Origin of the sequence: Pseudomonas marvdashtae, from assembly GCF_014268655.2 — a bacterium.
GTDB classification, from domain to species: Bacteria; Pseudomonadota; Gammaproteobacteria; order Pseudomonadales; family Pseudomonadaceae; genus Aquipseudomonas; species Aquipseudomonas marvdashtae.
Map to the genome: position 1 here is coordinate 2,535,151 of NZ_JABWQX020000001.1, position 56,980 is coordinate 2,592,130.

Here is a 56,980-nt window from a genome sequence, read left to right on the forward strand (position 1 = left end):
GGAGATGGGGCAGCCTCAGGCGGCGCTGGCCCAGTCGCTGAACTTGAGTAGCGCCACGATTGCGCAGTTGGTGAACCACAACCTTTGGCCTCGCCGTCTTGACGGTGAGGTTTTGCGGGGGCGTATTCGGGGGTTCTTGACGGAGTCCGGTGCCAATGACGCCGCTATTGCTAACGCTTTTGATGTAGTGGACCCGCCGTGCGCCAACACGGCAGGTCCGGCCCTTGTGAAAGAGCCGTCCGGGGAGGACGAACCGATGTTACTGCCAAAACAAACGCTACAACCAGCTACTCGTAAGGCGTTTGGTTTATTCCGTGATCCGTTTGATGAGTTGCAGTGTGCGCAGGATATGTGGGTGAGCCCAGAGATTCGCTATGTTCGCGAGGCGATGTATCAGACAGCCCGGCACGGTGGGTTTCTGGCCGTTGAGGGGGAATCGGGGGCCGGTAAAAGTACGCTTCGCCGGGATCTGGTGAACCGCATTGCCGAGAATAGTGATCCGGTGATGATCATTGAGCCATATGTGCTGGCTTCCGAGGATAACGACGCCAAGGGCAAGTCGTTGAAGAGTACGCATATTGCTGAGTCGATGATGGCGGCTATTGCACCGTTATCGAAACCCAAAAGCAGCCCTGAGGCGCGCTTCGCTCAGTTGCATAAGGCGTTGAAGGAGTCGCATGCGGCCGGGTATCGCCATTGCCTGGTGATTGAGGAGGCGCACAGCTTGCCGGTTCCGACGTTGAAGCATCTTAAGCGCATTCTGGAGTTGGAGGTCGGGTTCACTAAGTTGGTGAGCATCATCATGATCGGTCAGCCTGAGCTGGGGGTGAAACTGAGTGAGCGCAATGCAGATGTGCGTGAGGTGGTGCAGCGTTGTGAGCGGGTCAAGTTGATGCCTGTTGAGCATTCTCGGTTGGGGGAGTTTTTGACATTTCGCTTTGATCGGGTGGGCAAGGTGCTTGGGGACGTCATCGATGAGGGGGCCATTGAGGCGACTGCGGTGCGGTTGTCTCAGCCGACTCGCCATGGGGGGCGTGATGGGACTGTTTCGCTGCTCTATCCGTTGGCGATTGGCAATTTGGTGATTGCGGCAATGAACCTGGCCGCTCAGCTGGGTGTGCCGAAGGTGACCGCCGATGTCGTTAAGGGGGTTTGAGATGGATTCTCTGGATTTGGTGAGGCGTTCGGCGCCGGTTAAGCCGTTGAGTATCCTTGCGGAGGCGTTTGCGGTGCAGTTGTCCGCGTTCAATGAGCTGACTCGTGAGATTCGTGAGGCTGGGGTTTCAATCAAACTTTTGGTGTTTTTGGACAATAGGATTTTTATCGAGCTGAGCAGCTTGGAGCTGTTCATACGCCGATTCGGCTCTCAAATGCGGGGCATCCGCTATTCCCCGGCGGGACCTTTGACTTGTAACACCGTGACGGTCCAGGGCGTTGATGTGGCTTGGTTTACGTCGGTTAAGGAGCAGGATCTATGACTCTGGCCCTCGATGCTACGGGGCGACTGTATGAGTGATTTCCGAAGCAAGGGGCCGGAACTGCTGGTTGACCTGACTGAACACGTCGCGGCTGCGCTTGGCGAGTTGGTGTCGATGGATGATGAGGCTGCCCGCCACGTGGCTAATGAGGTTGCCGATCGGATGGCGGCGCATTGGGGTGGGCAAAATGTCTATTTTCCCATGGGACTGGCGGGCAAGTTGAGCCGGCGGGATCGGCAGATCTACGAGGAATTCAACGGCACTAATCAAAGCGACCTGGCACGCAAGTGGGGGGTGTCGCTTCAGTGGATCTATAAGATCGTTAAGGCAGTTCGAAAGGATGAAATCGCACGCCGCCAAGCCGATATGTTCGCCCCGCCAGTCGATGACTGAGCGGGGCGTTTTCATTGCACTGGTTGCAACGGTATTGCATAGGCTGTCCCAGTTTGTGCCAGCCGATGCCGGAATAGCCCGGATTTATCTCGCTTGTGCGGTAGGATTTATCTCAACCCCCAACAACCTGTAAGTTCTGACAGTAGCCCCCCCCTGACAAGGCGCGATCCAATACTCGTTCACTTTTCACGAGAAGGAACAGAAACATGGCCAGCACAATCAGAACCAGTTCCACTCGTCAACCGGGTGAGCTCGATCCAGGCTTCGGTGTGAACGGCGTCGTCGTTCCGATCCTTCGCACCGGCAGGGTAAGTGGGATTGCATGGGACGAAGGCGAACGACGGTTGACCTATGTGGCCTGGCAGGGAGATGAATTTCGGCTGTACCGAACGCTGATGGACGGTGCGACGGACACCACCTTTGGCGAGAACGGAGCCGGATACGTCGTGGGAAACTTCAGGGGACAGGAAAACTCCAGGCCAACAAAGTTACTCTTGCAACGCGACGGCAAAAGCGTGGTGGTGGGAGACCTACGAACCTCGTTCTTTGAGGGACTGCCGGCGGTTGCTCGTTTCGAAAGGAACGGCGATCCAGACTCGAGCTTCGGAGTCGGTGGAAAAGTCGTCCTGGACGTCATACCCAGCGATGGCCTTAGGCTCGGGTACCCCAGTGGAGCCTTGCAGCGGGATGGCAAAGTACTCGTAAGCTTGCACTACACCCGACCAGATCGAGAAAACGTCGATTTTCGCAATATTCCTACATTGCAGTCTTCCAAGGGGCTGTTGGTTCGTCTGAACCAAGACGGCACGCTGGATGGCAGCTTCGGGGAAAACGGCGTCATCACGATAGACCATCCCAGTTGGGAGAATAACCAGCTCAGATGCGTTGTAGTTCAGCGCGACGATAAAATTGTTGTTGGAGGCATTGTTCAACGAACTGAAGACGGAACCAGTTACGATCGGATGCTCCTGGTGCGCTTTACTCCTGAGGGGGCGCACGACCTAACATTCGGTGAGGCTGGCTATGTGCTGTTTGGCGACAAAGGCGCAAGTTATGCGCTTAACCAGGTGATCCAAGATGAGGACGGCAAGCTTGTCTGCTCGGGACGTATCTTCAGAGAAGGAGCGGCGGGCGGCCTTTTGATGCGGTTTGATATCAACGGCGGTCCCGATAGTGCCTTTCACGGTGGACTTCCGGTCATCGTCAGCCCACCGTCGCAACCATGGGGCGGTTTATGGGAGGCTGCGGGCTTGCAGCCGGATGGCAAGATTGTCGCGGCTGGCAGAAATGTTCCGCAAGGTGGCAGTACCAAGATTTTCTTTGGGCGACTCCATCCGGACGGCACTCTGGACAAAGATATCGGTGGCACAGGATTCATCCTGGGACCGGACGGACAATGCTGGGGTCTGGTCATACAAGACGCTGCTCGACGCATCGTTGTAGCAGGCGCCTGGGAAGGAAGCGCCGCTGTCTTCGGCTTCCAGGCGTAGCGACCCACTTCCCAACAAGCTCGGGGATGGGAAAGGGGTAAAAAGGGGGACGCATCTATTTACCAACGCAGCGTTTCGCCAAACGGGCATGAGTCTCGGATTGCAACTGATCAATGTGGTGAAGGAGAGAACTCCTTCACCACATTGAATTTACTGCACCTATTGCCTCACCGAACCTTGAACCGCCCCATAATCGCATTCACCCGACTATTGGCATCCAGCAGTTGCCGAGTGTTGTTCTCGCTGGCGAGGCCGCTTTCCACCAGTTCTTCGACCATGTGGCGGATCTGCACCATGCTGCGGTTGATTTCCTCGGTCACCGCGCTCTGTTGTTCGGCGGCGGTGGCGATCTGGGTGCTCAGGCTGTTGATCTGGCTGACGGAGCCGGCCATTTCGTCCAGCCCGGAGTTGACCCTTGAGGTGGCGTCGGCGGCCGATTGGCAACTGGCCTGGGTGTTTTCCATGGCCGCGACCGACGAACTGACGCCTTGGGTCAGACGGGTGAGCATCTCGTTGATTTCCGAGGTACTGGCCTGGGTCCGGGCGGCGAGGGCGCGAACTTCGTCGGCCACCACCGCGAAGCCACGGCCTTGTTCACCGGCCCGGGCGGCTTCGATGGCGGCGTTAAGAGCCAACAGGTTGGTTTGCCCGGCGATGGCCCCGATCACGCCGAGGATCTCGGTGATGCGTTGCGCGTCCTGTTGCATGCTTTCCACCTTGCGGGTGGCGCTGGCCACTTCGTCGATCAACGCCACGACGCTGTTCGACGCCTCACCGACCACAACCCGGGAGCGATCGGCATGCTCGTTGGCGCGCTGGGTGAACGCGGCCGTCTCGGCGGCGTTCTGCGCCACGCTTTCAGCCGTGGAGCTCATTTCAGTAATGGCGGTCACCGTCTGGTCGGTTTCCGAGGCATGGCGCATGAGGATTTCGCTGGTGTGGGCCGAAGTCCGCTGCAGGTTGTCCAGGCTCGAAGCCATGGCGCCGGTGGCCTGGGTGACTTCGCCGATCATGTCCTGCAGATAGGCAATGAACTTGTTGACCGAATGGCCGATGGCGCCGAGTTCGTCGTCGGCACGGATGGTGATGCGGCGGGTCAGGTCGGCGTCGCCGGTCGACAGCGCATCGATGTTGCCCTTGAGGATTTTCATGCGGTGGGTCAACTGGCGGATTGCATACAGCTGCATCAGTACCAGCAGGATCACCATCGGAATCTGAAGCAGGCTCAGGGTGTTTAATACGTCGTCACGTTGGGCAGTGATCAGGCGGGTCGGCAATGCGGTGGCGAGGAACCACGGCGAGCCTTCGATCGGCCGCATGAAGAACGTGCTGGCTTCGCCTTTGTTGTCGAACTCGACGCGCTGCAACGGTTGGTCGCGGTGGGCCAGGCCAGCCTTGACCTGGGCGGCGAAGGGTGAATCCGCCGCCAGTTCGCTGATGTTTTTCAGCACGATCGGGCCGCTGATCCGCGAGCTGTTGCTGATGATCTTGCCGTCGCCTTCGACGATCAGCATCTCGGCGCTCAGTTCGGCTTCCTTGCGTGCAATCAGGTCGTTGAAAAACCCCAAGGTCACGTCAATGGTGGAGACGCCATAAGGCGCTCCATTCTTTTGGATCGCCATGGCGCAGTTGGTGCGAGGCTCGGCGCTGGCGTCGTCCTTGTAGGCTGCCGCCCAGGCGCATTTGCCCGGCGGAGTGGCCATGCCACCCTTGTGCCACGGTTGTTCGTAATAGTTCGGCGCGGCGTCGCTGTTCCAGAACGTATTGACTGCCAGCTTGCCGGAGGCGTCACGGTGCCAGAAAGTGCTGAATTTGCTGCGGCCCTCTGCGCGCTGGTTGGGCAATGGCCATATCCCGCCGCCGAAGACTTTCAGCTCGCCGTACTGGTCCACCAGGCCCGGCAATACCTTGTCGATGGCATCGCTGTCGAGCAGCGGGATGGTCTGGGTGATGCTGCGTTGTTGCGCCTGTACCTTGTTCAGTTCGCCTTGGATCTGTTCGGCGACCTCGGCAATGCGGTTCAGTGCCACTTGCTCCTCGGTGTGGCGCAGCTTGGGTGCGACCAGATAGCTGATGCCCAGCACGGTGAGGATGGACAATACCAGCATGAAGACAATCAGAAATAGCGTGTAGCGGGCCTGAATGGTGCGCAATGAGGGCATGTGGGTGTTCCTTGCACGAAGGCGTCTTTCGGAAACAAGTGGAATGGGCATGCCTGCTTATCGGCCTGTTTCGCGGCAGCTTGAGCAGCGGACACGCCCGCCCATCAGGCCGCCGAGCTGGCCTGCGCGTTCCTCCAGGCCAGGGCATGAGCCTGCAGTTCATCATGAAGCCGTTGCATGGGCGTCGAATGCAGGGTGAGCTGGCGCGCCTGGGCGACCCGATGGAACAGGGCTTGCCAGCCTGGCGCGGACTCGGCGGGAATGATGCCGGCGAAGATGAGGCCGGCGCCCATCAACAGGCGGTAGTCGGTGCCGAAGTGCTCGCCGAGGCCGAGGCGTACCGAAAGCGGCCAGTGGATCGGCAAGCGCCGCAACTGCCCGACGAGGCAGGCATCCATACGCTCGGCCACGACGTCGACGCGTCCCGGCAGATGCCTGAGTTGCAAAGGGTGTATCCCCGCTGGGGGCTTGTCGTGGGTGGTTCCGAATTGCACCGCCAGGGGCTCTAGCAACCATCGATGTTGCGAGGGCCATTGAATAGACGGCAAGGGGCGATGAGCGGAGCTTATCGTTTGGCAGCCGACCACAATGGTTTCGGCTTGCCCCGTGGCGAACGGAGAAGGGACATAGTCCGGCAGCAAACCGGTGTCATGAAAACCGAGGCGTTGTGCCAGTTGCTGGCTGTAAGGATGGCTGGTGACTTGTTTGATCGACAGCCGGGTGAGGCCCAGGTCAGGGCATCGGTCCACTAACTGTTGGCCGAGCCGCGTAGCGATCTGCCCGCCCTGCAGGCCAGGCTCCACCGCTACCAGCGCCAGCTCCGCCTCCTCGGCCGAACCTGCCGGGCGGCACAGCGCGGCATGCCCGACCACGCGGTCGCCGATCACGGCGACCAACGATTGCCAGCGCTTCTGTTGGTTGTGCTGGCAAATCATGTGGGGCATGTAAACGTCTGGCGAAACGTAATGATCGCCGTACACCTGGCGGAACAACTCGCAGGCACTGGCGCTGTCGGTGGGCCTGAAGGGCCTTATGAGCGTCTGGTTCATGCGAGGTCCCCCGCGGTCAGCGGGCCGTAGGCCCGACGATCGATGATCGTCAGGTGCTTGCCGGAGCGGGGATGGCGTTCCATTTCCCGCGCGTTGCACGCCTGGATGTCAAGGCTGAGTTGAACGAGGCCCGGATACTGCTCGATCAAGGCGGCTTTCAACGCGTCGGAGTTTGTCTGGGAGACCTTCGCTTCTACGTCGGCTACCCACCTGAGTAACAGGCGATCATGACCCCGGATATGCTCGATCACCAGTTGCCAATGAAGACTGCCTGCGGTGCGCTGAATGATTTCGCTGATTTCCTCGGGAAACAGCGACACTACGCCAACCCGCACCCGACGGCTCTCTGTGCTGCGGCCCTGAAGGGCGAACTTGCGCTGTGGACTGCCGGCAGGTTCGCACCAACTGGCCTGGTCACCCACCGGGTATCTGATAATCGGCATCAAGGTCCGGGTGAGGTTGGTCACCACCAGGTTTCCGGTGCGCCCACATGCCTGGATGACCTCGCCGCTCAGATCATCGATGATCTCTACCCGAGTCAGCTCGTCGAATACGCGGTGCTCGCCCAGGCCGCAATCAAGCGTGCTGGCACCCACCAGGCCGGCGTCGACACTGGCGTAGCCGATCGACGCGAAGCGTGCGCTCGGAAAGGCACGCTTCAATGTCGGCAGCTGGCTCTCGAACAGGTTCTCGCCGCCAAACAACACGGTGGTGATCTGCGGCAGCGTTCGCCCCCGTTCATTGATATGGCTGGCGAATGCCAGTAGGTGCGCCGGTACGCCGGCTAGCACATTGATCGTGTGTTGGGTCACGGCGTCGGCCAATGGGGCAAGGTCCACTGACCCGGTGAAAGGGAATTCGGTGATGGCGATCTCAACCCGACACAGAGCGCCATGGATAAACAGGAAGCTGGCGTACAGGTCCCCGGAAAAAAACAGGTTCGCGATTCGGTCCCCAGCGACCAATTGGGCGGAGAGGCTGTGACCGAAGCAGTCCAGCATCAGTTGCCACTCGGCGTGGGTGTAAACCGACAGTTTGCCTTGGCTGGTCGTGCCACCGGTCTTGAAGATCAATGCATCCTTCACTTTATCGGTCAGCACCCGCCAGTTATCCAAGTCGTGGCTGCCTCTCCAATATTCGTCAACGTTGACGATGGGCAACTGTTCCAAGTCGCATTCCCCAAGGGGGAGGTGGCTTGTTTGAGTGTTATAAAACGTTGAGTGTTTACGGATATGGGCGAGCCATTGCTCGTAGGGTAAAGAGGCGCTCATTGGGCTTTTCTCAATTCTTATAGTCTGCTTATTGATGACGGGCGAAACGGCTAGCCGGGTAGCCTGCGGTCGATCACCAATGGGATTTTGCCGCTGTGTTTTTTATGTTCGAAACGTTGCGCCGGACAACTTTCGACTTCCAGGATCAGCAGTGCGGCATCGACAGCCGTGCGCAGCGGTGCGAGGCCGAGTACGTTGCGGCGCACCGTTTCGGTGTCGCCATTGGTGCGAATCAGCAAGCGTTCACAACCGCCACTCTCGTGGTCGAGCACGATCTGAATGGCCGCTTGTGCCTGCTCGACCAGTTCCCGACTATTGATAAATTCGGTCGCAACGCGCAGCAGATGGCCGTGGCGCTCGCGCAATTGGAATCTCGGCGATTCCAGGCCACACGCGCAGCGACCGGGTAGCCAGCGCCCCAGGTCGCCAACTTCGTAGCGTTGCAGAGGACGCGCCTGACGTATGCGCGACGTGAACAGCAAGCGTCCGGTTTCGCCCGCGGCGACCGGACTGTCGATGTCCGGCTGGACGATCTCCAGGTATTGAATGTCGTCCATGAGATGGAATACGCCGTCATCGCTGGCCAGGCACGCATGACCGAGGGGCCCCGCGTCCACGGTGCCGTAGATGGCTGAGCAGATCCGGGTGGCGCCGCACTGCTGGAATAACGTGCGGCTGTCTGGCCCCACGTGCTCGCCGCCAAGCAATACTTTATGAACGCCGCCGTAGCGTTGGAGCACTCGCTGTTGGCTTGCGAACAGACGATGCAGGGTACTGGGCATGCCAACCACGGTGTTGATCCGATGATCGACAATCAACTGCGCGATCTCGGGGAAATCCTCATCGGCTGGCGCGCTCATGGGGTAATGCACGACCTTCATCTGTTCCAGGATTTTCGTGAAACTGAGGAATCCACCGTACAGGCTGCCGCCATAAAACAGATTCATGACGCGATCCTCCGACGGATCCAGGCCCGCCGCGCGCAGCCCGTCGGCGGCGGCACGCATGTGGCTATCAAAGTCGCGATAACTGTAGGGCGACAGCACGGGGGCGCCGCTGCTGCCGCCAGAGCGGAAGAACAGTTGGGCTTGAGGGGTGGGGGGCAGTGCAATGAATGCGGCCTTGTCCATGATTGGCGTCGAGGGATGGAGCCGCACCGCCGCGGCAACGGCATCCAGCGTGACACGATGACTGGCGACATCCGGTGCAAGTCCGACGGATACCCGACGGCTCAATCGCTGCAGCGCATAGACGCCGTCGTGTGGCTCGCCGTCATAGCCCTGTTGGATCGCGGCGGTCGACGCCACGCGGGTGACGCCGGCTATGAGCAGGTGGCGCGTCAACCCGGCCGCCTGCTCCGGTGCACAGATCAGGGCGCAGCTCTGCAGCACGTTCCGCCAGGGCAGTAACGTTTCACAGAGCAGCTCTTCAGGCACTGGCCGCAGCAACAGCGTGCGGAACAATGGCGAGGGCAGCAGTTCGCGGTGGTGCTCCCACAGAATGCGCCAGCCATCACCCGCCCAGACCTCGCCGATTGCTCCGGCGAAACTGTAATCGAGTCGGGCCAATGCGGTTCGGGTGGTGATTTCACACGCTTCAGCCGCGGTGGCTTCCAGGGCGGGCCAGTGTCCGCTCCGCCGTTCGAAAGCGGCAGCCAGGGCGTTGCCCAATGCTTGCAGCTGCGCCGGCTCGTTGCTGTCGACCAACAGCCATTGCGGGCTGGAGCACGCCTGTTGATCGAGGCGGCAGATTTCATCCACCAGGCTGTCCAGCGCTTGATCGCTGGCGGCGGCAGGGGTGATATAGGCGAAGCTGACCCGATGACCCCAGTCGATCCAGCGGCAACCGCTCGGAATCTGCTCGCGCAGCGCCGTCAGCGCGGTGTTGCCACCCCAGGCGCTGACGCCTTGCGCCAGTGCAAAAAGACGCCCGCTCTCCTTGGCTGGTACAGGCAGTACCGCCACGTAACCGTGCAGCCGTCCGCTCGGATCACCGCTCAAGAATGCCGCCAGCAGGCGGGCCGTGAGGTCGCCATCGCGAGCGCTGGGTCGCAGCCAGTTCACGTTCCCCGCCAACAGGCCTTCCAACGCCGCGCAGAATCCCAGCAAGGCTGAGTTACCCGGGGTGACGTGCACCACGAGGCCAAGGGGCTGCCAGCTTTCGAAGGGGCCGTCGCCGTAATCGATTCGCCGCAACGAGCGTGGACTCGCTCCCAGTTCCCGCTCAAGCTTGAGGCTCAAGTGCTTGCGGTCACAGAATGTAATCAGCGCCTGGCGCTGACCCTCATCGAGCATGAGCTGCTGGCCGGGCGTGCGTAGCCTCGCTACGAACGCCTCTGCGCAATCGAGTACCTCTTCGCTGCGGGGCGGGACGTCCAGCAGTGCGGGGAGTTGCGCTTGCAGGCATTCAAGCGCGGTTTCGAGCGTCAGGTCGGCGCTCAGTTGGCCGTTAATGAGGTACATGTCAGTTTTCCTTGATCAATTCGGCGGCGGCCATGGCGCAGCTTCGGCTGGCACTGGTGCCGGCCCGACCGTGCAGTTCGAACCAGTGGGTCTTCAGGCCGCACTCGCAGGTGGCGGGGTGCAAGGTCGCCAGATCGCTCATCACCACGGCATGGGCCGGACTGGATGAGATGTAAGGCGATACGAACGACAGCAGTCCTGCCTCGCCGAACGGCTGGACGCTGAAGCTCGCGGGGTGGCGCACGAAGACTTTCGAATAGACCGGTACGTGGAACCGGTGATGTTCACATTCGATGTAGGGCACCGCGTGCTCGACGGCGCCGTAACCGTCACGGCAGCGATGGGGCTCGATGCCCAATTGTCGGGTGATACGTTCGTAGACCTGCTGGCGGGGGATTTCCTCGGCAGCCTGTTTCTTCCAGCCCCCGCCCAGGAAAACCAGAGACGCGGGGTGTAGCTTGAGGTCCAGTTGGCCGGTGTCAGTCATGCGCTCAAGCACGTGCCACAGCAACGCCGGAAAGCCGAAAATGCGCACCGGCAGTCCTTCTTCGGCGAACGATTGCAAGGCGGCGATCACCCCGAAAACGTCGAACTCGTGGCTTTTTCCGGTACGCCTCAGGGCATAGGCGAAGCGATTGGCTGGTGCGAAGCGGCAGAGGAGTTGGTCGGTATACGCGGTGCCGAGCCGATTGGCTGCTTCGGGTTCATGGCTGAACAGCAGGTAGTTGCAGGGTGAATCCGGTGTGTTCCAGCGATAGTGGTCAAAGATGTTTGCCACCATCCCTTGGGCCGCCGCCATGCTGCGTTCGTCATAACGCATGCGGCTTTTCTGGCCGCTGGTGCCCGAAGACGTGAGCTCCAACGCATCTTCGGCGGTGGGGCTGAGCAGCAGTCGCTGTTTGAAGTAATTCGCATAAATAGGCGGCAGGCGCGACCAGTCGGTAAGGTGCTCCAAGTCGCCCACCGTAAGGCCATTGGCGTTGAGCCAGTTTTCGTAGCCGGGGGTGTGGTGGCAATGAAACAGGCTGATTTCAGCCATCGCCTTATCGAACAACCCGGCGGGCACCAAATCGCAGCCATACGGTTGCGGCAATGCGCAAAGCGCATCGGCGTAGGGAAAGTGAATCATCAGGTTTTCCTCAGAGAGGGGGAGAATTCAAACGTGAGCGGACGGTTGCGTCATGAACAGACGCAACGCGACAAGACAGCTGAGCCCGGCGATGCCGGCCATCAACGCAAAGGACTGCAGGCTCGCCCCGGCACCCAGCAAGGCCAACAGCGAGCCTGCCGCGCTCATCACCGCGATGGAAATCATCCCGACCATGGCCGAGACCAGCCCCTTGCTGTCGTCGCTGGCGAACAGCGCCAGTCGATACAACGCGGCATTGCCCATGCCGAGTCCGACGGCATACAGCGACAGGCTGCTGACCAATACGGTGAGGGGCAGATCGAATTGGCTGGCTACGACCAAGGCGACCAGTCCAGCGCAGAAAGGCCACAGGCTGTAGTAGACCACCCGGCGTACGCCGACCCGCTCCACCAAGACGTTGAGCAGGAAATTTCCGAGGATCACCGCCGAGAAAACCGGAATCTGCCAAACCCCATATTCCAGTGGCGACAAGCCCTGGCCCTGGATCAACAGCAAGGGCGACAAGCCGATCCAGGCAATCAGCGGCAGGCTCATCAAACCCAGCGCGACGCTGGCCGACATGAACTCCATGTGGCCCAGCAGCGCGCTATATCGCCTGACAAGCGAACGCAGGTCGAATGGCTCGACGATCGACTCTTTACCCATAAGGTGCGCCGCTCGGGTGTTTCGCGGCATGAACCACCACAAGGCCAGCCAGCTCACCATTCCGAGGCCGGCCAGCAGCATGAACAGCTCGCGCCAGGATAGCCATTGCAGCAGCAATCCTCCCGCCAACGGTCCGAGCAAGGGTGAGAGCAGGGCGAGATTGCCCAATAACGCCATGACTTTCACGGCGTCGGATTCGCAGAATACTTCTTGTATGGCGGGATAGCTGACCGCAATCACGAACCCCAGCCCCATGCCCTGGATCAGACGGAGCCCATTGAACCCATGCATGTCGGTGACCTGGGTGATTGCCACGCAGGCCACCACAAACCCGCCACAACCGGCGAGCATGAAAGGACGCCGGCCATGGCGGTCCGACAACGGACCGATCAGCCAAGGCAGCAGGATGCCGCCCAGCAGGTACAAGTTGAACGCATAAGGGATTTGATCAGCAGGCGCGTCCAGGTCCTGGGTCACCTTGAGCATGGCGGGCATGATCAGGTCGCTGGCCATATAGGTGAGGCATTCGAACAACGCGATTGCCAGGCAGAACCCCGTCAGGCGTAACGGCGAAAAAAATGTCGGCTGTTTTTGCATGGTTCCCAATGTCCTTATTGGTAAGAAGGGGCACTTCTTTTCCGAGAGTACGTTGGTGACATCCATGCTAGAAAGGCGTCTTTTGCCGCAGTGAGTAGCGGAAAGCGGACCGATATCTGTAGGAAGTGTCCTCGCAGGAATGCGCGCGGGCGGTTTACCATACGACCCTGCGCATCTCGCCATGCAGAGGGTATGACAGACGCCTGGGCAAGCAGGCGAGATGCAGAACGGAACACTTCAGGAAGCTGGCAAATGACTCATTCGCAACGATTGAAATACTCGATTCTGGTGGTGCTCGTCGTCCTGGCGATCATGCTGGGACTGTCCTGGATGCAAGGCAAAGGCATGATCAGCGAGCAGCTGTTCCAATACATCGCCATTGCCGTGGCGGTCATCGTGGTGGTGATCAACGGTGTGATGCGGCGTAAGGTCAAGCCTTGAGCGCCGGTCACTCCCCAGGGTTGAGCAAGGCCACGGCGCTGTGGTGCAAGCTGTAGCTTTTATCGGGATTGAGTGTCACCACGCCCTCGCTGCACAGGCGCTTCAAAACCTCACGCACGCTCAGGAAGGACAATGGAATGTCCAATCCCAGCAATTGGCTGTGAACACCCCGTACGCCCAAGCGGCGATTTTCCTCCGCGGCCTTGAGTAACGCATCGATGACTTTGAGACGGATCAGGCTGGTCCTGAGCCCGTAGCTCTTGAGCAGCCGCTTGATCTGTTCGTTACCGCCTCGTTCCGTTGGCCCCGGAAATTCGCGGTGGGTGTTTGTCATCGCGACGCGGGCCGATCCTGGCTTACCCTCCATGGGGACTTGCGTGTTATGCATGTAGAGACTCCTTATCAGCCTGACAGAAACAATCACGAATGCTCTCCTGTATAGGACGAACGAAAGTGACCAATCATGAGAGCCCTGATGTGAAAAATTTGCCTGGACCTGGCCGAAGCCCCGTAAAAGCGGGTTGCGAGACCGTTAATTTTTTTTCATCCGGTTCGTTCTCAAGGTAGGCACATCCGCGTTCAGCACGCGGCATGTGGATTTCCAGGCCGGACCGGATGTTGTCCGTGGACGTACCGGTGACCGTCCTGGTTCTTGAAAGCTATCGAGCGGGAGTGCATGTGGGAATGTCCGGGCAGTTATCGAGGTATTGCTTTGCCGGTGCGTTGCTGGGGATGACCCTGGGCCTGAGTACCGTGGTCAGCGCGCGAGGCGAGGCTGAGCAGGCCACTGCGGAGATTCGTCGCACCAGTTTTGGCGTGCCGCATATTCGGGCCCAGGACGAGCGGGGGCTGGGGTACGGCATCGGCTACGCTTACGCGCAGGATAATTTGTGTTTGCTGGCCAATGAAATCGTGACGGTCAATGGTCAACGCTCGCGTTATTTTGGCCCGCAACAGGTCACGGTCGAGCAACGAGAGAACCGAGCCAGCGACCTGTTTTTCACCTGGCTCAATACACCGCAGGCTGTCTCCGGTTTCTGGCAGGCCCAGGCGCCCGAGATCCAACAGTTGGTGGAAGGCTATGTGGGCGGTTACAACCGTGCGTTGGCTGAGCGCAGGGCGAAAGGCCTGCCCGAACAATGCGCGAGCGAATGGGTGCGACCGATCACCACGCAGGACTTGGTGAAGCTGACCCGGCGTCTGCTGGTAGAGGGCGGCGTTGGCCAGTTCGCCGAGGCCTTGGCCGGTGCGCAGCCACCCAAGGCAACCGCGCAAGCCGACCTATCGACGTCCGGCTTCGCTGTCGCGGCGGCCCGCCAGCAGCGTTTCGCCCTTGAACGCGGGAGCAATGCCTTGGCCATCGGCAGCGAACGCTCCTTCAACGGGCGCGGCATGCTGCTGGCGAACCCGCATTTCCCATGGTTGGGTGGCATGCGTTTTTACCAGATGCACTTGACCATACCTGGCAAACTTGACGTGATGGGTGCGGCCCTCCCAGGCTTGCCGATGATCAATATCGGCTTCAGCCAGCACCTGGCCTGGACCCACACCGTCGATACGTCAAAACACTTCACACTGTACCGCCTGCAATTGGACCCCAAAGACCCGACCCGCTACCTGTTCGATGGCAAGTCAGTGCCTATGAGTCAGCAAACGGTCACGGTGGATATCAAGCAAGCCGATGGGCAGGTCAAGCCCGTTTCGCGGGTGGTCTATAGCTCCAGGTTCGGGCCGATCGTGCAATGGCCGGGCAAGCTGGACTGGGATAACCGGTTCGCCTACAGCTTGCGCGATGCCAACCTGGAAAATGATCGGGTACTGGCGCAGTGGTACGCGATGAACCGCGCCGTCACGCTCAAGGATCTGCAGGACACTGTCCAGCGCATCCAAGGGATTCCGTGGGTCAATACGCTGGCGGTGGACGATCAAGGTCACAGCCTGTACATGAACGTCTCGGTGGTGCCCAACGTCGACGCCCACAAGCTTGCCCGCTGCAGCGATCCCAGGGCCGGCCAGAAGCTGATCGTGCTGGATGGTTCACGCAGTGAATGTGATTGGAACATCGACCCCAACGCCGTGCAAAAAGGTATTTACGCGGCCGACAAGCTCCCACAGTTGTCGCGCCGAGATTACGTGCAGAACTCCAATGATTCCGCCTGGATGGTCAACCCCTCGCAGCCCTTGTCCGGCTATTCGCCCGTTATCAGTCAGCAAGACCTGCCGCTGGGCCTGCGCGCCCGGTTTGCCCTGGATCGACTGGGCCAGTTGGCCAAGAGCGGGCCAGTGACGGCCAATGATCTGCAGCGCATGGTCATGGACGATCAGGTCTATCTGGCCGATCAGGTCATGCCCGACCTGTTGGCGTTTTGTGCCGGCGACCTGGGAGCCGATGCATCGGCGTTGGCCGAGGCGTGCACTCGCCTGAAGAACTGGGATCGCACCGCGAGCCTGGACAGCGGCGTGGGCTTCGTCCATTTCCAGCACATCATGCAGGCGCTGCAGGCCGTGCCTGGTATCTGGCGCGTCGCGTTTGACCCGAAGGATCCGCAACATACCCCTCGCGGCCTGGCGGTCGAGCGGCCTCCGGTGGACGAGGCATTGCGTCAAGCCATGCGTGCATCGGTGGACGCGTTCAAGGCGGCCGGCCTGCCTGCGGACAGTCAATGGCAGGACATACAGGTGGCCAGCAGCGGTGCCCGTCGCACGCCCATTCACGGCGGACCTGGAGAATTGGGAATCTACAACGCGATCCAGAGCGTGCCGGGCGCGAGCGGTAAACGCGAAGTGGTCGGCGGCACCAGCTATCTGCAAGTGGTGACGTTTGACGGCAACGGTCCCAATGCCCAGGGGTTGTTGGCCTTCTCCCTCTCCAGCGATCCCTCATCGCCTTATTCGGCGGATCAGACCCAGGCGTTCTCGAACCGGCAGTGGAGTGTGCTGCCCTTCACCGAACAGCAGATCAAGGCCGACCCGCATTATCAAGCGCTGATTATTCGAGAGACTGATCGCGCGGCAAAGGTGGCGACGCAATAGTCAAGCTGAGCTGAACAGAAAGCCGAGACCCGAATGGGTGGCGGCTTTTTCAGTTTCGTGGTGGGCGGCCGATGGCGTTGAGCACCAGGTTGCCGTCCTTGTTCTGCGTCAGGTAGACCGGCAAGACCTTAGGCAACGTAGGCACGAGGTTCTTCACCTCGTTGAGGTTGTAGATACCGCCGATACGCAGGGTACCCGTGCCGTTGTCGGCCAGCATGACGGGGTGGTCGAGATAGCGATTGATCAAAGGCAGTGCGTCCGAGAGGGCGAGGTTATCCAGCACCAGCTTGCCGTTACGCCACGCCAATGAACTGTCATCGACCCCGACCTCCCGTATTTGCGGTTGGAAATCGCCAGCCTTGTAGCTCGCCTGCATCCCGGGTGACAGCTGTGAACCGCCAGCATTGGACGCCTTGTTGCTGGTCACCCAAACGGAACCCTCCAGCAGCGTGACCCGGACCTGATCCTGATACATCCAGACGTTGAAACGCGTACCCGTCACGCGTACCTGGCCCTGGCCTGCCCGGACAACGAACGGATGCCGGGTATCATGGCTTACGTCGAAAAAAGCCTCGCCTTTTTTCAGCGTGACCCGACGCTCGTCCCTGTAGTTGGCGAACACCAACTCGCTGCCCAGGTTGAGTTCTACCTGGCTGCCGTCGTCCAGGATGATCTGACGCACGCTCGTGCCAGCCTCGAATCGCTGATAGGCGTTGGGCAGCCAGCCCAGGTTCCAACCGGTGAACGCGGCCAGGGGCAAGCCTAGCGCGAGCACCGTGGCCGCGATGGCCAGCCGGACCCAGCCCGACCGAGGACGTCCGATGCAAGCGCCTGGTGCTGCTTCGACACGCGGCAAATGTTCGGCGACACCCCAAATTTCCAACATGGCTTCGTATTCAAAAGCGTGCAGGGGATCGGCGTCGTGCCATTGCTTGAACGCCAGCCGTTCAGCCTCTGTGCAATCTTCAGCGTGCAGACGCATACACCAATGGGCTGCCGCATCGGTAATGGCGTCGTATTCGGCTTCCGAGAGTGTTCGTTCGGTCATTGGCTCTTCCTGGTTTGCTGCATTCTAACCTTGGGTAGCCGTTGCCGAGAACAGCGATGATGGCGTTTGCACAGCGAAGAATTTGTTTTACGCCCCAGAGGTTCGAGCATTCGTCAACGTATCGTACCGCCTTGCAGCTCACCGCACCGCGGTTGAACCGGGAGGGAGCCGGTCAAGCTGGCGTCCCATCTCACAAATCAGCAGCGTAACGGAGTCGGCGTTGCTGAGTATGACGTCGATGCGCTTGTCCGGCAAAATCGGGTCCAGAAATGCATCACGTGCCTCGTTCATGTTCTTGGTGCCGGTTAACGTGAGGATCCTGCGAGTGATGTCCTTGTAGCCAGGCAACAGTTCGATGTTCTTGTGGGTATTGTCCACGCTGTCCCATTGCGTAAACAGTTCTGATTTGGGGGTGGTCAGCGAAAGTCCGTGGCGTTGCAGTGCTTCTTGCTGGTCGTGGTGTGATTGACTCAAATGAGTGGCTGTCGAAATCAAGTCCAGGAATGGCCGCGCCGCGTCCAGATAGACAATATCGATCGTATCGAGAAGCTGGTGGGAAATTTCATGGATAAAAGTCGCGCCCTGGGCATGAGCATCGACATTGAACGCATCCGGTACGACGGATTTATACCAATCCAACCCAAGGTCGAAAAAAAACTGGGTTAAATAAATTCTTCCAACCGCTGCGGGTTCAAGCACAAAGGCCGTTGCTCTGTCTTCCAGGTATTTTAGCGCGCCGACTACGATGCGGTCCGCATTCTGCTGCTCCCAGGTGGGATCGGCCAATGCCTGGCATATGGGAGAAATTGCTGCTTCTATTTTGGCGATCAGACTGGCATCTACGCTGCTCACGCCGAAAACCAAACGCAGATAAGTATCCAGCCGGGAGCCCGGAAGTACTTGTCGTTTGAGTTGTTCAAGATTAGTCAGGGCATTGACTGAATAGAACCTCGCCATCTCCAGCGCCTGCATGATTGCATGGGCGCGAAAGGGGTATTTCCTGCGTATCTCAGCCATTCCCCGTGCCTCGATGTTCAACGACCCTTTGGCTCGTAAGTCGCTATAGGTGATGGCCATTTTCGAACCGGCCTTACCAAAGCGAATGGCCTGGCGTTGCGGATCGATCCGCCATGTCCGCTGGTCCGGCGAATATTTAAGTAATGGGCCCTCGCTGTCGTCATGAATGATTCGCCAGGCTTGGTTGGCTTTTGCAACTTGATAGACTTTGCCGGCGACAGGCACATATAGCTTGTTGTCGTCCGCCGCCTTGTAGGTTCCGTCGGTCAGATTCTGCCGAAGGTCCGCGAGGCTTACATCCAGGTTTTCAAAGAGCTGCAGGTCGGTACGGGCTGGTGCGGTGCTGGAAATATCTTTCCAGCTGGGCGCTGGCGGGTTGCTTTGCGGAGTCGGCTCGATGGGGGCGAGTAGACCGAATGTATCGTCGCGATTCAAAAAGCCGAGCGAGACCATTTCCGCAGCGCCGGCAATGAAGTTGTGCAGGCCAACCTTCCAGGCGTCCTGCTGAAAGGCTTCAGATGAGTCCTTGAAGTCCTGGTAACTTTCCCAAAGCGTTTGCAGGAACGTCAGTTTGGCCGGCAACTCTCTTCGTACCAACTTGAAGCCTTCGCTGAAAACATGCAGGACCGTTGTCCAGTCAAAATGACGGGGGTGACTGGTTTGCGTGGTCAACATATCCGTCAGCAACGTCGCGTTGTCGTCATACAGCGTGTGCAGGATATTGGTGTTGATGGGGCTGAAGCCCAGGGTAATTTCCGACGCTTGCCCAAGCGTGGACGCGAAAAGATTCTTGAACGTGGCCTGTTGATCTTTGGGAAGCCGTCGTATCAACAGATCCTGGAGCGCGCCGGGGGTATTGAACGCAGCGACGATGCTTGCTTCGTCCTTGAACTCCTTTAGTTGTTGTCCGTCGTGGTACGGCGAATACAGGACGTGGGGACTTGATGCGTCGGTCACTGAACTGAACACGTAAAGCCCCAATGCCTTGATCGCGGAGCCGCCGTCGGTCTTGATCAGCTCCAAGGGGCGGAAATATGCACTGGCGCCTTTCACCGCTTGCCGCGCGATGGCGTCCGGCATGTCCAATACTTGGTGGACCAGATCGAATGCTGTCGGCGAAAGATGTTGCTGCAGATACTGGGCGTGAGCGTAATGCAACAATTGCCAGGGCAACTGTTGGCGGAAACGCCGCTTTCTTGGCTGAACGTTTGCGATTGTTCCAGAGAGCGCTTGCTGCACTTGGTTTTTATAGGTGGTTGCGATATCCAGCGACGATAACAGTTGCCGCACAGCCGCCTCGTTCAAACCGTCTGGCAATGTTTGCGTGGAGGTCGAAGACACCTTGAAACCCTTTTCGGTGACGTCGATGTGCTGCAAGGCAAAGTCGGTCAATGACCTGGCCGGCCCGACAATCGCCAGGTTTGGCGTAATTTGCAGAGTTTCGGGGTTCAGGTGCTTGTCTGGGAAGCGGGCGTCCAGCAATGTTTTCAGCTTGTTGCGCACGTAGGTGCGCAGTGGCTCGAATCCGTCGAGATAGTCCTTGCCATCGTCCACGCTGTTTTTATATTGCTCAAGCAGTTCAATATGCCGACGTTGGTCCTCAAGGGGAGCAGTGCCTAACCAGGCGGGAAGTTTCTGCTTGAGGCTGTTCGCCTTGGCGATAGACGTGGCGCGTTTAAGATTGGTGGGAGCCCCTTTGCCAAATAGCGCTTTCAGACTTTTGGTCAGTGCCGCCCCGGTCAGTTGCCAACTTCCAACCCTCAATGTGCTCAAGTAACCCTGTTCAGCCTCAAAAAGGTTCGTGAACGAATTCATCCGGTTTACGAGCACATTGTCTTCGATCAGTTCATAAGCCTCGAGTTGATAGCGTCGGTGGGGCTTGCGTTGAAGCGGGGTCAGGTTGGCGAGCAAGCCAAAGCGCCGTTGGGCGTCGAGCAGTTGTCGATTCAACTGGCGGGTGGCGAGGTCGACAGATGTGAATGCCTGCAATCCATCGACCGGTGTCCAGAGAATTGCCATGCCCGAATGGGGGGTGTCCAGCCCGCCACGCTCGGTCAACAGAAAACAGTTGGCGAGGGGCGCGGAGACGGTTTCGCTTTCTGAGGTACAGGCGAGCTTTAACGAATAGACATCAGGCCGAAACCCCCTGACCGCAGCACGTTGTTCGCGATCGGGATATTCGGCGTCATAGGCAAAAACCGTTTCAATCAGCTTGTGCGCTATCAAGGGAAGCGTTGCGTTAAGCGCTCTGAGTTCGGCTTCCGCGCGGATCCCCAATGAGAAAACGTTCGTCAGTTCAGCAAGCAAGCGCTTGAGTCCGTTGCGCAGTGCAGTCCTGTCCAGTGAAGGCAACCGAGCGAACAGGGCGCTGAAAGCTTCGTCGACATCGATGTAGGTCTTGGCCTTGCGCTCCATTTGGTCGGCCACCAGGTTCGAAGAGCGCTGCTTCCCGTAAAACGTGGGTTGGGTTCCCCAGTGGCCGGCGGATTTCTGGTTCAGCAGGTTTTTATGGATGAACGTTCGTATGTCGAGTGCCTTGTCGACGAGCGCTTTAATATCCACCTCGCCCTGGCGGGACATTTCCAATGCGTAACGAAGGTTCAGCAACTGTTTGTCGACAGTGGCGTCGGCCAGGGAGTCGGACACCGGCATGCTGATGGGATTGCCTGAAACCTGCGGCGCGTCAAAGCGCAATAAACGGTTGCGTTCTTCAAGATCGAGAAGGTTGTAGATCGCCTCTTTTTGTTCGGGCGTATTGAATAGCGCTTCCTTGAATGCGAGGAAAGTGCTCACCTTCTGAAGGCCTTGGGTAGGGGTAAAAAGATAGTGTCCTTGGCCGCTGATCATCAAGGAACCGGCAAGCTCGACGAAGTTCGGTTCATATTCCCAGAGTCGGACCGTCTCGATGAACAGCAATGTTTCGTCTCGGCGAGACGGCCTGAACAATCGAAGAAGCTCACGGCTTTGCGCTTCCGTCAGGTGTCCTTTTTCCCGTTCCAGCAGGATGGTCGCCCACAGTGAATCGTGGATGAACTGGGACAGCAGCTGGCGACGGGAAGTGTAGAAGGGGCCGTTGGCGTCCCAAAAGGCCGTGATGCAGCCTGAGAGTTTTGGAATCAACGTCGTGGCAATGCCCTTGATGATTGTCTCCCACTGTTGTCCGGTGTAGGAGGATGCGGATGTACCGGGGTGAGTCAGATCGACGCCCTGTCCGGCGGGCCAGCCTTGGTGATGGAAATAAACCAGTACCGCGTCGCTCAGCGGGATGCTCGAGGTGACCTGGAACGGGCTAGGCGCCGGTGAATCCGAATCATGGGACAGGGCTATGCGCACCTGCCTCGGATCCAGCCCTGGCAGCGCTTCGCCCAGCAACTGGTCCAACATCGAGGTAAGCGAGGGCAGTTTGATCAGTTCCTCGACCATGACCAAGGCATTGACGTCCTGGGCATCTTCAATCGATTCGCGCTGTGTCTCGAATACATCGCCGTCGATGATTTGCCGGGTCCGGCTGATGTCGGTTGTGCTGTTCAGTGCGCTGCGCTGGGAAATCGACAGGAGACGAAACAGACGATTTCGCTCCTCGGTGTTTTTCAGCGTCTGCTCAATGTTCCTGTCGAGTGCTTGGGGATTGTCGAATTTCCTGATGCCACCCCACGGCGTGTAAAAAAAAGCCGGCTCGTTTCCAGAAGCGCCGGTCCCTTGCGTGGACTGGAGGGAAAAACATCCGGCGAGCGGGATGGGTGGTTTGTCCTCCGGGGCCAGTAAAATCTTTTCGGCGAACATCGGTGGCGTTTGCGCGACGCGTTGCGTGTGGCTGGGCAAGGAAACGTTCTGCAGCCAGTCGAGGTCCGCCTGAGTGAGGCCATGGACCGCGTCCAGCTCCTCCAAGTCCTTGACGTTCAATATCTGGGGAAATAATAAAAGCGGGATTTCTGCGTGCATCGTTGCGTCTCGGTCAGGGCGCCGGCAATGCAGCGCCTGAGTGTGTGGAGCGGCCAGACTAGGCAACGATGAGTGACCCGAGGTGGTACATAGTTACCGCCCGTACGCCGCGCAGGTCTGTCGGGTTCACGCAAGAAAGATCAACGCAATCGCTCTGCAGAAAAGTTGACAGTCCGCGCTCGCTGCGGTGTTTAATCAGCGCACGTTGCCTTCCGTGCTGTTGCTACCTCCAACAATCATTCAGGAGCTTCAGATGTCCGCGCTATCCGATCATGCCGGTGCTTGCACTCTGTCCTTTGACGCCTTGGCAAGTCTGCTGGAGCAGATTTTCCTGCGTCATGGCACCTCGTCCGAGGTCGCTCGCACATTGGCCGAAAACTGCGCCGCCGCTGAGCGCGATGGAGCCCACAGTCATGGGGTGTTCCGTATTCCCGGCTACGTCTCGACGCTGAAGAGCGGCTGGGTCGATGGCCAGGCGGTGCCGGTGGTCGAGGACGTTGCCTCCGGGTTTCTACGGGTGGATGCCTGCAACGGGTTTGCCCAGCCGGCGTTGGCTGCCGCTCGTCCGTTACTGATAGAGAAGGCCCGCAGCGCCGGGATTGCGGTGCTGGCGATACGCAACTCCCATCACTTTGCGGCCCTGTGGCCGGATGTCGAACCGTTTGCCTATGAGGGGCTGGTAGCCCTGAGCGTGGTGAACAGCATGACCTGCGTAGTGCCCCACGGCGCGGACCGGCCTCTGTTTGGCACCAACCCGATTGCCTTCGCTGCGCCCCGGGCCGATGGCGAGCCGATTGTCTTCGACCTGGCCACCAGCGCCATCGCCCATGGCGATGTCCAGATTGCCGCGGGCAAAGGCGAGCTGCTGCCGCCAGGCATGGGCGTGGACAGCCTCGGCCAGCCGACCCGTGATCCCAAAGCCATCCTCGAAGGTGGGGCGCTCCTGCCATTTGGCGGGCACAAGGGCTCGGCGTTGTCGATGATGGTCGAGTTGCTGGCCGCTGCCCTGACGGGCGGTAATTTTTCGTTCGAGTTCGACTGGAGCAATCATCCAGGTGCGAAGACGCCGTGGACCGGGCAGTTACTGATCGTGATCGATCCGAGCAAGGCCGCCGGGCAAAGTTTTGCCGAGCGCAGCCAGGAGCTGGTCAGGCAGATGCATGGCGTTGGATTGCGGCGACTGCCGGGGGATCGACGCCACCGTGAGCGGAGCAAGTCCAATGAGCGCGGGATTACGCTGGATGAGCAGACGATCGCGCAGCTGCGGGCGTTGGCGGGACAGTGAGTGCTTAAGGATTACAAGAGCGTTTATATGGCGAGGAAGTTCGCTTCCTCGCCATGGGCCCGTTTTCAGCGCCGTCCGAGCAGCAATCCCACCACCAGCCCGAAACCCGCGGAAATCGCCACGGTCTGCCACGGATGCCCGCCGATATAGACCTCAGTGGCATCGACCATCGGACGGGTGCGCTCCCGGGCGTTGGCGACCGCATCCAGTGCTTGTTGCAGCTTCTGCGCGATTTGGCCCCGAAGGTTTTCGGCATCTTCGCCAACCAGGGATGCACCGCTCTTGAGTAGTTTCTCCGACTCTTCGATCAGCGCTTTCAGTTCACTGAAGGCTTGATCCTTGATTTGTTCTCCGTTGGATTGTGCGGCGCTTTTACGGGCCATTGAGGTGCTCCTTGAGGATGATGGCAATGATCAGTGGAGTGCTTCGCTTGCTTGAAAGTTGCAGCATCTACGATGGGGCCGGGCAGGACATCTAAAATCATGGTTAAGACGTTTCAGCGCAAGGTGTAAGATGACGCCTATTTACGCGACAGGAAATTCCCCATGAGCTTCAATCTCGCTGATAAGCCCCTGGCCGAGCGCGCGGCGCTGGAAGATGAAAAATCCCGGCTCTTCGAGCTGTGGCAGAACAATCTGGGCAAGGCCAAGGGCGACGCTGCCCGGCTGTTCGGTGAACGTTCCAAGCGCAAGGGCAAGTGGTCAGAGTGGGTGCGCGCCGAGCTGGACGGCATGTCGCCACCGGAATACGCCAACATGGTGCGCAGCGAAGTCAATCGCCTGATGGCCGCCAATAAATAAACTTCAGGTGAAGGTTGCGACGATAGCTTCGCGTACCTTGCCCACTGCCGGGTCCATTTGCGCGTGGGTCCGCCAGCCCAGCTCGATAGGGTAGCGGGGCAGTGCCAGCGGGCAGGGCAGCAATGCCAGGCCGCTAAGCGCCGCGATGGCCTTGGCGGCATGCTCGGGAATAGTCGCCACGGCCTGGCTGCCCTTGAGCAGGAACGGCAGCGCGGCAAAGTGGGTGGTCGAGGCGCACACCCTGCGACGCAGGCCCAGCCCGGCCAGTCCTTCATCGGTGATGCCGATGAAGCCGCCGGACGACACCAGCAGATGTTCGCGCGCGACGAAGGCTTGCAAGGTCAGGCTATATGGGCCCTCTGTCAGGCTGGCCGGGTCGACGAGGCAGGCATAGTCGCCTTCGCCCAAGACCTGGCGGCTCAGCAGCCGCTCGGTAAATCCTCCCGCTGTTATCGCCAGGTCCAGGCTGCGTTCCATCAAGGCCCGACCAACGATCTGGCTGTGGGTCTGGCGAAAAATCAAGCGCAGCCCTGGTGCCCGCCGCGCCACTTCCTCGATCAAGCGCCGTCCATGGGCGATTTCAAAATCATCGGACAACCCGACGATGACTGAGCGGCCTTCGTAGTTATTCGCGCCGGGATCAACCATTGCCAGGCTCTGGCGACATTTGTCCAGGGCATCGCTGATCACCGGTTTCAGTTGATTGGCCCGCAACGTCGGCGCCAGGCCACGGCCGGTGCGCACGAACAATGGGTCGTCATACAAACCGCGAAGCCTGCGCAGGGCCGCACTGACAGCCGACTGGGTCACGCCCAGGCGCAGCGCGGCGCGGCTGGCGCTGGATTCATCGTGCAAGGCTTCGAAGGCTTTGAGCAGGTTCAGGTCGACATCGGCGATATTCATTTGATTCATATCTTTTAGCAGTGATCAGGGCTTTATTCATGATCGGCTTGCACTGGAGAATCGGCAACACCTGAAATCACGGAGTTGAAGACCATGCCAAAATCCATCGTCGCTGCCTTGCAGATTGGCTCGCTGCCCTCCGGCAAAGGCGAAACCCTGGCGCAGATCCTTTACTACGAAGACGCCATCCGCCAAGCGGGAGCTCGCTTAGTGGTGATGCCCGAGGCGCTGCTGGGGGGTTATCCCAAGGGCGAGACGTTCGGCACGCAGTTGGGGTATCGATTGCCGGAAGGACGCGAAGCGTTTGCTCGCTATTTTGCCAACGCCATCGATGTGCCCGGCGCGGAAACCGAGGCGCTGGCGGGTCTTTCGGCGCGGACCGGGGCGAGCCTGGTGCTGGGTGTCATCGAGCGCGCCGGCAACACCTTGTACTGCACCGCCCTGTATTTCGAGCCTGATGCGGGCCTCGTGGCCAAGCATCGTAAATTGATGCCTACCGGCACCGAGCGCCTGATCTGGGGCAAGGGCGACGGCTCGACGCTGCCGGTGATTGAAAGCCAGGTCGGTCGTGTGGGAGCGGCGGTGTGTTGGGAAAACATGATGCCGCTGCTGCGTACGGCGATGTATGCCAAAGGCGTTGACGTCTGGTGCGCGCCGACGGTGGATGAGCGGGACATGTGGCAGGTGAGCATGCGCCATATCGCTCATGAAGGGCGATGCTTTGTGGTCAGCGCCTGCCAGGTCCAGGCGTCGCCGGCGGAGTTGGGCATCGAAGTCGCGAACTGGCCGGCGGAGCGCCCGTTGATTGCCGGTGGCAGCGTGATCGTCGGGCCCATGGGCGATGTGCTCGCCGGACCGTTGAAAGGCTCCGCCGGGCTGTTGACCGCTGAAATCGATACCGACGAGTTGGTGCGGGCGCGCTACGATTATGACGTGGTGGGACACTACGCCCGGCCGGATGTTTTCGAACTGGTGGTGGACGAGCGGGCGAAACCGGGCGTGCGCTTCATGGCGTGATTCACCAAGTGGCCGAGGACCCCGGTAGATCGAGGGTACCGCGGTCGACGAAACGCATCGTGCCGAACAATCCGCCAGCGAGTTTGCCCTTCAGTACGTAGGGCAAGTTGTCCAGGCTCTGGGTCTGGCTCAGGCCCAGCGTCTGACGCAGGACTGAAAAGGCCGAGATGCTCACGGGCACGCTCAACAGGCCTTCCGAGAAGCGGGGTATCGAGCCGGCCTGGTCGCTGACCCCTGTCGCCAGCGTATGGCCGTTGACCTCCAGGTCCAGCGCCACGCCGTCATAGGCGATGGGGGTTTCGTTGGGGTTCTGCAGGCGCAGCTTTACGGCAAAGCGCATTTCCAAGCCCTGGCTGGGCAGCGGCTCGATCCCGACCACATTGATATTCAGCGGGTCACGGTGGGGGAAGAGCGCGCAGGCGCTGAGGCCGAGCAGCATCAGGATGAGGGAAAAGCCGAGGATTCTGCGCATGAATATGCTCTCTCGTGTAAGAAACGTGTTGGCACCATAACTCAAGGCATATCCTTGGAAACTTGCAAATTTTGTGGCGAGGTCTTTGCTTTTTCTACTGACAGTTTCTGACACCAGCGTCTGCTAATCTGCTGCAACTTTCCCCTGCGGACCCTTTTATTGTGTCGCGAACCACTCGGCTGCTCACTTTGCTGCAAGTCTTGCGGGGCAAGCGATGCCCGGTTACTGCCGCGACATTGGCGGCCGAGCTGAAGGTGTCCGAACGCACGCTCTATCGCGATATCGCCGAACTCACGGCCTTGGGCGCACCGATCCAGGGCGAGGCGGGCATCGGTTATGTGTTGCGCAGCGGCCTGTTCCTGCCACCCTTGATGTTCACCGCCGACGAAATCGAGGCCATCGTGCTGGGCTTGCGCTACGTCGACCAACGCGGCGACGAAGTGCTCGGCAAGGCCGCCGCCGATGCCTTGGCGAAAGTCGAGGCGGTGCTGGCTCCGGGCTTGCGCGACGCCTTGCACAACCCCACGGTGTTGCCCGGTCCGCCGGGCTATGGCTACCCGAGCAACACCGTGGAACTGAATGTCTACCGCCAGGCCATTCGCACTCAAGCCAAGCTGCATATTGATTACGCCGACGTCAACAAGACCCCGAGCCAACGGTTGATCTGGCCCCTGGCGCTGGGTTTTTTCAACGAGGCTCGGGTGGTGGTGGCCTGGTGTGAGTTGCGCGGTGCCTATCGGACCTTTCGCACTGACCGGATTGCCTGCGCCATTGCCCAGGGCGAGCGCTATCCCGGCAGGCGCAGCGACTTGTTGCGCGCCTGGCTTGCGCTGATGAACCTCGATGAAACCGGGCGCTTCACTCCTGACAAAAACTGACACAACGCTGTTTTAGCATGGCTTCGGATCGATACAACAAGGAGCCATGACATGTCCCATTCCGTCTCTTCCCTAGCCCCGGCCATCGCCGGTTATCTTGCCGCCGCGAATGCCCGCGACAGCTCGGCGGCGACGCGTTTTTTCGCGGAGAATGCCAGCGTGTTCGATGAAGGCAACCATCAGGTCGGCACACGGGCCATCGCCCAATGGATGGAAGACACCGCGCAACGTTTCCAGCCACGGGTCGAAGTCCTCAGCGTGCAGCAACGGACCGGGAAGGTGCTGGTGCAGAATCTGATCTCTGGCACCTTTCCCGGCAGCCCGCTGGAGCTGCGCTATACCTTCCGGCTCGATGAGCAGGGGAAAATCAGTCGGTTGGATATCTCTGTGTAGCGAGCAGCGCTGTTTTTGGGGGATATTCCTGGATCCTGGCCATGGCATACTCCCCACCTTCGCTTTACGGACCTGGCCTGCATGACTTTCAATTCCCCCTTGAGCGCTTGGCAGCATGCCATCGAACATCACGGTTTCGTCCAGGACGAAGCCCAGGAACTGGCGATCATGGCGCTGGAGCAATGTCACAAGGCGTTGCATGAAGGCGGCAAGTCGATCAAAGGTGTCTATCTGTGGGGGCCGGTCGGGCGGGGCAAGACGTGGCTCATGGATCGTTTCTACGAAAGCCTCAAGGTTCCGGCTCGCAGACAGCACTTCCATCACTTCATGGCCTGGGTGCACCAACGCTCGTTCCAGCTCACCGGCACCCCGGACCCGCTGCAAGCCTTGGCCCGTGAATTGAGCCAGGAAGTTCGGGTACTGTGCTTTGACGAACTGTTCGTCACGGACATCGGCGATGCGATTATCCTTGGCCGTCTTTTCCAAGTGATGTTCGAGCTGGGCATGGTGGTGGTCAGCACGTCCAACCTGCCGCCGGACGAACTCTATGCCAGCGGGCACAATCGTGAGCGATTCCTGCCGACCATCACGGCCATCAAGCAGCACATGCAGGTGGTGCCGGTGAACGGCTGGCAAGATCACCGCCAGCACCCCGGCACCCTGCAGCAGCGCTATTGGGTGCGCGAGCCGGGCCAACCCGATCCGCTGGCCGATGTCTTCGGCCAGTTGAGCGCGGGGCAGACGTCCGGCAACCAAGCGATCGAGGTCGGTCATCGACAGGTCGTTCCAGTCCAGGCCAGCGACACGGTGCTCTGGAGCCGTTACCCGGACCTTTGCGACCAACCGTTTTCAGCCGTGGATTTCATGGCCCTGTGTGACCGTTTCAGGGCCATCCTCCTCAGTGATGTGCCTGCCCTGAGCGCCGAGCAACGGGAAGGGCGTATTGCCCGCGGCACCGAAGACGGGGTCGAGCGGGTCGAGGCCGGTGATCGTGAACTGCCGCAGCTGTCGATTCACGACGATGGCGTCCGGCGTTTCATTGCCCTGGTCGATGAGTGTTACGACCGCAAGGTGCCGTTGTATCTGTCGGCACAGGTGCCGATGGACCAGTTGTACACCGAGGGCTATCTGCAATTTCCGTTTCGCCGTACTCTCAGTCGCCTCCAGGAAATGCAATTGCAGCGTTTCGGCCAGCCCGCCTGAATTCAACCCTGCCGACGGCAAGCCGCCGGCCTTATCGAACGAGATCCAAGATCATGGAAGAAGCCAACGACATCCTTGTACTGCAAGCCAGCTACACCAACCCGATCCACGCGGAAGCGATCTGCCATGTGCTCAATGGTTATGCCGAGGATCCGATGGGGGGCGGCCATTCGCTGCCGGCCGAGGTGCTGTCGCATCTGCCTGAAGAATTGGCCAAGCGGCCGCACGCCTTCAGCGTGCTGGCGTTCGTCAACGGCGAACCGGCGGGGTTGGTCAACTGCTTCGAAGGGTTCTCGACCTTTGCCTGCCGTCCCTTGGTGAACGTCCATGACGTTGCCGTGATGCCAGCGTTTCGCGGGCTGGGGTTGAGCCAGAAGATGTTGCAGAAAGTCGAAGACATTGCCCGCCAGCGCGGGTGCTGCAAGATCACCCTGGAAGTACTGGAAGGCAACGCCGTGGCCCAGGCCAGTTACGCCAAGTTCGGCTTCGCCGCGGGCATGTTCGACCCCGCCCACGGCCGCATGCTGTTCTGGATAAAGCCTCTATAGCGGACGAACGAGCCTACGCTCATTTCTGTACAACCTGGCCCGCCGGCCCCTTGGGCTGCATCAGGCTGAAATCGATCAGCGCCTTGTGCTGGCTCTGGTAAGGGTTGCCGATCAGCAACGGCCGGGGCTTGAAGGCATCGCTGACCAGGCTTTTGCTGCGGTCGAGCTCATCAAAGTTCAAGCCTGCCATGTCCGCCCAGGTGTGAATCAGGTGCGAGCTGCTGTAGGGGCGTGACAGATCGCCCGCGAAATTCCAGTCATGGGTTTCGCGCCACTTGGGCGAGGCCCAGGCCATGAACGGGATGGTGTACATCGGCGCCGTCGGCTTGCCTTCGTTGCGCCCCAGTGTGCCGTGCCCTGGCGAGTCGAAAACGTCCTCGCCGTGATCCGACAGGTACAGCAGGAAGCCGTTGGGGTCGGTCTTGGCGTAGTCCTTGATCAGGCTGGACACCACGAAGTCGTTGTACAGCACGGCGTTGTCATAGCTGTTGTAGGTCGGGACCTGATCGTCGCGCACCCCGGCGGGTACGCCCTGGCGGTCGGTGAATTTGTTGAACGTCGGCGGATAGCGGTACTGATAGCTCATGTGGGTGCCGAGCAGGTGCACCACGATCAGCTTGCGCGGCGCGGTGTCGGCCAGGGCCTTGCTGAACGGCTCGATCACGTCGCCATCGTATTGCGCGGCGTTCTGGTTGCGATTGTTGTTCAGGTAGACCTGCTCATCGGCTTGTTGAGAAAACGTCGTGAGCATGGTGTTGCGCTTGGTCATGGTCTGCTGGTTGGTGATCCAGAAGGTCTTGTAGCCAGCCTGTTTCATCATGCTCACCAGCGACGGCGTGCTCAGGTAGAGGTCCGGATTTTCCTCGTCGGCGAAGGTCAGCACCTGCTGCAGCGCTTCAATGGTGTAGGGGCGCGGGGTGATGACGTTGTCGAAGACCGATAACTGGTCCTTGAGCTTGTCCAGCTCCGGCGTGGTTTCTCTCGGATAACCGTACACGCTCATGCGCTGGCGGTTGGTGGACTCGCCGATGACCAGCACCAAGGTTGCGGGCTGGTCGGCCATGGTGTCCTTGAGGTTGCGCAACGGGGCGATCTTGCTGGTGCTGTGAAGCATGCCTTGCATGTTTTCCAGCTGTTCACCGTAACGACGATACGCCACCAGCATTTGCCATGGCACGGCCGGCTCGATGCGGTCCTCGAATTTCTCCAGGCCGCCGGCGAGCGTGCCGGTGCGCAGGGTCTGCTTGACCAGGGGATAACCGACCACGGCGACCAGGATCAGGGCGGCGGCGACCATCGCCTGGCCCCGGGGCAGGTACACCGGGCGCAGGCGCGTCCAGAGGAAATAGCCAACCAGGGTATGTGCCAGGAACGCCGGCACCATCCACCAGGCAAAATACTGGGTCATGTATTCGCCCGCTTCGGACACGTTCGACTCGAACATGATGAAGATGACGCTTTGGGAAAATTCCTGCTGGTAAATGAAGAAATAGCCCAGGCTGGCCATGGAGCAGGCCCACAGCACGACACCAATCACTGCGGCAAGCAGGCGGGTGCGGGCGGGGAACAGCAGCAAGGGTGCCAGCCACACCGCACTCATGACGAAGGCTTGGCGAAACCCGGTGAAGCCGGAGGTGTCGCTTAACAGGATAAGCAGTTGGGTGATGCCGGAAAAATACCAGAAGAACAAAAACAGCCAGCCGAACCCGGCCCAGTCGAAACCTTTCGCAGTCGTTTTGCTGCGTTTGAACACACTCATCAAGCGCTCCAGCCTTCACCGACGAAGCTGCTGGCACCGGATTGATGCTCACAGGCAAGCGTCGTAACTATTTGTAAGGGCGGGAGTATTGCGGGGAGGGTGTGAAAACTTTGTGAGTTTTCCGGTTACAAAAAATCTTCAGGCCGAACGCCGTCGTGGCAGTGACACCGGCTTGCCCGGCGTCACTTCAAGTACCAAAACTCTCTGGCGTTGGATCAGCGAGCCAACGCCTGGCCCTGGTAGGAGAGTTGTGCGTGTTGCAACTGCATGCGCAGCTGCGCCACTTCATCGAGCAGCAGATCACGCTCTTCTTTCAGCAGGCGTAATTCGTCGCGACGAATGGTCACGTAAAGGGTCTGAGGAGGACGTGCGGTAACGACAGGGCCCATTGCTCACCTCGCAAATGGCTACATCAACTAGAGAGATGTCGTCAGTTTCTTGGCGACAATTCTTTATCGGCACCAATTCTGAATACTTTTGCCCGTTGATGGAACTTTTTTATTTTTCATGGTCGGCGTGTCTTCCGCCGGTTTTTGAACGTTATCCTTTGTGATCGGGCGATTTAACCCGGAAACTATGCGGCAATGCTCTGGACTAACCTCCACTAGTCGATTGCGTTTCATCTTTGACACACCTTTATTTGTAGTAGGGAGCATCAGCACATGCAACTCGGGATCATTGGACTGGGCCGCATGGGCGGCAATATTGCGCGGCGCCTGATGCTCAATGGGCACACCACCGTCGTGTATGACCGCAATGCCGCTTTTGTCGAAAACCTGAGCCAGGAAGGCGCAACGGGCGTCGCGGATTTGCCGGCGCTGGTCGCCGGCCTGGAAAAACCGCGAGCGGTCTGGGTCATGCTGCCCGCCGGCGCACCCACCGAAGACACCATCACCGCGCTGAGCGAGTTGCTGGAACCGGGCGACGTCATCATCGATGGCGGCAACACGTACTACAAGGACGACATCCGTCGCGCCCAGGCGCTCTCGGAACAAGGCTTGGGCTACATCGACGTCGGCACCTCCGGCGGCGTCTGGGGCCTTGAGCGCGGCTATTGCATGATGATCGGCGGTGACGCCGAAGTCGTGAAGCGCCTGGACCCGTTGTTCGCCAGCCTGGCGCCGGGCATGGGCGATATCCCACGCACCCGCGACCGCAAGTCCGACGACGACCGCGCCGAACGTGGCTACATCCATGCGGGCCCGGCCGGTTCCGGTCATTTCGTCAAGATGATCCACAACGGCATCGAATACGGAATGATGCAGGCCTTTGCCGAAGGCTTCGATATCCTCAAGACCAAATCCAGCGAGAGCCTGCCGCCAGAGCAGCGTTTCGACCTGAACCTGGCCGATATCGCCGAAGTCTGGCGCCGTGGCAGCGTGGTGTCGTCCTGGCTGCTGGACCTGACCGCCGACGCGTTGGCCAGTGATCCGAAGCTGGACGGGTTTTCCGGTGAAGTCGCCGACAGCGGTGAAGGGCGTTGGACCATCGAAGCCGCCATCGAGCAAGCGGTGCCGGTGCCGGTACTGTCCAGTTCGCTGTTCGCGCGTTTCCGCTCCCGCCAGCAAGCCACCTATGGTGACAAGATGCTCTCAGCCATGCGTTTCGGCTTCGGCGGCCATGTGGAGACGCCGAAAAAATGACCTCGATCGGCAGGAAATCCAAGGCAGAACCCGCGCCACCGACCACGCTGTTCCTGTTCGGTGCCCATGGTGACTTGGTCAAGCGCCTGCTGATGCCGGCGCTTTACCACCTCAGTCGTGACGGGCTGTTGGGTGATGGCCTGCAGATCGTCGGTGTCGACCACAACGCTATCAGCGATGTGGACTTTGCAAAAAAACTCGAGGATTTCATCCGTAACGAAGCGGCGAGCAAGGGCGGCGATGCCGACCGCGCACTCGATCCGGCGCTGTGGTCCAAGCTGGCCCGGGGCATCAGTTATGTCCAGGGTGATTTTCTCGATGACAGCACCTACCAAGCGCTGGCGGCGAAAATCGCCGCCAGCGGCACCGGCAATGCGGTCTTCTACCTGGCGACCGCGCCACGTTTTTTCAGTGAAGTGGTTCGTCGCCTCGGCGCGGCCGGGCTGCTTCAGGAGCAGGATGAGGCGTTCCGGCGTGTGGTGATCGAGAAGCCGTTCGGCTCCGACCTGCAAACCGCCGAGGCGCTCAATGCCTGCCTGCTCAAGGTCATGAGCGAGAAACAGATCTATCGGATCGACCATTACCTGGGCAAGGAGACGGTACAGAACATTCTCGTCAGCCGCTTCTCCAACAGCCTGTTCGAGGCGTTCTGGAACAACCACTACATCGACCACGTACAGATTACCGCTGCCGAAACGGTCGGCGTGGAGACCCGGGGCAGTTTCTACGAGCACACCGGCGCGCTGCGGGACATGGTCCCTAACCATTTGTTCCAGTTGCTGGCGATGGTGGCGATGGAGCCGCCGGCCGCGTTCGGCGCCGATGCCGTGCGTGGCGAGAAGGCCAAGGTGGTGGGGGCGATCCGGCCCTGGTCGGTGGAGCAGGCCCGGGCCAACTCGGTGCGTGGCCAGTACACCGCAGGCCAGGTAAATGGCCAGTCTGTCAGTGGTTACCGGGAGGAAACCAACGTAGCGCCCGATAGCAACACCGAAACCTACGTCGCCCTTAAGGTCATGATCGATAACTGGCGCTGGGTAGGCGTGCCGTTCTACCTGCGCACCGGCAAGCGCATGAGCGTGCGCGACACCGAAATCGTCATCTGCTTCAAACCGGCGCCTTATGCGCAGTTTCGCGACACCGAAGTCGACGAATTGCAACCCACGTACTTGAGAATCCAGATTCAGCCCAACGAAGGCATGTGGTTCGACCTGCTGGCCAAACGGCCAGGGCCGGCACTCGACATGGCCAATATCGAGTTGGGCTTTGCCTATAAGGACTTCTTTGAAATGCAGCCGTCAACGGGTTACGAGACCTTGATCTACGATTGCCTGACGGGCGACCAGACGCTGTTCCAGCGTGCCGACAATATTGAGAACGGCTGGCGTGCGGTGCAGCCGTTCCTCGATGCCTGGCGTGAGGACGCCGCTGTCCAGCCGTACCAGGCCGGGGAAGACGGTCCGACCGCCGCCCACGATCTGCTGACTCGCGACGGTCGCGTCTGGCATGGCCTCGGATGAGTGGCCAGCCGAAACACCCCATCCGTTTTTTGCTCAGCGACATGGACGGCACGCTGCTGCTGCCCGACCACAGCCTGAACCAGCGCACCGTCGAAGCGGTCCGCTCATTACGCGAGGCTGGTGTGCTGTTCAGCCTGGCCACCGGGCGTCCGCCCCGGGCCATGTTGCAGCAGATCGAAACCCTGGGCGTCGATTTGCCGACCGCAGCCTTCAACGGCGGCACGCTGGTGCATCCGGACGGCAGTTTTCTCGCCGTGCACTATCTGCCACCCGAGGCGGCACTGAGCACGCTGGCCCTGTACGCCGATCAGCCGGGTATCGAGGTATGGGTATTTGCCGACGGCGATTGGTTGGTACGCGATGCCAACGGCCCCATGGTGCCAGTGGAAACGCGTGGGCTAGGTTATCCGCCCGTGGAAGTGCAGAGCTTCGAGCCTTACCTGGAGCGCATCGACAAGATCGTCGCGACCAGCGCCAACACCGATCTGCTGGTGGAACTCGAGGCGCGGCTGCATCCGCTGCTCAAGGGCCAGGCCCAAGTGTCCCGTTCACAACCGATCTATCTCGACGTGACAGCCATGAAGGCCAACAAAGGGCAAGCCTTGTCGACCCTGGCTGACTTCCTGGGCGTGCCGCTGGAACAGACGGCTGCGATGGGGGACGGCGGCAACGACCCGGCGATGTTCCACCGGGCGGGCTTCTCGATTGCGATGGGTCAGGCGGAGGAGGCGATCAAGCGCCAGGCTGACGTGATTACCGCAGCCAACACCGAGGATGGCGCGGCATTGGCGATCGAACGGTACATCCTGCCCAAATAACGTCACAGGTCTCCATGGGAGGAGCGTGCAGGCTCGTTCCACCCATGGGACGTCATTCCAGCCGCCACGCCCGTTTTTACCTGCCCTGATTTTGTTTCCATGAAGTTGTAAGACAACTGCCCGGCACGCCTGAGTATTGGGTAGAATCCGGTGCTGATCGGACAACAGGAGGAAATAATGGGGAACAGCTCAACTCAGGGCGGTGATTCGCGCGCGGCCACGCCACTCGAACGCTTCATGCAATCGGAATCCTCAGGCGGCATCGTGCTCATGCTTTCGGCGCTCGCCGCGCTGATCGTGGCTAACAGCCCGCTGTTCGCAAGTTATACCAAAGCACTGCATGCTTCTTTTCTGGGCATGTCCGTCGAGCATTGGGTCAATGATGCGTTGATGGCAGTGTTCTTTCTTCTGGTAGGCCTCGAAATCAAGCGCGAGATGCAGGTTGGGGAGCTGGCCAAATGGAGCCAGAGAGCGCTGCCGGGTTTCGCAGCGCTGGGGGGCATGATTGTGCCTGCCCTTATCTACGCCTGGGTCAACAGGAGTTCTGCTGAAACGTTGGCGGGTTGGGCCATCCCGGCCGCCACCGACATCGCGTTTGCGCTAGGCGTGCTCTCGCTGTTGGGCAACCGAGTGCCAATGTCCCTGAAGGTCTTTCTCTCCGCCCTCGCCATTCTGGATGACCTGGGCGCGGTCGCCATCATCGCCGTCTTCTATAGCGCCGGCCTGGATGTGACCATGCTTGCGGCATCCGCCGCGGTGATCGCCGTGCTGCTGATCATGAACAAGGCCGGGGTCATCCGGCTGTTGCCCTATCTGGTGCTAGGGGCGGTGCTGTGGGTGCTGGTGCTCAAATCTGGCGTACACGCCACGCTGGCGGGTGTCGCACTTGCCTTTTGCATCCCGCTGAACAAAGACGCCGATGAAGCGAAGTCTCCGTCGCTCAGGCTTGAGCGGCGGTTATCGCCGTGGGTTGCTTTCGTCGTGATGCCCATTTTTGGCTTTGCCAATGCGGGCGTTTCTCTGGCCGGCGTGTCTTTGAGCAGCCTGCTTGATCCCGTGCCATTGGGCGTCGCTGCAGGACTGTTGCTGGGTAAGCAGATAGGTGTCTTCACCTTCGCGCTGGTGGCGATCAAGAGCGGGCTGGCGCAAATGCCGACCCACAGTTCGTGGCGGCAGGTATATGGGGTGGCGTTGTTGTGCGGGATCGGGTTCACGATGAGCTTGTTTATAGGAAACCTGGCGTTCCCAGGCTCCCAGCTGCTCATTGATGAGGTCAAGGTTGGCGTATTGGCCGGTTCTACCCTGGCTGCACTCGCAGGCATCCTGGTGCTGCGTTTCTTCGCCTCTTCGAAGGCATGAGTAATGCCCGCCTGATGGCGGGCCGGAAATTGGAGGCGGTGCTTAGGCCCAATATCGCATCACGACGGCCTTTGGGCTGCCATGCAACGAGTAACCGCCTACCAGTATTTTCCCATCGGCTTGTGCGGCCACGGACGTAGCGGTATCGAGACTGTAGCCGAGCCGAGTGCGGACCCAGCCCTGGCCCTGGCCAAAATTCGGGTCGAGATGGCCGTCCGACAGATGTCGGGCCAGGACGAAATCGGCCTCGATACCCCCGATGGTTGCACCGGCGGTCAGTACCTTTGCGTCCGGCTGGATCTGGGCTGCCATCCATTGACTGGCAGTGTTGCCAAACGCCAAGAGGCGGCACGGGTCCTCGTTGGCCCCATGGGCCGGTTGGCCATCCTGTCGAATCTTCAGCGACAGGCAATGCATCGGGTCTCGGCTGCTGCCGAACGCCTGCAAATCACCGTTCCCGTGCTGGACGACTTGGCTGATCATTACGCTGCGGCCCTGGGCCCCGATGGACAGGAAGCCGTCCTCAGCAAAGCTGTCATCGAGCTTGCCGGTGGAATCGTAGCGCACCACCAATCCGCGCTGGGGCAAGTCGATGACACCCCCTGCGATGACGCTGCCGTCTGCTTGCAGGTTCAGGCAGCCCAACCAGGTATTCTTCAGCAGCCGCCGGACCATCACGAAACCGCGACTGTTGAACGAGCTGTCCAGCGAGCCGTCGGGCAATAGGCGGATCAGCACCCCGACATGATCGGACATCTGGAAATGGTGGTTGGCCAGCAAGAGTATCCCGCCATCGGCCTGCACTCGGATGTCGCAAGCCTCCATCCCAGGCACGCCGGGCGGCAGCCAGGGATCACGCAACCCTTGGGAAAGATTGCCGCACAGCCGGACGACCTGTTTCCCGGCCTCGCCGAAGCCTGGGACGGCACGGCCATGCGGGTCGAACAATGCCAGGGCGGGAAGGGTATGGTTGGTCTCTTCGTAGTGCAGGCCCGACAACAGGATATTTCCGTCGGGCAGTTCAATGACTTTGCCCGCTGTGGCTTCGCAACCCTTTTCAAACGACCCGACGATATAGCCGTGGGCCGCAAAGCTCGTGTCGATCGAGCCGTCAGCAGTGAGTCGCGTCAGGCCGAAGCGGCAACCCTGGGGCGTATTGACGCGGGCTGCGAGCAAGATCCGGCCAGCCTGGTCAATGGTCAGTCCGGTGGTGAGGCTTGAAGTGTCGTCGGCGAAACGAACCCAGGCTTTGCCGGCGTCGGCAAAGCCTGAATCGAGTTGACCGGGATAGGTCGCGGGTGTCGCAAGCATGAGTGCGGATTGATCGAACATGCAGGCCTCTCCTTGCGCATCGACCGTCCCGAAGAGGGAGGTGATTGCATGACGCCAGACATTCAATCCGCGAATCTGATAATGCACAACTGTCAGCTCTTCAGTTGTGAGGACAATTCGTGCCGAAACAGTGGCTTTTCAATCCAGTACCAAGCCGGCAAATCATTACCGGCTGGCAGGAAGTGTTTATTCAGGCATGGACCAGGATTGCAGTTTGTAACCCTCCTGGCTCAATTCAGCGCGCGCCTGTTTCAACAGGTCGGCCAGTTGGGCCGGGTCGGTGTAGGCGCTGCTTGGAATCTGGGTGCGACCAATGTGCGTATTGGTGCGGTCGATGACGGTCAGGCTCAGTTCGCCGTTACCGTCTTGTGGAGCCCAGGCCACGCATTGGAAAGGACGGAATGCGCGGTCGGCAATCAAAAGAGCTTCGTTGATACGGAGCGGGGCGTTCATGGCGTTATCTCTCAAAAGTGCCCATTCAAATGATGTGCCGTCGGTTGGGCGTACCGTGCGGCTGGTTACTTGTACTGATGCCCCGAACCGGGGCACAGGTCACACAATCTACAAATAAATTTCGATTTTCTTTCAGACCTGGGTTTTGCGCTTTTGTTTGAAAGCTTCCTGAAAGATTCAAGTAAGCGGCAACTAACGAAACCCCGCCTTATAACCACTTTCAGCGCTCTTCAATAATCAATTGATACAAGCCGCCGTCAACTTCTTGCTACTGTTACATGCAGGTTTGCCAAACGCCTGTTTCTACTCATATTTCTTATTTTTGGCGCCAAGGATCAGTCATGATCGAAGCCAGTACGTCACGTCGTCTGCTCGTGGTTGATCCCTGCGATGATTGTCATCGCTTATTGCCCGGTCTGCGGACGGTGGGCTGGGACGTCGAGAGTTGCACCCTTGAGCATGCCGCGGACCGGACATGCGACGTCGGCCTGTTGCGCTTGCAACCGGCACATCTGGAGCGACCCGAAGCGGTCAAGGAACTGATCAGCCGCAGCGGCACCGAATGGATCGCCGTGCTCAACCAGGAAGTGCTGCGCCTGAAGAATGTCGGCGATTTTGTCTGCGAGTGGTTTTTCGATTTCCATACCTTGCCGTTCGACGTGTCTCGGGTCCAGGTGACGCTGGGCCGCGCATTCGGCATGGCGCGCCTGCGGGGGCAGGGCTCGATTCACATTGATGAGCCTGAACACGAACTGCTGGGCGACAGCAAACCCATCCGCGAACTGCGAAAGTTATTGGCCAAGCTGGCGCCCGCCGAATCACCGGTATTGATTCGTGGTGAAAGCGGCACCGGCAAGGAACTGGTCGCCCACACGTTGCATCGCCAGTCCCATCGGCGTAACAAGCCGTTCATTGCGATCAATTGCGGAGCGATCCCCGAGCACCTGATCCAGTCTGAATTGTTTGGCCACGAGAAGGGTGCTTTCACCGGCGCCCACCAGCGCAAGATCGGGCGAATCGAAGCAGCTCATGGCGGCACGCTGTTTCTCGACGAAGTCGGCGATCTGCCGCTGGAGCTGCAAGCCAATCTGCTGCGTTTCCTCCAGGAAAAACATATTGAGCGAGTCGGCGGCAGCCAGCCTATTCCGGTCGACGTGCGCATACTGGCCGCGACTCATGTGGATCTGGAAGCTGCGATCGAGCACAGGCGTTTTCGCGAGGATTTGTACTATCGCTTGAACGTCCTGCAAGTGGTCATGGCGCCATTGCGTGAACGCCATGGCGACCTGGCGATGCTGGCCAGCCATTTTTCGCATTTCTACAGCCATGAAACCGGTCGCCGTTCTCGCAGCTTCAGCGAAGATGCGTTGGTGGCGATGGGCATGCACGACTGGCCCGGCAATGTGCGAGAGCTGGCCAACCGAGTTCGACGCGGCCTGGTGCTGGCGGAGGGGCGGCAGATCGAAGCCCGGGACCTGGGCCTGGCCAGCCGTCAAGGCGTGACGGCCCCGATGGGCACACTGGAAGACTACAAGACCCGCGCCGAGCGCCAGGCGCTGAGCGATGTGCTCAACCGCCACAGCGACAACTTGAGTGTGGCGGCCAAGGTGCTAGGCGTGTCACGACCGACTTTTTATCGGTTGTTGCACAAGCATCAGATCCGCTAGAGCGTTCAATCAAACCTTGTGGCAGCGCGCTTGCCGGCCCCACAAGGTTTTTTTGCAAGATCATCCGCCGCGTTAGAAGTAATACGGAAATTTCAGGCTGAAGGTGAAGTCCGGCGCATCGTCGGTCAGCCCGATGGACAGGTTGGGCACGATGGTCAGGTTGTCGCTGGCGGCCACGGTCATGCCGATGTTGAAGTAGCCGGCATTGGCGTCGCTGGACACCACCGATTCCCAATCCCCACCGTCCTGCTTGAGCTTGCTTTTTTTCTGGATCAGGTCAGAGACCGAGAACGACATGCTCATCTTTTCGTTCAAGGCAAACGCAATGCCCGCGCCGATCTGGAAGCTGTCGCCGATCCGCACCTTGCCCGGCACTTCCTGGTTGACCGTGGAGCTGATGTCGTCGAAGGATTCTTCCAGGTTATGGGTGTAGGAAAGGCTGCCGAACAGCACCGCCGGATCAAAGGTCTTGACCAGGGAAATCCCGGGTGTGATCGACCAGACGCCGTTGCCGGTGGGCAGGTCTTCAGGCACGAACAGGTTGGTATTGACCTGGGACTGGCGCAGCTTGATGCCGAACGGGTCCTTGCCGGTGGGGGCCTTGACCCGCAGGGTCAACACCGCATCGGGGGAGTTGATCGATTCATCCATGAACTTGTAGGCGATGCCGAAATTGACGTCGCCGATGGTGGGGTCGCGGGTCACGGTTTCTTCGCTGGTGACGCCGGCCGCGCCGTTGTTCGCGCCACCGGACTGGTACGTGGATTCGCGGTAGATCACCGGCACGTTGAGGTCGAACTGCCAGCGGTTGTCGAAGTTGTAGCGGCCGGTCAGGTCCAGCGTCCAGGTGTCGGCCTTGATCCGGTCGAGATTGATGTTGCCCAGGAAAATCGAATCCAGCGCCAGGAAGCCGTTGAGGATCAACTGCCGGGTGTCATAGCGTGAGTAGGTCACGCCGGTTTCGAAGCTGAACTTGCCGCCGCCGAAAAAGCCGCTGGCCTCGTCGTAGAGGTTGGAGACGCTCTGCGCCGGTTGCGAGTCGTCGGCGAGCGATTGCCCGTAGCCGCTGCCGCCGGCCGTTGCGGTGCCGCTGCCGGCCACGCCCTGGTTGCCCTTCATGTCGGCCGGGGACTTGGCCAGGCGCTTGGGCGGCGGTGCGGCGGGTTGATCTTCTACCTGGCGGACCCGTTGTTCGAGTACCGCCAGGGCTTTTTGCTGGACCTCGTAGCGTTGCCTGAGCTCGAGAAGTTCTTGTTTCAAGGCTTCGATGTCCGCGTCCGGTGCCGCTTGCAACACGGTTGCCGGGAACATCGAGGTCAAACACATCACAGCGCGCAACGATACGGATCGATACATGAAATATGCCGTCCCTATTTGCTCAATGATCGGAGATCAGCGTAGATCAATATCCGAGGTTGCGAAGCCCGCGCAGTTGCGTGAGGTTGCAGTCCAACGCTCCGGCGCTGGGGCCGTTGCTGTTCAGCACCACGTTGAGCTGGGTCATGTTGTTGACCAGGTTGCTGTTGCCCAGCAGGCGAGTGTTTTGCAGCAAGCCGCCTTGGGCCACCTGGTGCAGTGTGCCGCCCTGGTTGTGGCTGGCCTGGATCGCCATCTGCACGCCGCTGCCTGTGGCCGTGACCGCGACACTGCCGGCGGCGTTGCTGCCGCTGATGGTCTGGCCTTTGCCAAGCAGTTGGCCTTGGGAGGGCGCCAACGCAGGTGCCTGGCTGCTTTCCTTCACGTTGATGCTGACGTTGTTGTAAGCGGTATTACCGTCGCCCGCGGCGCGCACGCTCTGGGTCACACCCTGGCCTGAGCCAAGGCCGGCACCGCCGGTAATCGTGCCATTGCCCTGCTGCGGGGCGCTGCCGTTACCGGTCTGTTTGATGGTGGAGACATAGAACTCGGGTTTGACCGTGGAGGCCTGGATCTGCATGGCACTGGAGGCGCCGATCAAGTCGCCACTGGCGTTGCGCCAAGTGCTGGTCATGACGATGCCAAAGCTGATCACCCGTCCGGGCATGACGTAACGACCGCGCAGCTCGGCGAGCTCCTGGTCCTTGACTTCGATGGGTTTGAAACCGGCGTGGGCAAGACCCGACGTCGTTGCGGCCAGGCAGGCCAGCGTGAGCCAGTATGAGCTTTTCATGTGTTGCTCCCGGAGCATCCTGCTCCTTTTGTATTTTTATTGGCAGTTGTTCGGCGATTAGAAAAAGTCGCTCTGGATGAAGCCGAAATCCATCAGTTCCGCGTCCTTGACCGGGTTGAAACCGTCCAGCTTGTTACGCGCCGTCAGCGGTTGCGGTGGGCTGCGCAAGGCGTTGGTCTTGTCGTAACCGGGGCCGACGATGGCAAAGACGATGCCGTTCCAGCCCTTGATGAACTCATCATGGGCGTAGCGTTTGTGCCCCAGCACCGGGTCAGCGATGTAGACCCATTGCTTGTCGGCCCGCTGCAGCACCACGAAATGCTTGTAGCCGCGTATCTCCATCAGGACCACGACCGGGATCGTCACCGCGGCGAGTTTTTCCGGCGGTATCCGATAGCCTCGAGCGCGCATGCCGATGGTTTCCACGTAGCGCTTCATGTCCAGCATGGAAAAACCCTGGGTGCGGACCAGGTCTTGGTCGGCATTTACCAGCATGCCCTTGATGACGTGCTCTTCATCGACGTCAAGCCAGTAGGCCTGGCGCAATACGGTGGCCAGTGCGGCGGCACCGCAACTGAAATCGGTTTTCTGCTCGACGATGTCGCTGAACTTGCGTTCGCGCACGCTTTGCACCGGTTTGTAGACCAGCATGCCGCCAGGCAGGGCAGCGACAGGCATCTGCGCGGCTTCGGTCGCGCAGGCAAAGCAAATGCACAGGCAAAGGGCTGTCGCACGCATGATCGATACGCCTTGGATAAACCCAGGAAATGAAGCCCCGTTGCCGGGGCTTCGTTTCGTGCGCGCTTACATGCAGGCCTTGCAGCCGGCCGCAATGGACAGCGAATTGCTCTGCTGGTTGCCCACGCCCGCCGACACGTTGGCGCCGCCGTTACCGGAGAAGCCATTCATGGAGTTGGTCATGGTGGCGTTGTTATAGACAGGGTTTTTCCAGCCGTCGCGCGTCAGCACTTGCTGGGTGTTGCTGCCGGCCAGTTCGAAGGTCCCCACGGCGGAGAACTTGAACTTGTCGTCATCGTGACCACCACCGTAGCCGCCTTTGTTGCCCCAGCCACCGTCGTCTTCGACGGTACCGTTGCCTTTGGCCTTGAAAGTGCCGGAAGCCTCGTAGCTGTTGGTAAGCGTAACGACCTTATCGGTCTTCACGCCTTTGTTGTCGACAACCAGGCCGGTGGAGGACTGGTCAGCCGCGGCAGAAGCCTGGGCGACACGGCCGCCCGATACAGCGATGGCCAGGTTGTTTTTCTGCTGGTTGAAATTGCCGGCGGTCACGTTGATGCCGATGTTGCCGGAGCCGTCGTTGCCTGCATTGGTGAGAGAAGCGTTGTTTTGCGTGGAGTTGTTCTTCACGTAGTTGTTGTTATTGACCTGCGTGGCGCTAGAAGCCGCGACTGCCGAGCCAAAGATGAAGCTTTCATCGGCGGTGGCCAATGCGGCGGCGTTGTCTTGCTGGTTGCCGTCACCGGCGGCGATGTTGGCGCCCATGTTGCCGTTGCTGCCATTGAGCGAGTCAGTGGCTTCGGCGGTGTTGCGGGTTGCCTGGTTGGTCACGACGTTGCCGTCGCTGTTTTGCTCATCCAGCACCGTAGCCCCAGCGCCGGCACTGATAGAGAGCAATTGTTCCAGCGTCGGCCCCTTGGGACCCTGGTTGCCATGGCCATGGCCATGGCCATTGCCATGACCGTTGCCGTTTCCTCCAGCCTGTGCAGCCATTGCCATGACAGCGGCGAGAGCGAAAACCAATGGTTTGAGCGCCATTGTAGGTTTCATGGTGTTTCTCCTTGCGTGTCGTTGGTTAAGTGTCAGTACTTTCTTATGTGCTGCGCCGGGTCAGTCAGCGACCCGGATGCTCAGGGTGTTAGCCATGCGGTTGCCCACCCCGGCACTCTGGTTCACCTGGATCACCCCTCGGCTGCCGGTGAAGGCCTGGTCGCCGATGGCGACCTGGCGACTGCCGGTTGGGGTGTCAGTTGCTCCTGAGTTCGGTACCAGCGCCACGTTCTGTTGGGAAAGGGCGCTGTCGTCCATGCCTTGCGGACCGGCACTGATGCCTACCCGCATGACATTGGCCATCTGGTTGTTGGCCCCGGCGGACTGGTTGACACCCAGCACACCGTTACCGTTGCTGAAGGAGGTGCCGCCGATGCGCGCGCTTGCGTTCATCGACCGGCTGGCCGCCGTGTCGAGGCGTTGGCGCACGACAGTGGTGGCCTGGGCGCTGGTGCCGATGGCGATGGCGCGGGTATTGGTCTGCTGGATCTGGTCACCAGCGGCCTGGTTGACGTTGAAATTGCCGGTATAGCGGCCACCGGAATTCTGCAGGTCGGCATGGCTGGTGACCGCCACGCCGGGATCGGCGAGCACGGTGGATGAGCCGAGCAGGGCGATCGCGAGCCAGGTCGGATTCATCTCACTGACCTCCCGCCAGCCGACCCAATGGGGCCAGGCCGGAACTCAGCGAGCGATTGATGGTGCCCGAGATCGCGCCGCCGCTTCCGCCACCATGACCGGCATTCATGCCGGGCATGCCGTTGGGGTTGGTCACGACATTGAGGCCTTGCACACCGGTATTCGGATTGACGGTGTTGCGGATCGTCGAACCGCTGGCGACCCCGGCGAAATCGCCATCGCTCAGCTCGGTGCTGGCAGTCGCCTGGTTGATTCGATCGGATGGATTGGCATTGACGGTGGTCGGGTAGGGGTCTTTACCGCCGTTACGCCCGATATGAACCGGTTGCACGTCGCGGTCGAGTACGATGACGCCGTTGCCCTCGGCCTGCACCGGTAAGCTGAGCGTCGCACCGGCGGCGCAGCCAATCACTAACAGACAGGTCAAGCTTCTGTTGAAAGTCCCCATGACATCATTTCCTTCTTCACTGGACGCTGGCCCTAGTCAGCGTTGCGAAGGGAAAGAGCAGGTGTTGTGCCGGATTCTGGAAAACCAATGGATTCAATGGCTTGGCTGATGGGTAAGGTTTCCATCGCGAAACCTGTTTCATCGTTGAGACAGGCTCATGGGCTGCAAAGGGCCATCTGCTGTCGTTTGGCTATGATTTGAGCCCTGGGGCAGGGTGTTTCAGTGACTTGACAGTCAGGGCTGGAACGCCGCGAGGTGGCCCTGGATCCGGGTTTGAGGCAGTCGTGATGTTTCAGGGATGAAACATCATCGAGCCTGGAGGAGCTGCGACACCGCTGCAAACACCTGCTCGCGTCGCTGCGCCCAGTCGCCCTCGACTTTGAGGAACGCTTGCCGATGGCGCATCAGCCAGTGCTCTATCGCCTCGAAAAACGCCAGCCGTTCCGTCAGCGCTGGCTGGCAGCGCAGGCCATCGCCGACCCATTCGACCTGCTCGGGGCTGAGCAGCAGGTGCAGGTCGTATTGGCGCGCCAGCAAGGCCGGTTCGAGCCAGTCCGGGCAGTCGCCAAAGAGGGTCTGGCTCCAGAGAATATTGCTCAGCAGGTGGGTGTCGAGGATCAGCAATGCCGGCTGCCGGGCGCGGGCCGAGTCTTCCCAGGCCAGTTGCCCGGTGGCGATGTCGGTGATGTCGGCCAGGCAGGTATCACGCTGGGTTCGTTGCATGAAATGGCGCACGTACTCATCCACCCGCACGCCACCGAAGTGCGCCTCCAACTGCCCCGCCAACCAACTCTTGCCGCTGGATTCCGGGCCGGTCAGCACCACCACTTTCATGTGCGCAGTGCCGGGTCGGCGCGCCATTCCCGCCAGCCTTGCACGGCCAGCAGGGTGAACAGGGCATAGAGCGCGGCGGTAAGGTGCAGGCCCTTGTAGATGAACAGGCCGACAAAAATCACATCCAGGACGATCCACAGCGGCCAGCACTGCACGCGTTTGCGCGCCATCCACCATTGGGCGACCAGGCTGAAACCGGTGAGCGCCGCGTCGAGCCAGGGTTGGGCGGCATCGGTCCAGTGCGCCATGGCGCCCCCCAGCAGCAAGCTGCCCGCCGCACCGATGGCCAGGCCGAGCAACACCGAGGGTCCGCCGAGGCGCGTCACCTGCCGCCCGTGATGGTTGCCGCCAGCGCGGGTCCACTGCCACCAGCCGTACAGTTGCAGCACGGCATAGACCCCTTGCAACAGCATGTCGGAGTACAACTTCACCTCGAAGAAAATCCAGCTGTACAGCAGCACCATGACCAGGCCGATCGGCCAGCACCAGGGATTCTGCTTGACGGTCAACCAGACAGCGATCACGCCGAGGGCCGCGGCAAACAGTTCAAGCCCGGACATGGTTGTTCCTTGGGGAAGTCGGAGAGGGCGGGGATTGTAAACGTAATGGCGCGGACAGCTCCAATACCAATGTTGAATGGGCTGCCGCTATGGCGAGCAAGGGATTACGATCGTTCCCACGCTCCTGCGTGGGAATGTCGCCAGGGGCGCTCCGCGTTCCGCTTCTGATCAATGCGGGCCCAAATAGTCCTTAGACCCGAAACTGCTTGAGCAGCCCGTTGAGCTGTTCGCTCAGCCCTTTTAGGCGCGCGCTGGCCAGGCTTGACTGTTCCGCCGCCATCGCGGTGCTGTGGGACAGGCCGGCGGCTTGGGTGACGTTCTGGTTGATGTCTTCCACGACGTGGGCCTGTTGCAGGGTGGCACTGGCGATGGAGGCGTTCAGGCTGTTGAGGTTGCGCAGGGCCTGGCCGATGGCGTTAAGGCTCGCGCCCGCAAGGCCGGCCTGCTCGATGGTCAGTTGCGAGGCGCGGCTGCTGTCACTGATGACTTTCACGGCGGCTTCGGAGTGATTTTGCAGGCGTTCGATCATGGCCTGGATTTCGGCGGTGGATTTTTGTGTGCGCTGGGCCAGCAGGCGCACTTCATCGGCCACCACGGCAAACCCGCGGCCCTGTTCACCGGCACGAGCGGCTTCGATGGCCGCGTTGAGCGCCAACAGGTTGGTCTGCTCGGCAATCGAGCGGATCACTTCCAGCACGCTGCCGATCTGGGTGCTTTCGCTGGCCAGGGTGCGGATCACTTCCACCGCCTGATCGATGGTCTGGGAGAGGCGGTCGATCTGCTGCAAGCTGCCATCGATATTGACCTGGCCTTGCTGGGCCTGGGATTCGGCGTCGCGCATTTCGCTGGCGGCGTGTTCGGCGTTTTTCGCCACGTCCTGCACGCCGTAGGTCACTTCGTTGATGGCGGTCGCCACCAGTTCCATTTGTTGCGACTGTTGTTGGCTGCGCTGCTGGGCTTGCGCGGCGTCGTTGCCCAGTTCGTTGGACGATTGCCCCAATTCACTGGCCGAAACCTGCAACTGGCTCACCACTTGGCGCAACTTGGCGGTAAAGGCATTGAAGTGCCGCGCCAGTTGGGTGACTTCGTCCTGGCCGTGAGTGTCGAGGGTGCGGGTCAGGTCGCTCTCGCCGCTGGCGATGTTGGCCATGGCGTTTACGGTTTCCTGTAGGGGCCGGACGATGCTGCGCACGATCAAGGTCAGGAACAGGCCCATGATCAGCGTGATTGCCAGGCCGATCAACGAGGCCTTGATCAACTGGGACTGGAACTCGACCTGCACGTCATCCACGTAGACACCCGAGCCGATGATCCAGCCCCAGGGCTCGAACAATTTGACGTAGGAAGTCTTGCCGACCGGCGCTTCGGCACCCGGTTTCGGCCAGAGGTAGTTGATCATGCCGGCGCCCTTGGCCTTGGCGATGGCGACCATTTCATTGAACAGCGCATAACCGTTCGGGTCACGGATCGCCGAGAGGTTCTGGCCTTCGAGTTTCGGGTTGGTCGGGTGCATGACCATGACTGGCGTCAGGTCGTTGATCCAGAAGTAGTCGCTCTGGTCATAACGCAGGCCGCGCACCGCGCTGAGGGCTTGCTTCTGTGCCGCCTCGCGGGTCAGGGTGCCGGCGGTTTCCAGCCCATGGTAATAGGTCAACACGCCACTGGCGGTCTGGACCACGTGCTCGGTTTTCTCATACTTGGCCTGATACAGATCCGTGTGGATCTGCTTGAGCATGAACGCGCCCAGCGTGAACAACATCACGATGGACACGATCAGGATGAGCCACAAGCGTCGGCTGATCGATACACTGCGCAAGCTATTCATACGCTGTCACTCCGGTTTCTTATTCTTGTCATTATCGACGACGGCACTCTAACGCTCGGCGCCTGGACATGGTTGACCTGGGTCATGACGCGGCAGCGTTAGCAGGGCTTGTCTGATAGGATTTCGGCCCCGCAGCGCAAAACCTGAGCCCGTTCTGATTTTTCATTGGTTTTTTTTGAAAGGTCGCGGTTATCGTGCAGCCGCTGCGTGCACCTGCGTACCGCTTAAATATTGATAAGGCCCGAACGAACGGGTCTTTTTTGGGGGATGAATGGATTTGTGGACTGCCTTTTCGGCACTGATTCTTGGCGTGGTCGAGGGCCTGACGGAGTTCTTGCCGATTTCCAGCACGGGGCACCAGATCGTTGTCGCTGACTTGCTGGAGTTTGGTGGCGAGCGTTCGATGGCGTTCAATATCATCATCCAGCTCGGGGCGATCCTGGCGGTGGTCTGGGAATTCCGGCGCAAGATCTTCGAGGTGGTGCTGGGCTTGCCGACCCAGCCCAGCGCCCGCCGGTTTACCGTCAATCTGCTGATCGCGTTTTTCCCCGCCGTGATACTCGGCGTACTGCTTGCCGACTGGATCCACCATTACCTGTTCAACCCGATCACCGTCGCCGCGGCGCTGGTGCTGGGTGGCTTCGTGATGCTCTGGGCCGAGAAGCGCCAACACCGCGTGCACGCCGAAACCGTGGACGACATGACATGGAAGGATGCCCTGAAAGTCGGCCTGGCCCAGTGCATCGCGATGATTCCCGGCACTTCCCGCTCCGGGGCAACCATCATCGGCGGCCTGCTGTTCGGCCTGTCGCGCAAGACGGCTACCGAGTTTTCGTTCTTCCTGGCGATGCCGACCATGGTCGGTGCCGCGGTTTATTCGGGCTACAAATACCGCGAACTGTTCGTCCCGGCGGACTTCCCGGTGTTCGCGATTGGCTTCGTCACGGCGTTCATCTTTGCCATGATCGCGGTCAAGGGGTTGCTGCGCTTCATCGCCAGCCACAGCTACGCGGTGTTCGCCTGGTATCGGATCGCGTTCGGCCTGTTGATCCTGGCGACCTGGCAATTTGGCTGGGTGGATTGGACATCGGTCAAGCCATGAACGATTCAGGCAGGCGCGCCGCGCGTCAAGCCGGCGGGCCCGTGCAGAACCTGCGATTGAAACTGGCTGTGTTTGCGTTGCTCTGCGCCTTGCCATTGTCCGGCTCGCTCTTGCTCGGGCTGCAAGGCGAATCGTGGGTGCCGATGGTCGCTTATGGCATCGTCAGTGTGGTGGCATTTTTGTTGTACTGGAGCGACAAGCGCAAGGCGCGTTCCGACGCCTGGCGCACGCCGGAGAACGTGCTGCATGCCGTGGAACTGGCGGGCGGCTGGCCCGGCGCGCTGCTCGCCCAGCAGCTGTTTCGCCACAAGACCCGCAAGGTGTCGTTCCAGGTGGTGTTCTGGTTCATTGTGTTGCTGCACCAGGGATTCTGGATCGACCAATTGTTTTTGGGTGGTCATCTGTTGGCATGGGTCTAGGCCTCAAAAAAAGGGCCGGCTGCCCAGTTATTGCTGGTAATCCACCAGTTCATCCTCAGCCAGAATGCGAATATTACGTCGCTCCATGGCAATCAACCCGCCATCGACCAGACGATGGAGGATCCGTGAAAAGGTCTCCGGCTGGATGCCCAGCTTGGAGGCCACCAGGCGCTTGGACACTTGCAGCACCACCTGGCCGTCCCGTGGGTCGCGCTCCTGCAACAGGAAATTGATGACCCGTCGGCTGGCGCTGGCCAGGGTCAGGTTGTCGATGTCCTTGAGGCGTTGGTGCAAGTGGATGCTCATGCTGGCCAGGATTGCCAGGCAGACCTTGGGCTGGTCCTCCAGGGCCTTGCGGTAATGGGTGCCTTCGATGCTCACCAGCACGCTGTCCTTGATCGCCGACGCGCTGACCGGGTAACAACGGGCCTGGCTGAACAGCAGGGCCTCGGCAAAGGTCTGGCCGGGCTGGATGATTTCCACCAGGTTTTCCTGGCCTTCGCCCGTGACACGGAACAATTTGATCTGGCCGCTGACCAGCAGGAAGAACCGCTTGGCCGGGTCGCCCTGATGCATGAGCGTGCTGTTGCAGGGCAGCCGCTTGAGTACGGCCAAGTTGCACACGTCTTCGAAAACCCGTTCTGGCAACTGGCTGAACAGGTGATGACGGCGCAACAGTAGAACGATGGAAGGGTGGGTCAGCATGGCGTACCTCCGCGTGCCGTCATGGTAGGGCCCTGGGCCTCGCCGGCCTATGCCTCGGCAGGCTTACCTCGGAAGAGGGATGGGGTGTCACTGCCGACGCAATTCCCGTGGCGAGGGAGGTGCCTATCCATCAACCTCGGTTCAGCCCGCCCCACGCAAATGCTCCATCGCCCACACCGCCGCTTCGACCCGTGAGCGCAGGCCGAGCTTGTGCAGCAGGTTCTTGACGTGGACCTTGACCGTGCCTTCGGTGATGCCGAGTTTGTGGCCGATGACCTTGTTGCTGTAGCCGCTGGCGATGGTCCTGAGGACCTGGCGCTCGCGTTCGGTCAATTCCACGTCGGCTTGGCGCGGCGGCGAGCGCAGGGCCTGGGCCATGACGCGGGTCAGGCCGGGACTGATCACCAGGGCGCCGCCGAGCGCGTCGCGGATGTACTGGATCAGCAGTTCGGGTTCCATGTCCTTGAGCAGGTAGCCGTTGGCGTCCAGGCGCAGGGCGTCGCGGATATCGTCTTCGGCGTCCGATACGGTGAACAGCAGCACCTTGCCGGTGTAGTTCATGGCCCGCAGGCGGCGCAGGGTCTCGATGCCATTCATCTGCGGCATGTTGTTGTCCAGCAACACCAGGTCGGGCTTGAGCGGTTCGATCAGTGCCAGGGCTTCTTCGCCGTGGCTGGCCTCGCCGACGATCTGCAGATCGTCTTCGAGTTCGAGCATCTGGCGGATGCCGCGGCGCATCATCGGATGGTCGTCGACCAGCAGCAAGGTGTGACGCAGGGGGGCGTTCATGTTGCGATGCCTTCGGGGTGGTGGCCCAGGAATTCCGGTTGGAAGCACACCTGGATACGGGTGCCCTGGGGCGTTCGGGAGAGAATTTGCAGTTCGCCGCGCAGGCTGCGGGCGCGTTCGTTCATGATGTTCAGGCCGTGGTGTTCGCGTTGGTCGACTTCGCCACTGAAGCCACGGCCATCGTCTTCGATGGACAGCCTCACGGTTTCGCCGTCCTGGCGCAGTTCGAGCCAGGCGTTTTCGGCGTGGGCGTGGCGCAGGCAGTTGGACAGCGCCTCGCGGGTGATCTGCAAGACGTGGATCTGCTCGCTGGCCGCCAACTCGAAGGCCAGGGTGTCGATGAACAGGTGGACTGTGAAATCGCCCCGGCTGGAGAATTCCTCGGCAGTGTCCTTGAGCTCCTGGACCAGCCCGTCGTCGCGAATCTGCAAGCGAAAGGTGGTCAGCAACTCCCGCAACTGGCGATAGGCGTTATTGAGGCCCTCGCGCAGCTCGCCAGTGACAGCCTCCAGGGTCTGCACCGGTTCGCCGCGACGCATCAGCGTCTGCATGCGGCTGACTTGCAGCTTCATGTACGACAGGGCCTGGGCGAGGGAGTCATGCAGTTCCCGGGCGATGATCGTGCGCTCGTCGAGCAGCAACAGGCGATGGTCCTGCTCACGCTGGCGCTTGAGCGACAGCGTGGTGCCGATCAGGTTGGCCAGGGCCTGGATCAATGCGGTTTCCCAGGGTTGCGCCGCATGACCGTCGACAAAATGCGCCTTGAGCTCACCCAGCTCGTTGCCCTGGTTGCTGATGCTGAAGGCCTGCGGACGCGCGGCGTTATGTTTATGGCAACTGGCGCAATCGCTGCTGGCGCACACCTGGCGGCTGGCGGCGCCATGCAGGGCCAACAGGTGCTTGGCCGGGGCCTGCAATTGCCCTTGCAGGCACAGCGTCAGGCGCAACCCCGGCAAGCGCTGCTGGAAGCGCCGGATCAATTCATCCAAGCCTTCGGCATTGGCCTGGCGCGTCGCCAGGCTGCGACTGCTCTGGTAGAGCAATTCGAGGGCGGCATTGGCCTGTTGCAGGTTCAGGGTCTTTTGTTGCACCTGGGCTTCCAGGGTGCGGTGGGATTGCTCGATGGTCTCGGCCATGGTGTTGAAACTGGTCGCCAACTGGCCCAGCTCATCCTCGGACTGATGGTTGACCCGCACCTGGAATTCGCCACGGCGAAAGCGCTGGGTGGCGTCCACCAGTTCCTGCAAGGGCGTGACCACCCCGTACTGCAATTCATACAGGCCGATCAGCAGGATGATCATGGTGCTGAACAACGCCATGCCCTGGATCGTCTGCTGCCAGCCTTGTTTGTGTTCGCTCTGACGTTGCAGCAGGGTGACGAACCGGTCCAACTGGTTGACGAAGGCGTTGGCATTGGCCTGGAAAAACGCCGAGTCACCGCCCTCGATGGCCGGGCGCAAGGTCTGGTTCCAGCGTTGCACAAGGTCGCGATAGCTCTTGTGCAGGGACGTTTCAGGTCCGTCTTCAAGCACCGCCCGCAGCGACGGGCTGTCGAGGCGCTGCTGCAGGCTGTCGATAATCGCCGGGATATCGTCGCTTGCCCCCGCCGCCAGTTTCCAGCTCAGGTGGTAGGTCTCCATGCGCACGGAACCGGCGGTGTTGATGGCGGCAGCGTCGCCCTGGCTGAACCAGGCGATCAAGCCGGCGCTCAAGGAACTGGCCAGGGCCAGGATGGCGATCAGGATCACCGCCAGCCCGGCGCGAGCGGGCAGGGAGCTGCGCAGCCAGCCCATCATTGAGGCTGACTGCGCATGAAAATCTGCAACACGAACATGAGCGACGCCTGGACCTGGGGCGTAGTCGCCGATCCTGGGCGCACTACCTCTAAAGAGTTGTCGGCCGCTCCGTTTCGATAAAAGCTTCGGCAGACGTGTTCAATGCATTGATAAATAAGGGGTCTTATCAAATTCAGGCTCTACCCCCTTAGAGGTAGACGGCCCCAGCATAGGCCAGTACCACCGGGGCGCACGTTGACCCAGGTCAAGTTTTAGCGGGGTTCGCGTCACTAGTCTGCGCTCAACGAATTGACTGGAGTGCAGCGTGATGCGAGCGCAAGTGCAACAAGGGCTGGTGCTGGGGATGAGTACCCTGGCCTTCACCGTGTGCTTCATGGTCTGGATGATGTTTGCCGTGCTCGGCGTTCCGATCAAGGAACTGCTGGCCCTCAACGAAACCCAGTTCGGACTGTTGGCCGCCACGCCGGTGCTCACCGGTTCGCTGGTGCGCCTGCCCTTGGGTTTGCTCACCGATCGCTTCGGCGGGCGCATCGTGTTTTTCCTGCTGATGCTGTCCTGCGTGTTGCCGCTCTACCTGATCACCCTCGCCACGGCCTATTGGCAGTTCCTGGTGCTGGGCCTGTTCGTCGGCCTGGCCGGCGGGTCGTTCTCGGTGGGCATTGCCTACGTCGCCAAGTGGTTCGACAAGCAGAACCAGGGTTTCGCCATGGGCGTGTTCGGCGCCGGCAACGCTGGTGCCGCCGTGACCAAGTTCCTCGCCCCCGCGCTGATCGCGCTCGGCACTTGGCACCTGGTGCCGAAGGTGTTCAGCGCCATCCTGTTCATCACTGCGCTGCTGTTCTGGTTTCTCACCAGCGAGAAAAAGGAACACAGCGGTACTGGCGGCGCCACGTTGCGTGAGCAACTGAAATCCCTGAAAGACCCGGCCGTGTGGCGCTACTGCCAGTACTACTCGATCGTCTTCGGTGGCTACGTCGCCTTGGCCCTGTGGATGACCAAATACTACGTGCAGGAATACGGCTTCAGCCTGCAAAGCGCGGCGCTGCTGGCGGCGTGTTTCTCCCTGCCCGGCGGCGTGTTGCGGGCCGTCGGTGGCTGGATGTCTGACCGTTGGGGCGCCCAGAGCGTGACTTGGTGGGTGTTGTGGGTGAGCTGGATCTGCCTGTTCCTGCTGTCCTATCCCCAGACCCAACTGCAGGTGCAAACCGTCAACGGCATCGTCGATTTTCACATCGGTCTCAACGCCACGCTGTTCACCGTGCTGCTGTTCGTGATGGGCATCGCCTTCGCGTTCGGCAAGGCCTCGGTCTTCAAATACATCGCCAATGACTACCCGCAGAACATGGGCGCGGTGTCCGGCATCGTCGGCCTGGCCGGCGGCCTGGGTGGTTTCGTGCTGCCGATCATGTTCGGCGCTCTGGTGGACCTCACCGGCGTGCGCTCGTCCTGCTTCATGTTGCTCTACGGCGTGGTCTGGGTCTCGTTGATCTGGATGTACCTCAGCGAAGTGCGCAAGCGCCCGCTGCTGGGTAAACAACCGCCGGCCGGCCAATCCCCGTTTTCCAGCATTGCCCAAGGAGAAGAACATGTCCGTTCTGCAAACGCCTGAAAAGGGCCCGGTCATTCATGACTGGCGCCCGGAAGACCCTGCATTCTGGGGGCGCAGCGGCAAACTGACGGCCCGGCGCAACCTGTGGATTTCGATCCCGGCGCTGCTGTTGGCCTTCGCCGTGTGGATGGTCTGGAGCACGGTGATCGTGCGCCTGAACGCCATCGGCTTCAGTTTCACCACCGACCAACTGTTCTGGCTCGCGGCGTTGCCGGGGTTGTCCGGCGCCACCTTGCGCATCTTCTATTCGTTCATGGTGCCGATCTTCGGCGGCCGTCGCTGGACCGCGCTGAGCACCGCGTCGTTGCTGATACCGGCGTTGTGGATGGGCTTCGCCGTGCAGGATTCGAGCACGCCCTACAGCGTGTTCGTACTGATCGCATTGCTCTGCGGTTTCGGTGGCGGCAACTTCGCCTCAAGCATGTCCAACATCAGTTTTTTCTATCCCAAGTCCCAGCAAGGCACCGCCCTGGGCCTGAACGCCGGGCTGGGTAACCTGGGCGTATCGGTGATGCAATTCAGCGTGCCGCTGGTGATTTCCTTCGGTGTGTTCGGCTTCATGGGCGGCCAACCCCAAGTGTTGGCCGATGGCAGCTCGCTGTGGTTGCAGAACGCCGGTTTCATCTGGGTGCCATTCATCCTCGCCGTGACCCTGATTGCCTGGTTCGGCATGAACGATCTGTCCAGCGCCCGGGCTTCGTTCAGCGAACAGGCGGTGATCTTCAAACGCAAGCACAACTGGCTGATGTGCTGGTTGTACCTGGCGACCTTCGGTTCATTCATCGGTTTCTCCGCCGCGTTCCCGCTGCTGATCAAGACCTCGTTCCCGGAAGTCATTGCCCTGAAATTCGCCTTCCTTGGCCCGCTGGTGGGCGCGCTGGTACGGCCGCTGGGCGGCTGGCTGGCGGACAAGCTTGGCGGCGCGAAAGTCACCCTGTGGAACTTCGTGCTGATGATCGTGATGGTGTTCGGCGTGTTGCACTTTCTACCCAAAGGCGGCGAGGGCGGCAGCTTCTACGGCTTCCTGGGCATGTTCATGTTGCTGTTCATCACCACTGGCGTGGGCAACGGTTCGACCTTCCGCATGATTCCGGTGATCTTCCGCACCCTGCACGAAAAATCCGCCCTGGGCAAAAAGCCCGAGGTGCGTGAGCAAGCACTCAAGAACGCCGGCAAGGAATCGGCCGCCGTGCTGGGTTTCAGCTCGGCCATGGGCGCCTTCGGAGCCTTCTTCATTCCCAAATCCTTCGGCACTTCGATGGCCCTGACCGGCGGCCCGGAGATGGCCTTCTACATGTTCGTCGGCTTCTACCTGAGCTGCATCGTGGTGACCTGGTGGTGGTACGCCCGCAAAGGCGCGGCGACACCCTGCTAAGACGAATTCAACTATTGCGTGGGCGGGGCGAAGACCCCGGAGCAAGCCTGAGAGGAAGACACTGTGAGTCATTTACTGGATCAACTGCGGTTTTTCAACCGCAAGCAAGGCGAGTTTTCAGACGGCCACGGCGAGACCCGCAAGGAGTCCCGCGACTGGGAGAACGTCTACCGTTCGCGCTGGCAGTACGACAAGATCGTGCGGTCCACCCATGGGGTGAACTGCACCGGTTCGTGCTCGTGGAAAATCTACGTCAAGAACGGCCTGATCACCTGGGAAACCCAGCAGACCGACTACCCGCGCACCCGCAACGACCTGCCCAACCACGAACCACGCGGCTGCCCTCGCGGCGCGAGCTACAGCTGGTACATCTACAGCGCCAACCGGCTCAAGTACCCGAAGATCCGCAAGCCGCTGCTCAAACTGTGGCGTGAAGCCCGGCGGACCCTGGCGCCTGTCGAGGCCTGGGCCAGCATCGTCGAGGACAAGGCCAAGGCCGACTCGTACAAGAGCAAGCGCGGCATGGGCGGCTTCATCCGTTCCAACTGGGAAGAAGTCAACGAGATTATCGCCGCGGCCAACGTCTACACCATCAAGGAACACGGCCCGGACCGGGTGGTGGGCTTTTCGCCGATCCCGGCCATGTCGATGGTCAGCTACGCCGCCGGCTCGCGTTACCTGTCGCTGATCGGTGGCGTGTGCCTGAGCTTCTACGAC

At 60.3% G+C, this 56,980-nt stretch carries 51 protein-coding genes (2 of these 51 running past the window's edge); 23 read left to right on the plus strand and 28 right to left on the minus strand.

The features are described 5' to 3' along the window. From HU742_RS11410 to HU742_RS11425, 4 genes are all read left to right on the plus strand, one after another. Window positions 1–1,156: the 3' portion of an ExeA family protein gene (locus HU742_RS11410; RefSeq protein ID WP_186642578.1), read on the plus strand. Its footprint begins 26 nt before the window's first position; the window shows 1,156 of its 1,182 coding nt (coding positions 27–1,182); the start codon falls outside the window, past its left edge; its stop codon occupies window positions 1,154–1,156. Window position 1,157: 1 nt separating this feature from the next. Beyond that, complete coding sequence (locus HU742_RS11415) at window positions 1,158–1,478, plus strand: hypothetical protein (RefSeq protein ID WP_186642579.1); 321 nt, start codon at window positions 1,158–1,160, stop codon at window positions 1,476–1,478. Between the two features lie 30 nt (window positions 1,479–1,508). Next, on the plus strand, window positions 1,509–1,871 hold the full coding sequence (locus HU742_RS11420; protein WP_186642580.1) for a Mor transcription activator family protein: 363 nt from the start codon (window positions 1,509–1,511) through the stop codon (window positions 1,869–1,871). A 206-nt stretch (window positions 1,872–2,077) separates the two neighbouring features. Then, window positions 2,078–3,361: an NHL repeat-containing protein gene (locus tag HU742_RS11425; RefSeq protein WP_186642581.1), complete on the plus strand. Its 1,284-nt coding sequence runs from the start codon at window positions 2,078–2,080 to the stop codon at window positions 3,359–3,361. A gap of 167 nt (window positions 3,362–3,528) precedes the next feature. Here the strand turns inward: HU742_RS11425 and HU742_RS11430 are convergent, their stop codons facing one another. The 6 genes from HU742_RS11430 to HU742_RS11455 all read right to left on the minus strand — a co-directional run bounded on the left by HU742_RS11430 (window position 3,529) and on the right by HU742_RS11455 (window position 12,697). Then, window positions 3,529–5,523 (minus strand): methyl-accepting chemotaxis protein, encoded by a 1,995-nt coding sequence (locus HU742_RS11430; protein ID WP_186631780.1) that lies wholly within the window; start codon window positions 5,521–5,523, stop codon window positions 3,529–3,531. A 104-nt stretch (window positions 5,524–5,627) separates the two neighbouring features. Further along, a complete protein-coding gene (locus HU742_RS11435; RefSeq protein ID WP_186631783.1) occupies window positions 5,628–6,572 on the minus strand; it encodes a GNAT family N-acetyltransferase in 945 nt (314 codons plus the stop codon). After that, a complete protein-coding gene (locus HU742_RS11440) occupies window positions 6,569–7,843 on the minus strand; it encodes a phenylacetate--CoA ligase family protein (protein WP_186631786.1) in 1,275 nt (424 codons plus the stop codon). The genes HU742_RS11435 and HU742_RS11440 overlap by 4 nt, the downstream gene beginning before the upstream one ends. A gap of 50 nt (window positions 7,844–7,893) precedes the next feature. Next, window positions 7,894–10,305, minus strand: coding sequence for an acyl-CoA reductase (locus HU742_RS11445; RefSeq protein WP_186631789.1), 2,412 nt, complete (start codon window positions 10,303–10,305; stop codon window positions 7,894–7,896). Between the two features lies 1 nt (window position 10,306). Continuing rightward, window positions 10,307–11,434 carry a LuxE/PaaK family acyltransferase gene (locus HU742_RS11450; protein ID WP_186631792.1) on the minus strand — a complete coding sequence of 376 codons (1,128 nt, stop codon included), beginning with the start codon at window positions 11,432–11,434 and terminating at the stop codon, window positions 10,307–10,309. A 27-nt stretch (window positions 11,435–11,461) separates the two neighbouring features. After that, entirely contained in the window at window positions 11,462–12,697 is a 1,236-nt protein-coding gene (locus HU742_RS11455) for an MFS transporter (protein WP_186631795.1), read from the minus strand. A 252-nt stretch (window positions 12,698–12,949) separates the two neighbouring features. Here HU742_RS11455 and HU742_RS11460 point away from each other — a divergent pair, with 252 nt between their 5' ends. After that, window positions 12,950–13,138 carry a hypothetical protein gene (locus HU742_RS11460; RefSeq protein ID WP_186631798.1) on the plus strand — a complete coding sequence of 63 codons (189 nt, stop codon included), beginning with the start codon at window positions 12,950–12,952 and terminating at the stop codon, window positions 13,136–13,138. 7 nt (window positions 13,139–13,145) lie between these two features. Here HU742_RS11460 and HU742_RS11465 read toward each other — a convergent pair whose 3' ends face one another. After that, entirely contained in the window at window positions 13,146–13,526 is a 381-nt protein-coding gene (locus tag HU742_RS11465) for a fe2+ zn2+ uptake regulation protein (protein WP_186610622.1), read from the minus strand. 296 nt (window positions 13,527–13,822) lie between these two features. Here HU742_RS11465 and pvdQ point away from each other — a divergent pair, with 296 nt between their 5' ends. Then, window positions 13,823–16,171, plus strand: coding sequence for a bifunctional acylase PvdQ (gene pvdQ, locus HU742_RS11470; RefSeq protein WP_186642952.1), 2,349 nt, complete (start codon window positions 13,823–13,825; stop codon window positions 16,169–16,171). 49 nt (window positions 16,172–16,220) lie between these two features. On the opposite strand, the gene HU742_RS11475 is transcribed toward pvdQ, so the two are convergent. Next, window positions 16,221–17,219: a FecR family protein gene (locus tag HU742_RS11475; RefSeq protein ID WP_186642582.1), complete on the minus strand. Its 999-nt coding sequence runs from the start codon at window positions 17,217–17,219 to the stop codon at window positions 16,221–16,223. Between the two features lie 138 nt (window positions 17,220–17,357). Beyond that, a complete protein-coding gene (locus HU742_RS11480) occupies window positions 17,358–22,178 on the minus strand; it encodes a dermonecrotic toxin domain-containing protein (RefSeq protein WP_186642583.1) in 4,821 nt (1,606 codons plus the stop codon). A gap of 253 nt (window positions 22,179–22,431) precedes the next feature. On the opposite strand from HU742_RS11480, the gene HU742_RS11485 reads away from it, so the two are divergent. Beyond that, on the plus strand, window positions 22,432–23,463 hold the full coding sequence (locus HU742_RS11485) for an Ldh family oxidoreductase (protein WP_186642584.1): 1,032 nt from the start codon (window positions 22,432–22,434) through the stop codon (window positions 23,461–23,463). Window positions 23,464–23,528: 65 nt separating this feature from the next. On the opposite strand, the gene HU742_RS11490 is transcribed toward HU742_RS11485, so the two are convergent. Then, window positions 23,529–23,846, minus strand: coding sequence for an ElaB/YgaM/YqjD family protein (locus HU742_RS11490; RefSeq protein ID WP_186610626.1), 318 nt, complete (start codon window positions 23,844–23,846; stop codon window positions 23,529–23,531). Between the two features lie 162 nt (window positions 23,847–24,008). On the opposite strand from HU742_RS11490, the gene HU742_RS11495 reads away from it, so the two are divergent. Beyond that, window positions 24,009–24,263, plus strand: coding sequence for a hypothetical protein (locus HU742_RS11495; protein ID WP_076384979.1), 255 nt, complete (start codon window positions 24,009–24,011; stop codon window positions 24,261–24,263). A gap of 3 nt (window positions 24,264–24,266) precedes the next feature. On the opposite strand, the gene HU742_RS11500 is transcribed toward HU742_RS11495, so the two are convergent. Beyond that, a complete protein-coding gene (locus HU742_RS11500) occupies window positions 24,267–25,175 on the minus strand; it encodes a LysR family transcriptional regulator (RefSeq protein ID WP_186642585.1) in 909 nt (302 codons plus the stop codon). Between the two features lie 84 nt (window positions 25,176–25,259). Here HU742_RS11500 and HU742_RS11505 point away from each other — a divergent pair, with 84 nt between their 5' ends. Further along, window positions 25,260–26,183 carry a carbon-nitrogen hydrolase family protein gene (locus HU742_RS11505; protein WP_186642586.1) on the plus strand — a complete coding sequence of 308 codons (924 nt, stop codon included), beginning with the start codon at window positions 25,260–25,262 and terminating at the stop codon, window positions 26,181–26,183. A gap of 1 nt (window position 26,184) precedes the next feature. Here the strand turns inward: HU742_RS11505 and HU742_RS11510 are convergent, their stop codons facing one another. Then, window positions 26,185–26,655 (minus strand): LEA/WHy family protein, encoded by a 471-nt coding sequence (locus HU742_RS11510; protein WP_186642587.1) that lies wholly within the window; start codon window positions 26,653–26,655, stop codon window positions 26,185–26,187. 161 nt (window positions 26,656–26,816) lie between these two features. Between HU742_RS11510 and HU742_RS11515 the strand changes: the two genes are divergently transcribed. The 4 genes from HU742_RS11515 (at window position 26,817) to HU742_RS11530 (ending at window position 29,677) form a co-directional block, all read left to right on the plus strand. After that, window positions 26,817–27,533, plus strand: a complete 717-nt coding sequence (locus tag HU742_RS11515; RefSeq protein WP_186631824.1) for an HTH domain-containing protein — start codon at window positions 26,817–26,819, stop codon at window positions 27,531–27,533. Window positions 27,534–27,584: 51 nt separating this feature from the next. Beyond that, window positions 27,585–27,926, plus strand: a complete 342-nt coding sequence (locus HU742_RS11520) for a nuclear transport factor 2 family protein (protein ID WP_186642588.1) — start codon at window positions 27,585–27,587, stop codon at window positions 27,924–27,926. An 81-nt stretch (window positions 27,927–28,007) separates the two neighbouring features. Then, window positions 28,008–29,129 (plus strand): cell division protein ZapE, encoded by a 1,122-nt coding sequence (gene zapE / locus HU742_RS11525; protein WP_186642589.1) that lies wholly within the window; start codon window positions 28,008–28,010, stop codon window positions 29,127–29,129. A gap of 53 nt (window positions 29,130–29,182) precedes the next feature. Then, complete coding sequence (locus HU742_RS11530) at window positions 29,183–29,677, plus strand: GNAT family N-acetyltransferase (RefSeq protein ID WP_186610633.1); 495 nt, start codon at window positions 29,183–29,185, stop codon at window positions 29,675–29,677. A gap of 19 nt (window positions 29,678–29,696) precedes the next feature. Here HU742_RS11530 and HU742_RS11535 read toward each other — a convergent pair whose 3' ends face one another. Next, a complete protein-coding gene (locus HU742_RS11535) occupies window positions 29,697–31,436 on the minus strand; it encodes a phosphoethanolamine transferase CptA (RefSeq protein WP_186642590.1) in 1,740 nt (579 codons plus the stop codon). Window positions 31,437–31,651: 215 nt separating this feature from the next. Then, window positions 31,652–31,825: a DUF6026 family protein gene (locus HU742_RS11540; RefSeq protein ID WP_186610635.1), complete on the minus strand. Its 174-nt coding sequence runs from the start codon at window positions 31,823–31,825 to the stop codon at window positions 31,652–31,654. A gap of 249 nt (window positions 31,826–32,074) precedes the next feature. Between HU742_RS11540 and gnd the strand changes: the two genes are divergently transcribed. From gnd to nhaA, 4 genes are all read left to right on the plus strand, one after another. Further along, the gene (gnd, locus tag HU742_RS11545; protein ID WP_346656824.1) at window positions 32,075–33,079 is read left to right on the plus strand and encodes a phosphogluconate dehydrogenase (NAD(+)-dependent, decarboxylating); all 1,005 of its coding nucleotides are present in this window, start codon (window positions 32,075–32,077) and stop codon (window positions 33,077–33,079) included. Continuing rightward, window positions 33,076–34,596, plus strand: a complete 1,521-nt coding sequence (gene zwf / locus HU742_RS11550; RefSeq protein WP_186631835.1) for a glucose-6-phosphate dehydrogenase — start codon at window positions 33,076–33,078, stop codon at window positions 34,594–34,596. The genes gnd and zwf overlap by 4 nt, the downstream gene beginning before the upstream one ends. Continuing rightward, on the plus strand, window positions 34,593–35,414 hold the full coding sequence (locus HU742_RS11555; protein WP_186631838.1) for an HAD family hydrolase: 822 nt from the start codon (window positions 34,593–34,595) through the stop codon (window positions 35,412–35,414). Before zwf ends, HU742_RS11555 begins: the two co-directional genes overlap by 4 nt. 177 nt (window positions 35,415–35,591) lie before the next feature. After that, a complete protein-coding gene (gene nhaA, locus HU742_RS11560) occupies window positions 35,592–36,773 on the plus strand; it encodes a Na+/H+ antiporter NhaA (RefSeq protein ID WP_186610639.1) in 1,182 nt (393 codons plus the stop codon). A 42-nt stretch (window positions 36,774–36,815) separates the two neighbouring features. Here the strand turns inward: nhaA and HU742_RS11565 are convergent, their stop codons facing one another. Then, the gene (locus HU742_RS11565; RefSeq protein ID WP_186642591.1) at window positions 36,816–38,105 is read right to left on the minus strand and encodes an NHL repeat-containing protein; all 1,290 of its coding nucleotides are present in this window, start codon (window positions 38,103–38,105) and stop codon (window positions 36,816–36,818) included. Window positions 38,106–38,291: 186 nt separating this feature from the next. Next, complete coding sequence (locus HU742_RS11570; protein ID WP_030142711.1) at window positions 38,292–38,558, minus strand: hypothetical protein; 267 nt, start codon at window positions 38,556–38,558, stop codon at window positions 38,292–38,294. Between the two features lie 341 nt (window positions 38,559–38,899). Between HU742_RS11570 and HU742_RS11575 the strand changes: the two genes are divergently transcribed. Continuing rightward, a complete protein-coding gene (locus HU742_RS11575) occupies window positions 38,900–40,225 on the plus strand; it encodes a sigma-54 dependent transcriptional regulator (RefSeq protein WP_186631842.1) in 1,326 nt (441 codons plus the stop codon). A gap of 72 nt (window positions 40,226–40,297) precedes the next feature. On the opposite strand, the gene fapF is transcribed toward HU742_RS11575, so the two are convergent. The 9 genes from fapF to HU742_RS11620 all read right to left on the minus strand — a co-directional run bounded on the left by fapF (window position 40,298) and on the right by HU742_RS11620 (window position 48,468). After that, the gene (gene fapF / locus HU742_RS11580) at window positions 40,298–41,581 is read right to left on the minus strand and encodes a fibril amyloid transporter FapF (RefSeq protein ID WP_186631844.1); all 1,284 of its coding nucleotides are present in this window, start codon (window positions 41,579–41,581) and stop codon (window positions 40,298–40,300) included. 46 nt (window positions 41,582–41,627) lie between these two features. Next, window positions 41,628–42,374: a fibril amyloid subunit FapE gene (gene fapE, locus HU742_RS11585; protein ID WP_186631847.1), complete on the minus strand. Its 747-nt coding sequence runs from the start codon at window positions 42,372–42,374 to the stop codon at window positions 41,628–41,630. Window positions 42,375–42,431: 57 nt separating this feature from the next. Beyond that, window positions 42,432–43,112: a fibril amyloid maturation endopeptidase FapD gene (fapD, locus tag HU742_RS11590; protein WP_186631850.1), complete on the minus strand. Its 681-nt coding sequence runs from the start codon at window positions 43,110–43,112 to the stop codon at window positions 42,432–42,434. A 66-nt stretch (window positions 43,113–43,178) separates the two neighbouring features. Then, window positions 43,179–44,162, minus strand: coding sequence for an amyloid-like fimbrin subunit FapC (gene fapC, locus HU742_RS11595; protein ID WP_186642592.1), 984 nt, complete (start codon window positions 44,160–44,162; stop codon window positions 43,179–43,181). A 60-nt stretch (window positions 44,163–44,222) separates the two neighbouring features. Continuing rightward, the gene (gene fapB, locus HU742_RS11600; RefSeq protein WP_186631856.1) at window positions 44,223–44,801 is read right to left on the minus strand and encodes a fibril amyloid subunit FapB; all 579 of its coding nucleotides are present in this window, start codon (window positions 44,799–44,801) and stop codon (window positions 44,223–44,225) included. A 1-nt stretch (window position 44,802) separates the two neighbouring features. After that, complete coding sequence (fapA, locus tag HU742_RS11605; protein WP_186631859.1) at window positions 44,803–45,249, minus strand: functional amyloid chaperone FapA; 447 nt, start codon at window positions 45,247–45,249, stop codon at window positions 44,803–44,805. A 306-nt stretch (window positions 45,250–45,555) separates the two neighbouring features. Further along, window positions 45,556–46,083: an AAA family ATPase gene (locus HU742_RS11610; protein WP_186642953.1), complete on the minus strand. Its 528-nt coding sequence runs from the start codon at window positions 46,081–46,083 to the stop codon at window positions 45,556–45,558. Further along, on the minus strand, window positions 46,080–46,643 hold the full coding sequence (gene pnuC, locus HU742_RS11615; protein WP_186642593.1) for a nicotinamide riboside transporter PnuC: 564 nt from the start codon (window positions 46,641–46,643) through the stop codon (window positions 46,080–46,082). The genes HU742_RS11610 and pnuC overlap by 4 nt, the downstream gene beginning before the upstream one ends. 190 nt (window positions 46,644–46,833) lie before the next feature. Next, window positions 46,834–48,468, minus strand: coding sequence for a methyl-accepting chemotaxis protein (locus HU742_RS11620; RefSeq protein WP_186642594.1), 1,635 nt, complete (start codon window positions 48,466–48,468; stop codon window positions 46,834–46,836). Between the two features lie 271 nt (window positions 48,469–48,739). Here HU742_RS11620 and HU742_RS11625 point away from each other — a divergent pair, with 271 nt between their 5' ends. Both HU742_RS11625 and HU742_RS11630 read left to right on the plus strand, forming a co-directional pair. Then, window positions 48,740–49,570: an undecaprenyl-diphosphate phosphatase gene (locus HU742_RS11625; protein ID WP_186631867.1), complete on the plus strand. Its 831-nt coding sequence runs from the start codon at window positions 48,740–48,742 to the stop codon at window positions 49,568–49,570. After that, complete coding sequence (locus tag HU742_RS11630) at window positions 49,567–49,989, plus strand: DUF1294 domain-containing protein (protein WP_186631870.1); 423 nt, start codon at window positions 49,567–49,569, stop codon at window positions 49,987–49,989. Before HU742_RS11625 ends, HU742_RS11630 begins: the two co-directional genes overlap by 4 nt. Window positions 49,990–50,016: 27 nt before the next feature. Here the strand turns inward: HU742_RS11630 and HU742_RS11635 are convergent, their stop codons facing one another. The 3 genes from HU742_RS11635 to HU742_RS11645 form a co-directional block, all read right to left on the minus strand. Next, window positions 50,017–50,694, minus strand: coding sequence for a Crp/Fnr family transcriptional regulator (locus tag HU742_RS11635; RefSeq protein WP_186631872.1), 678 nt, complete (start codon window positions 50,692–50,694; stop codon window positions 50,017–50,019). Between the two features lie 141 nt (window positions 50,695–50,835). Further along, entirely contained in the window at window positions 50,836–51,483 is a 648-nt protein-coding gene (gene narL, locus HU742_RS11640) for a two-component system response regulator NarL (protein ID WP_186642595.1), read from the minus strand. Further along, window positions 51,480–53,279, minus strand: a complete 1,800-nt coding sequence (locus HU742_RS11645) for a HAMP domain-containing protein (protein WP_186642596.1) — start codon at window positions 53,277–53,279, stop codon at window positions 51,480–51,482. The genes narL and HU742_RS11645 overlap by 4 nt, the downstream gene beginning before the upstream one ends. Before the next feature lie 307 nt (window positions 53,280–53,586). On the opposite strand from HU742_RS11645, the gene HU742_RS11650 reads away from it, so the two are divergent. The 3 genes from HU742_RS11650 to HU742_RS11660 form a co-directional block, all read left to right on the plus strand. Then, complete coding sequence (locus tag HU742_RS11650; protein ID WP_189664269.1) at window positions 53,587–54,888, plus strand: MFS transporter; 1,302 nt, start codon at window positions 53,587–53,589, stop codon at window positions 54,886–54,888. Beyond that, complete coding sequence (locus HU742_RS11655; RefSeq protein WP_186642597.1) at window positions 54,866–56,263, plus strand: NarK family nitrate/nitrite MFS transporter; 1,398 nt, start codon at window positions 54,866–54,868, stop codon at window positions 56,261–56,263. The genes HU742_RS11650 and HU742_RS11655 overlap by 23 nt, the downstream gene beginning before the upstream one ends. A gap of 63 nt (window positions 56,264–56,326) precedes the next feature. Continuing rightward, window positions 56,327–56,980 carry the 5' end (the start) of a nitrate reductase subunit alpha gene (locus HU742_RS11660; protein ID WP_186642598.1) on the plus strand. Its footprint extends 3,120 nt past the window's final position, so only the first 654 of its 3,774 coding nucleotides appear in the window; its start codon is at window positions 56,327–56,329; the stop codon falls past the right edge of the window.

Bases quoted from the DNA above. Each gene is read 5' to 3' on its own strand.
- HU742_RS11415 (WP_186642579.1), top strand. From the start codon at position 1,158: ATGGATTCTCTGGATTTGGTGAGGCGTTCGGCGCCGGTTAAGCCGTTG.
- HU742_RS11420 (WP_186642580.1), top strand. From the start codon at position 1,509: ATGAGTGATTTCCGAAGCAAGGGGCCGGAACTGCTGGTTGACCTGACT.
- HU742_RS11425 (WP_186642581.1), top strand. From the start codon at position 2,078: ATGGCCAGCACAATCAGAACCAGTTCCACTCGTCAACCGGGTGAGCTC.
- HU742_RS11430 (WP_186631780.1), bottom strand. From the start codon at position 5,523: ATGCCCTCATTGCGCACCATTCAGGCCCGCTACACGCTATTTCTGATT.
- HU742_RS11435 (WP_186631783.1), bottom strand. From the start codon at position 6,572: ATGAACCAGACGCTCATAAGGCCCTTCAGGCCCACCGACAGCGCCAGT.
- HU742_RS11440 (WP_186631786.1), bottom strand. From the start codon at position 7,843: ATGAGCGCCTCTTTACCCTACGAGCAATGGCTCGCCCATATCCGTAAA.
- HU742_RS11445 (WP_186631789.1), bottom strand. From the start codon at position 10,305: ATGTACCTCATTAACGGCCAACTGAGCGCCGACCTGACGCTCGAAACC.
- HU742_RS11450 (WP_186631792.1), bottom strand. From the start codon at position 11,434: ATGATTCACTTTCCCTACGCCGATGCGCTTTGCGCATTGCCGCAACCG.
- HU742_RS11455 (WP_186631795.1), bottom strand. From the start codon at position 12,697: ATGCAAAAACAGCCGACATTTTTTTCGCCGTTACGCCTGACGGGGTTC.
- HU742_RS11460 (WP_186631798.1), top strand. From the start codon at position 12,950: ATGACTCATTCGCAACGATTGAAATACTCGATTCTGGTGGTGCTCGTC.
- HU742_RS11465 (WP_186610622.1), bottom strand. From the start codon at position 13,526: ATGCATAACACGCAAGTCCCCATGGAGGGTAAGCCAGGATCGGCCCGC.
- pvdQ (WP_186642952.1), top strand. From the start codon at position 13,823: ATGTCCGGGCAGTTATCGAGGTATTGCTTTGCCGGTGCGTTGCTGGGG.
- HU742_RS11475 (WP_186642582.1), bottom strand. From the start codon at position 17,219: ATGACCGAACGAACACTCTCGGAAGCCGAATACGACGCCATTACCGAT.
- HU742_RS11480 (WP_186642583.1), bottom strand. From the start codon at position 22,178: ATGCACGCAGAAATCCCGCTTTTATTATTTCCCCAGATATTGAACGTC.
- HU742_RS11485 (WP_186642584.1), top strand. From the start codon at position 22,432: ATGTCCGCGCTATCCGATCATGCCGGTGCTTGCACTCTGTCCTTTGAC.
- HU742_RS11490 (WP_186610626.1), bottom strand. From the start codon at position 23,846: ATGGCCCGTAAAAGCGCCGCACAATCCAACGGAGAACAAATCAAGGAT.
- HU742_RS11495 (WP_076384979.1), top strand. From the start codon at position 24,009: ATGAGCTTCAATCTCGCTGATAAGCCCCTGGCCGAGCGCGCGGCGCTG.
- HU742_RS11500 (WP_186642585.1), bottom strand. From the start codon at position 25,175: ATGAATCAAATGAATATCGCCGATGTCGACCTGAACCTGCTCAAAGCC.
- HU742_RS11505 (WP_186642586.1), top strand. From the start codon at position 25,260: ATGCCAAAATCCATCGTCGCTGCCTTGCAGATTGGCTCGCTGCCCTCC.
- HU742_RS11510 (WP_186642587.1), bottom strand. From the start codon at position 26,655: ATGCGCAGAATCCTCGGCTTTTCCCTCATCCTGATGCTGCTCGGCCTC.
- HU742_RS11520 (WP_186642588.1), top strand. From the start codon at position 27,585: ATGTCCCATTCCGTCTCTTCCCTAGCCCCGGCCATCGCCGGTTATCTT.
- zapE (WP_186642589.1), top strand. From the start codon at position 28,008: ATGACTTTCAATTCCCCCTTGAGCGCTTGGCAGCATGCCATCGAACAT.
- HU742_RS11530 (WP_186610633.1), top strand. From the start codon at position 29,183: ATGGAAGAAGCCAACGACATCCTTGTACTGCAAGCCAGCTACACCAAC.
- HU742_RS11535 (WP_186642590.1), bottom strand. From the start codon at position 31,436: ATGAGTGTGTTCAAACGCAGCAAAACGACTGCGAAAGGTTTCGACTGG.
- HU742_RS11540 (WP_186610635.1), bottom strand. From the start codon at position 31,825: ATGGGCCCTGTCGTTACCGCACGTCCTCCTCAGACCCTTTACGTGACC.
- zwf (WP_186631835.1), top strand. From the start codon at position 33,076: ATGACCTCGATCGGCAGGAAATCCAAGGCAGAACCCGCGCCACCGACC.
- HU742_RS11555 (WP_186631838.1), top strand. From the start codon at position 34,593: ATGAGTGGCCAGCCGAAACACCCCATCCGTTTTTTGCTCAGCGACATG.
- nhaA (WP_186610639.1), top strand. From the start codon at position 35,592: ATGGGGAACAGCTCAACTCAGGGCGGTGATTCGCGCGCGGCCACGCCA.
- HU742_RS11565 (WP_186642591.1), bottom strand. From the start codon at position 38,105: ATGTTCGATCAATCCGCACTCATGCTTGCGACACCCGCGACCTATCCC.
- HU742_RS11570 (WP_030142711.1), bottom strand. From the start codon at position 38,558: ATGAACGCCCCGCTCCGTATCAACGAAGCTCTTTTGATTGCCGACCGC.
- HU742_RS11575 (WP_186631842.1), top strand. From the start codon at position 38,900: ATGATCGAAGCCAGTACGTCACGTCGTCTGCTCGTGGTTGATCCCTGC.
- fapF (WP_186631844.1), bottom strand. From the start codon at position 41,581: ATGTATCGATCCGTATCGTTGCGCGCTGTGATGTGTTTGACCTCGATG.
- fapE (WP_186631847.1), bottom strand. From the start codon at position 42,374: ATGAAAAGCTCATACTGGCTCACGCTGGCCTGCCTGGCCGCAACGACG.
- fapD (WP_186631850.1), bottom strand. From the start codon at position 43,112: ATGCGTGCGACAGCCCTTTGCCTGTGCATTTGCTTTGCCTGCGCGACC.
- fapC (WP_186642592.1), bottom strand. From the start codon at position 44,162: ATGAAACCTACAATGGCGCTCAAACCATTGGTTTTCGCTCTCGCCGCT.
- fapB (WP_186631856.1), bottom strand. From the start codon at position 44,801: ATGAATCCGACCTGGCTCGCGATCGCCCTGCTCGGCTCATCCACCGTG.
- fapA (WP_186631859.1), bottom strand. From the start codon at position 45,249: ATGGGGACTTTCAACAGAAGCTTGACCTGTCTGTTAGTGATTGGCTGC.
- HU742_RS11610 (WP_186642953.1), bottom strand. From the start codon at position 46,083: ATGAAAGTGGTGGTGCTGACCGGCCCGGAATCCAGCGGCAAGAGTTGG.
- pnuC (WP_186642593.1), bottom strand. From the start codon at position 46,643: ATGTCCGGGCTTGAACTGTTTGCCGCGGCCCTCGGCGTGATCGCTGTC.
- HU742_RS11620 (WP_186642594.1), bottom strand. From the start codon at position 48,468: ATGAATAGCTTGCGCAGTGTATCGATCAGCCGACGCTTGTGGCTCATC.
- HU742_RS11625 (WP_186631867.1), top strand. From the start codon at position 48,740: ATGGATTTGTGGACTGCCTTTTCGGCACTGATTCTTGGCGTGGTCGAG.
- HU742_RS11630 (WP_186631870.1), top strand. From the start codon at position 49,567: ATGAACGATTCAGGCAGGCGCGCCGCGCGTCAAGCCGGCGGGCCCGTG.
- HU742_RS11635 (WP_186631872.1), bottom strand. From the start codon at position 50,694: ATGCTGACCCACCCTTCCATCGTTCTACTGTTGCGCCGTCATCACCTG.
- narL (WP_186642595.1), bottom strand. From the start codon at position 51,483: ATGAACGCCCCCCTGCGTCACACCTTGCTGCTGGTCGACGACCATCCG.
- HU742_RS11645 (WP_186642596.1), bottom strand. From the start codon at position 53,279: ATGATGGGCTGGCTGCGCAGCTCCCTGCCCGCTCGCGCCGGGCTGGCG.
- HU742_RS11650 (WP_189664269.1), top strand. From the start codon at position 53,587: ATGCGAGCGCAAGTGCAACAAGGGCTGGTGCTGGGGATGAGTACCCTG.
- HU742_RS11655 (WP_186642597.1), top strand. From the start codon at position 54,866: ATGTCCGTTCTGCAAACGCCTGAAAAGGGCCCGGTCATTCATGACTGG.